The sequence below is a fragment of the Ensifer sp. LC11 genome, assembly GCF_001695835.1.
In the GTDB taxonomy this organism is placed as follows: domain Bacteria; phylum Pseudomonadota; class Alphaproteobacteria; order Rhizobiales; family Rhizobiaceae; genus Ensifer.
Genome location: NZ_MBSO01000023.1, coordinates 345,194 through 401,595, shown reverse-complemented (window position 1 = coordinate 401,595; position 56,402 = coordinate 345,194). Strand labels below are relative to the sequence as shown.

General features: G+C 62.9%; 55 protein-coding genes (2 of these 55 running past the window's edge). 42 read left to right on the top strand and 13 right to left on the bottom strand.

Annotated features, from left to right (window positions below; translation table 11 throughout):
• From BBX50_RS18085 to BBX50_RS18075, 3 genes are all read right to left on the bottom strand, one after another.
• A protein-coding gene (locus BBX50_RS18085; protein ID WP_083213728.1) for a sugar ABC transporter ATP-binding protein crosses the window boundary here: on the bottom strand, window positions 1–1,232 show its 5' portion. 313 nt of this gene lie to the left of the window's left edge; the window shows 1,232 of its 1,545 coding nt (coding positions 1–1,232); its start codon is at window positions 1,230–1,232; the stop codon falls past the left edge of the window.
• Between the two features lie 177 nt (window positions 1,233–1,409).
• Window positions 1,410–2,375, bottom strand: coding sequence for a substrate-binding domain-containing protein (locus BBX50_RS18080; protein ID WP_065776698.1), 966 nt, complete (start codon window positions 2,373–2,375; stop codon window positions 1,410–1,412).
• Window positions 2,376–2,493: 118 nt separating this feature from the next.
• On the bottom strand, window positions 2,494–3,237 hold the full coding sequence (locus BBX50_RS18075; protein ID WP_083213727.1) for a FadR/GntR family transcriptional regulator: 744 nt from the start codon (window positions 3,235–3,237) through the stop codon (window positions 2,494–2,496).
• A gap of 203 nt (window positions 3,238–3,440) precedes the next feature.
• Here BBX50_RS18075 and uxuA point away from each other — a divergent pair, with 203 nt between their 5' ends.
• Window positions 3,441–4,631, top strand: coding sequence for a mannonate dehydratase (gene uxuA, locus BBX50_RS18070; protein ID WP_065776735.1), 1,191 nt, complete (start codon window positions 3,441–3,443; stop codon window positions 4,629–4,631).
• Between the two features lie 10 nt (window positions 4,632–4,641).
• Window positions 4,642–5,334 (top strand): RraA family protein, encoded by a 693-nt coding sequence (locus BBX50_RS18065; RefSeq protein WP_065776696.1) that lies wholly within the window; start codon window positions 4,642–4,644, stop codon window positions 5,332–5,334.
• Window positions 5,335–5,364: 30 nt separating this feature from the next.
• On the opposite strand, the gene BBX50_RS18060 is transcribed toward BBX50_RS18065, so the two are convergent.
• Window positions 5,365–5,847, bottom strand: coding sequence for an Lrp/AsnC family transcriptional regulator (locus tag BBX50_RS18060; RefSeq protein ID WP_065776695.1), 483 nt, complete (start codon window positions 5,845–5,847; stop codon window positions 5,365–5,367).
• Window positions 5,848–5,947: 100 nt separating this feature from the next.
• On the opposite strand from BBX50_RS18060, the gene BBX50_RS18055 reads away from it, so the two are divergent.
• From BBX50_RS18055 to BBX50_RS18040, 4 genes are all read left to right on the top strand, one after another.
• A complete protein-coding gene (locus BBX50_RS18055) occupies window positions 5,948–7,444 on the top strand; it encodes an aminotransferase class V-fold PLP-dependent enzyme (protein ID WP_083213726.1) in 1,497 nt (498 codons plus the stop codon).
• Complete coding sequence (locus tag BBX50_RS18050; protein ID WP_065776694.1) at window positions 7,437–8,312, top strand: MBL fold metallo-hydrolase; 876 nt, start codon at window positions 7,437–7,439, stop codon at window positions 8,310–8,312. Before BBX50_RS18055 ends, BBX50_RS18050 begins: the two co-directional genes overlap by 8 nt.
• Window positions 8,313–8,319: 7 nt before the next feature.
• Window positions 8,320–9,102, top strand: a complete 783-nt coding sequence (locus BBX50_RS18045; RefSeq protein WP_065776693.1) for a sulfite exporter TauE/SafE family protein — start codon at window positions 8,320–8,322, stop codon at window positions 9,100–9,102.
• A gap of 134 nt (window positions 9,103–9,236) precedes the next feature.
• Window positions 9,237–10,535 (top strand): amidohydrolase family protein, encoded by a 1,299-nt coding sequence (locus tag BBX50_RS18040; protein ID WP_065776692.1) that lies wholly within the window; start codon window positions 9,237–9,239, stop codon window positions 10,533–10,535.
• 17 nt (window positions 10,536–10,552) lie between these two features.
• Here BBX50_RS18040 and BBX50_RS18035 read toward each other — a convergent pair whose 3' ends face one another.
• Both BBX50_RS18035 and BBX50_RS18030 read right to left on the bottom strand, forming a co-directional pair.
• Complete coding sequence (locus BBX50_RS18035; RefSeq protein ID WP_065776691.1) at window positions 10,553–11,410, bottom strand: MurR/RpiR family transcriptional regulator; 858 nt, start codon at window positions 11,408–11,410, stop codon at window positions 10,553–10,555.
• Between the two features lie 177 nt (window positions 11,411–11,587).
• Complete coding sequence (locus BBX50_RS18030) at window positions 11,588–12,661, bottom strand: spermidine/putrescine ABC transporter substrate-binding protein (protein WP_201723496.1); 1,074 nt, start codon at window positions 12,659–12,661, stop codon at window positions 11,588–11,590.
• A gap of 168 nt (window positions 12,662–12,829) precedes the next feature.
• Between BBX50_RS18030 and BBX50_RS18025 the strand changes: the two genes are divergently transcribed.
• The 4 genes from BBX50_RS18025 to BBX50_RS18010 are packed head-to-tail and all read left to right on the top strand — an operon-like array spanning window position 12,830 to window position 16,794.
• A complete protein-coding gene (locus BBX50_RS18025; RefSeq protein WP_065776689.1) occupies window positions 12,830–13,924 on the top strand; it encodes an ABC transporter ATP-binding protein in 1,095 nt (364 codons plus the stop codon).
• A 1-nt stretch (window position 13,925) separates the two neighbouring features.
• The gene (locus tag BBX50_RS18020) at window positions 13,926–14,828 is read left to right on the top strand and encodes an ABC transporter permease (protein WP_065776688.1); all 903 of its coding nucleotides are present in this window, start codon (window positions 13,926–13,928) and stop codon (window positions 14,826–14,828) included.
• An 8-nt stretch (window positions 14,829–14,836) separates the two neighbouring features.
• Entirely contained in the window at window positions 14,837–15,667 is an 831-nt protein-coding gene (locus BBX50_RS18015; protein WP_065776687.1) for an ABC transporter permease, read from the top strand.
• A gap of 2 nt (window positions 15,668–15,669) precedes the next feature.
• A complete protein-coding gene (locus BBX50_RS18010; protein ID WP_065776686.1) occupies window positions 15,670–16,794 on the top strand; it encodes a P1 family peptidase in 1,125 nt (374 codons plus the stop codon).
• Window positions 16,795–16,838: 44 nt separating this feature from the next.
• On the opposite strand, the gene BBX50_RS18005 is transcribed toward BBX50_RS18010, so the two are convergent.
• Window positions 16,839–17,717: a helix-turn-helix domain-containing protein gene (locus BBX50_RS18005; RefSeq protein ID WP_065776685.1), complete on the bottom strand. Its 879-nt coding sequence runs from the start codon at window positions 17,715–17,717 to the stop codon at window positions 16,839–16,841.
• A 94-nt stretch (window positions 17,718–17,811) separates the two neighbouring features.
• On the opposite strand from BBX50_RS18005, the gene BBX50_RS18000 reads away from it, so the two are divergent.
• The 3 genes from BBX50_RS18000 (at window position 17,812) to BBX50_RS17990 (ending at window position 21,309) form a co-directional block, all read left to right on the top strand.
• Complete coding sequence (locus BBX50_RS18000; protein ID WP_065776684.1) at window positions 17,812–19,374, top strand: 4-hydroxyphenylacetate 3-hydroxylase N-terminal domain-containing protein; 1,563 nt, start codon at window positions 17,812–17,814, stop codon at window positions 19,372–19,374.
• An 8-nt stretch (window positions 19,375–19,382) separates the two neighbouring features.
• The gene (locus tag BBX50_RS17995) at window positions 19,383–19,895 is read left to right on the top strand and encodes a flavin reductase (protein WP_065776683.1); all 513 of its coding nucleotides are present in this window, start codon (window positions 19,383–19,385) and stop codon (window positions 19,893–19,895) included.
• Between the two features lie 157 nt (window positions 19,896–20,052).
• Window positions 20,053–21,309, top strand: coding sequence for a sensor domain-containing diguanylate cyclase (locus BBX50_RS17990; RefSeq protein WP_065776682.1), 1,257 nt, complete (start codon window positions 20,053–20,055; stop codon window positions 21,307–21,309).
• 169 nt (window positions 21,310–21,478) lie between these two features.
• Here BBX50_RS17990 and BBX50_RS17985 read toward each other — a convergent pair whose 3' ends face one another.
• Both BBX50_RS17985 and BBX50_RS17980 read right to left on the bottom strand, forming a co-directional pair.
• Window positions 21,479–22,957, bottom strand: coding sequence for an aldehyde dehydrogenase (locus BBX50_RS17985; protein ID WP_065776681.1), 1,479 nt, complete (start codon window positions 22,955–22,957; stop codon window positions 21,479–21,481).
• Window positions 22,958–23,079: 122 nt separating this feature from the next.
• The gene (locus tag BBX50_RS17980) at window positions 23,080–24,531 is read right to left on the bottom strand and encodes an APC family permease (RefSeq protein ID WP_065776680.1); all 1,452 of its coding nucleotides are present in this window, start codon (window positions 24,529–24,531) and stop codon (window positions 23,080–23,082) included.
• Window positions 24,532–24,832: 301 nt separating this feature from the next.
• On the opposite strand from BBX50_RS17980, the gene BBX50_RS17975 reads away from it, so the two are divergent.
• Genes BBX50_RS17975 through BBX50_RS17950 form a run of 6 tightly spaced genes read left to right on the top strand, consistent with a single transcriptional unit; the run spans window position 24,833 to window position 31,191 of the window.
• Window positions 24,833–25,615: an IclR family transcriptional regulator gene (locus tag BBX50_RS17975; RefSeq protein ID WP_065776679.1), complete on the top strand. Its 783-nt coding sequence runs from the start codon at window positions 24,833–24,835 to the stop codon at window positions 25,613–25,615.
• The gene (locus BBX50_RS17970; RefSeq protein ID WP_065776678.1) at window positions 25,615–26,868 is read left to right on the top strand and encodes a Tm-1-like ATP-binding domain-containing protein; all 1,254 of its coding nucleotides are present in this window, start codon (window positions 25,615–25,617) and stop codon (window positions 26,866–26,868) included. Before BBX50_RS17975 ends, BBX50_RS17970 begins: the two co-directional genes overlap by 1 nt.
• Window positions 26,865–27,527 (top strand): HAD-IA family hydrolase, encoded by a 663-nt coding sequence (locus BBX50_RS17965; protein WP_065776677.1) that lies wholly within the window; start codon window positions 26,865–26,867, stop codon window positions 27,525–27,527. Before BBX50_RS17970 ends, BBX50_RS17965 begins: the two co-directional genes overlap by 4 nt.
• A 2-nt stretch (window positions 27,528–27,529) precedes the next feature.
• The gene (locus BBX50_RS17960) at window positions 27,530–28,885 is read left to right on the top strand and encodes an aspartate aminotransferase family protein (protein WP_065776676.1); all 1,356 of its coding nucleotides are present in this window, start codon (window positions 27,530–27,532) and stop codon (window positions 28,883–28,885) included.
• A 4-nt stretch (window positions 28,886–28,889) separates the two neighbouring features.
• On the top strand, window positions 28,890–30,173 hold the full coding sequence (locus BBX50_RS17955) for an aspartate aminotransferase family protein (protein ID WP_065776675.1): 1,284 nt from the start codon (window positions 28,890–28,892) through the stop codon (window positions 30,171–30,173).
• 7 nt (window positions 30,174–30,180) lie between these two features.
• Window positions 30,181–31,191, top strand: a complete 1,011-nt coding sequence (locus BBX50_RS17950; protein WP_065776674.1) for a homoserine kinase — start codon at window positions 30,181–30,183, stop codon at window positions 31,189–31,191.
• 20 nt (window positions 31,192–31,211) lie between these two features.
• Here the strand turns inward: BBX50_RS17950 and hpaR are convergent, their stop codons facing one another.
• On the bottom strand, window positions 31,212–31,700 hold the full coding sequence (gene hpaR, locus BBX50_RS17945; RefSeq protein ID WP_065776673.1) for a homoprotocatechuate degradation operon regulator HpaR: 489 nt from the start codon (window positions 31,698–31,700) through the stop codon (window positions 31,212–31,214).
• Window positions 31,701–31,808: 108 nt separating this feature from the next.
• On the opposite strand from hpaR, the gene BBX50_RS17940 reads away from it, so the two are divergent.
• The 16 genes from BBX50_RS17940 to ugpC all read left to right on the top strand — a co-directional run bounded on the left by BBX50_RS17940 (window position 31,809) and on the right by ugpC (window position 47,230).
• Window positions 31,809–32,201, top strand: a complete 393-nt coding sequence (locus tag BBX50_RS17940) for a 5-carboxymethyl-2-hydroxymuconate Delta-isomerase (RefSeq protein ID WP_065776672.1) — start codon at window positions 31,809–31,811, stop codon at window positions 32,199–32,201.
• Window positions 32,202–32,264: 63 nt separating this feature from the next.
• Window positions 32,265–33,782 (top strand): 5-carboxymethyl-2-hydroxymuconate semialdehyde dehydrogenase, encoded by a 1,518-nt coding sequence (gene hpaE / locus BBX50_RS17935; RefSeq protein WP_065776671.1) that lies wholly within the window; start codon window positions 32,265–32,267, stop codon window positions 33,780–33,782.
• A 31-nt stretch (window positions 33,783–33,813) separates the two neighbouring features.
• Window positions 33,814–34,794 (top strand): 3,4-dihydroxyphenylacetate 2,3-dioxygenase, encoded by a 981-nt coding sequence (gene hpaD / locus BBX50_RS17930; RefSeq protein WP_065776670.1) that lies wholly within the window; start codon window positions 33,814–33,816, stop codon window positions 34,792–34,794.
• 52 nt (window positions 34,795–34,846) lie between these two features.
• Window positions 34,847–36,283, top strand: coding sequence for a pyridoxal-dependent decarboxylase (locus BBX50_RS17925; protein WP_065776669.1), 1,437 nt, complete (start codon window positions 34,847–34,849; stop codon window positions 36,281–36,283).
• On the top strand, window positions 36,280–37,149 hold the full coding sequence (locus BBX50_RS17920; RefSeq protein WP_065776668.1) for a fumarylacetoacetate hydrolase family protein: 870 nt from the start codon (window positions 36,280–36,282) through the stop codon (window positions 37,147–37,149). Before BBX50_RS17925 ends, BBX50_RS17920 begins: the two co-directional genes overlap by 4 nt.
• Window positions 37,150–37,152: 3 nt before the next feature.
• A complete protein-coding gene (gene hpaH, locus BBX50_RS17915; protein WP_065776667.1) occupies window positions 37,153–37,956 on the top strand; it encodes a 2-oxo-hept-4-ene-1,7-dioate hydratase in 804 nt (267 codons plus the stop codon).
• Window positions 37,957–37,964: 8 nt separating this feature from the next.
• A complete protein-coding gene (hpaI, locus tag BBX50_RS17910) occupies window positions 37,965–38,765 on the top strand; it encodes a 4-hydroxy-2-oxoheptanedioate aldolase (protein WP_065776666.1) in 801 nt (266 codons plus the stop codon).
• A gap of 101 nt (window positions 38,766–38,866) precedes the next feature.
• Window positions 38,867–39,127 carry a ribbon-helix-helix domain-containing protein gene (locus BBX50_RS17905; RefSeq protein WP_065776665.1) on the top strand — a complete coding sequence of 87 codons (261 nt, stop codon included), beginning with the start codon at window positions 38,867–38,869 and terminating at the stop codon, window positions 39,125–39,127.
• Entirely contained in the window at window positions 39,127–39,402 is a 276-nt protein-coding gene (locus BBX50_RS17900) for a type II toxin-antitoxin system RelE/ParE family toxin (protein WP_065776664.1), read from the top strand. Before BBX50_RS17905 ends, BBX50_RS17900 begins: the two co-directional genes overlap by 1 nt.
• A 120-nt stretch (window positions 39,403–39,522) precedes the next feature.
• A complete protein-coding gene (pepT, locus tag BBX50_RS17895; protein ID WP_065776663.1) occupies window positions 39,523–40,755 on the top strand; it encodes a peptidase T in 1,233 nt (410 codons plus the stop codon).
• Between the two features lie 39 nt (window positions 40,756–40,794).
• Entirely contained in the window at window positions 40,795–41,727 is a 933-nt protein-coding gene (locus tag BBX50_RS17890; RefSeq protein WP_065776662.1) for an AraC family transcriptional regulator, read from the top strand.
• Window positions 41,728–42,012: 285 nt separating this feature from the next.
• Window positions 42,013–43,290: a sugar ABC transporter substrate-binding protein gene (locus BBX50_RS17885; protein ID WP_065776661.1), complete on the top strand. Its 1,278-nt coding sequence runs from the start codon at window positions 42,013–42,015 to the stop codon at window positions 43,288–43,290.
• Between the two features lie 93 nt (window positions 43,291–43,383).
• Window positions 43,384–44,244, top strand: coding sequence for a sugar ABC transporter permease (locus tag BBX50_RS17880; RefSeq protein WP_065776733.1), 861 nt, complete (start codon window positions 43,384–43,386; stop codon window positions 44,242–44,244).
• On the top strand, window positions 44,244–45,065 hold the full coding sequence (locus tag BBX50_RS17875) for a carbohydrate ABC transporter permease (protein ID WP_065776660.1): 822 nt from the start codon (window positions 44,244–44,246) through the stop codon (window positions 45,063–45,065). Before BBX50_RS17880 ends, BBX50_RS17875 begins: the two co-directional genes overlap by 1 nt.
• Before the next feature lie 32 nt (window positions 45,066–45,097).
• Window positions 45,098–46,144 carry an NAD(P)-dependent alcohol dehydrogenase gene (locus BBX50_RS17870; RefSeq protein WP_065776659.1) on the top strand — a complete coding sequence of 349 codons (1,047 nt, stop codon included), beginning with the start codon at window positions 45,098–45,100 and terminating at the stop codon, window positions 46,142–46,144.
• 3 nt (window positions 46,145–46,147) lie between these two features.
• Window positions 46,148–47,230, top strand: coding sequence for a sn-glycerol-3-phosphate ABC transporter ATP-binding protein UgpC (ugpC, locus tag BBX50_RS17865; protein ID WP_065776658.1), 1,083 nt, complete (start codon window positions 46,148–46,150; stop codon window positions 47,228–47,230).
• A gap of 84 nt (window positions 47,231–47,314) precedes the next feature.
• Here the strand turns inward: ugpC and BBX50_RS17860 are convergent, their stop codons facing one another.
• Complete coding sequence (locus BBX50_RS17860; RefSeq protein WP_244513175.1) at window positions 47,315–48,703, bottom strand: hypothetical protein; 1,389 nt, start codon at window positions 48,701–48,703, stop codon at window positions 47,315–47,317.
• 186 nt (window positions 48,704–48,889) lie between these two features.
• Between BBX50_RS17860 and BBX50_RS30290 the strand changes: the two genes are divergently transcribed.
• Complete coding sequence (locus tag BBX50_RS30290) at window positions 48,890–49,363, top strand: hypothetical protein (RefSeq protein ID WP_161490881.1); 474 nt, start codon at window positions 48,890–48,892, stop codon at window positions 49,361–49,363.
• Between the two features lie 144 nt (window positions 49,364–49,507).
• Here BBX50_RS30290 and BBX50_RS17850 read toward each other — a convergent pair whose 3' ends face one another.
• A complete protein-coding gene (locus tag BBX50_RS17850) occupies window positions 49,508–50,152 on the bottom strand; it encodes a response regulator transcription factor (RefSeq protein ID WP_065776731.1) in 645 nt (214 codons plus the stop codon).
• A 5-nt stretch (window positions 50,153–50,157) separates the two neighbouring features.
• Window positions 50,158–51,540: a sensor histidine kinase gene (locus BBX50_RS17845; RefSeq protein ID WP_244513176.1), complete on the bottom strand. Its 1,383-nt coding sequence runs from the start codon at window positions 51,538–51,540 to the stop codon at window positions 50,158–50,160.
• Between the two features lie 277 nt (window positions 51,541–51,817).
• Between BBX50_RS17845 and BBX50_RS30515 the strand changes: the two genes are divergently transcribed.
• The 6 genes from BBX50_RS30515 to BBX50_RS17815 all read left to right on the top strand — a co-directional run.
• On the top strand, window positions 51,818–52,567 hold the full coding sequence (locus tag BBX50_RS30515) for a hypothetical protein (RefSeq protein WP_065776655.1): 750 nt from the start codon (window positions 51,818–51,820) through the stop codon (window positions 52,565–52,567).
• 74 nt (window positions 52,568–52,641) lie between these two features.
• Window positions 52,642–53,409 (top strand): EAL domain-containing protein, encoded by a 768-nt coding sequence (locus tag BBX50_RS17835; protein ID WP_065776654.1) that lies wholly within the window; start codon window positions 52,642–52,644, stop codon window positions 53,407–53,409.
• Window positions 53,410–53,783: 374 nt separating this feature from the next.
• Window positions 53,784–54,095, top strand: coding sequence for a hypothetical protein (locus BBX50_RS17830; RefSeq protein WP_065776653.1), 312 nt, complete (start codon window positions 53,784–53,786; stop codon window positions 54,093–54,095).
• Window positions 54,096–54,319: 224 nt separating this feature from the next.
• Window positions 54,320–54,700 (top strand): hypothetical protein, encoded by a 381-nt coding sequence (locus BBX50_RS17825; RefSeq protein WP_065776652.1) that lies wholly within the window; start codon window positions 54,320–54,322, stop codon window positions 54,698–54,700.
• Window positions 54,701–54,772: 72 nt separating this feature from the next.
• On the top strand, window positions 54,773–55,447 hold the full coding sequence (locus BBX50_RS17820) for a response regulator transcription factor (RefSeq protein ID WP_065776651.1): 675 nt from the start codon (window positions 54,773–54,775) through the stop codon (window positions 55,445–55,447).
• Window positions 55,444–56,402 carry the 5' portion of a HAMP domain-containing sensor histidine kinase gene (locus BBX50_RS17815; protein WP_065792085.1) on the top strand. Its footprint extends 511 nt past the window's final position, so the window shows 959 of its 1,470 coding nt (coding positions 1–959); it begins with the start codon at window positions 55,444–55,446; its stop codon lies off the right edge, out of view. Before BBX50_RS17820 ends, BBX50_RS17815 begins: the two co-directional genes overlap by 4 nt.

Genomic DNA, 56,402 nt, shown 5'->3' with positions numbered 1-56,402 from the left:
GAGACCGGCAATTCCGGATCGCCACACTTGATGTGCAGATCGGCAATCTGGCGGCGCACATGCGGCTGCTCGCGCCGGCGCGAGATGAAGCCCTTGCGGGAGATCGGACCGAGGTTCGCCATGCAGAGATTGTCCGCGGTCGAGAGCGACTGCACGAGGCCGACCTCCTTGCGGTTTTCCGGCGTGTAGCCGAGGCCCGCCTTGCGCATGTCGCGCGGGCTGGCACCGGTCATGATGCGGCCGTCGAGGGTGACGGAACCGCCATCGATCCGGTCGGCGCCGAAGACCGCGCGCATCAGTTCGGTACGGCCGGCACCGAGCAGGCCGGCGATGCCGAGGATTTCGCCGGGATAGAGATCGAAGGAGACCCCGTGGAAATGCCCTGATCGACTGAGATCGCGCACTTCGAGCACCGGCTTGGTGCGGTCGAGCGTGCGGCGCGGCGGGCGGGTCGCGCGGGCGGCATCGCCGAACATCATGCCGACGATCGCCGACGGCGTCGTCTCTTTCATCGCGACCGAACCGATATAGTGGCCGTCGCGGATCACCGTGCAGGTATCAGCGATCTCAAAGAGCTCGCTCATGCGGTGGGTGATGTAGATCATGGTGACGCCGCGGGCGCGTAAGCGTTCGATCAGCGCGAAGAGCTGCTTGACCTCACGCGAAGCGAGCGCCGAGGTCGGCTCGTCCAGAAGCAGGATCGACGGATTGAAGGACATCGCCTTGACGATCTCGACCACCTGCTGCTGGCCGACGCTGAGAGCGGAGACTGGCTGGCGGGAATCGATTGCAAGCCCCATATCGGCGAGCAATTCGCCGGCGCGCCGGTGCAGGCCCGCCCAGTCGACGACGCTGAAGCCGGCGCGGCGACGGTGCGGCAACCGGCCGAGAAAGATGTTCTCGCCAACCGAAAGTTCGGGCACCAGCGAGAGCTCCTGGTGCACGGTGACGATGCCGGCCTCGAAGGCATCGTGCGGCGAGGTGAAATGGCGGTCCTCGCCATTGACGCTGATCGTGCCGGATGTCGGCTCGGTGACGCCGGCGAGCAGCTTGACGAGCGTCGACTTGCCGGAGCCGTTCTTGCCCATCAGGGCATGCACCTGGCCGGGCGCGAAGCTGTGGGTGAATTCGGAAAGGGCGACAGTCGGGCCGTAACGCTTGGTCACGGCCCGAAAGTCCAGCCGTCCCTGCACCCCTTGCAACGCGGCTGACCTCTGTTGCGGATAGGTCATGCGGATTTCCTGCTGTGCGTGGCGAAGGAGCGGCGGGACATCCTCCCGCCGCTCGGCTCACTGCTACAGCGCCGCGCGTCTTATCAGACGCGCAAAGGTCGCTGTAGGGCTTTGAATTGCTGCATGTTTTTGTCCTTTAATCGGCTAAGATTAAAGGAAACATGCAGTAGGGCCCAATCACTTCAGGGCCTTGAGACCTTCCTTGTAGGCTGCGACGCCTTCAGCATTAGCGCGGGTCAGCGGCAGCACAGGCACGTTCACCTTGGTCTCGATCTTCTTGCCGTCGAGCAGGTTCTGCGCCGCCTCGATTGCCTGCTTCCCGACCTCCAGCGGCTGCTGGGCCGTCGTTGCCTGCAGCACGTTGTCGGAGTTCAAGAGCATGTTGGCGAGCTGCTCGGAACCGTCGGTGCCGAAGACGAAGACCTTGCCCTCAAGGCCGGCCTTCTTCACCGCCTGTACCGCGCCGATCGTGCCGCCTTCGTTGGCGGCATAGATGACGCGGATATCGGGATTGGCCGTCAGCATGTCGCTTGCGACGGCGAGCGCCTTTTCAGCAAGCCAGGCGTCCTGCTGGGCGACGATGTCCACCTGGTCCTTGACGACGCTCAGAAACCCGTCGACGCGGGCATTCGACTGTTCCGGAAGCAGCGCCTTGAAGGCGAGCGTACCGATCTTGACCTTCCCGCCGTTGTCGAGCGTCTTTAGGAAATCGGTCGCAGCCTTCCCGGTGCCGATGCCGATATCGCGGTCCGAACTCGTCACTGTCGCCTGGGCGACGTCGCCATTGGCCGACGTGCCGTAGGTGACGACCGTGATGCCAGCGTCACGCGCCTTCTTCAGCGCCGGTACCGAGGCGTCGGCCGAAAGCGGCGCCACGACGATCGAGTTCACGCCGCGGGCGATATAGGTATCGATCAGCTGCGCCTCTTTTTCGAGCTTGCTGTCGCTGTTGCCGGCCAGAAGCTCGTCGCCGGCGGCTTCCGCCGCCTTCTCCATGCCGATCTGGATGCCGCGGAAATACTGGTCCTGCTGAAAGACGATGCCGGCGATGGCCTTGCCGCCGGCAAAGGCTGCGCCCGGCGCAAAGCTGACGGTGGCAAGCAGCGCTGCCAGCGCCAGGATATGGCGTTTCGAATTGTTCATGCTGGTTCTCCTCCCAAGTGCCCTGTTCGTGCCGCCGGACCAACGGGCGAGTGGATCCGGCAAACGGATGCCGTCACCGCTCACGTCGTCAGCGGCTCAGGCGAAATCGTCTATGTGTTCATCGCAACGGCTGACCGCCGGGCGCGGCGTCGACGAAGCGGATGCCGAACTCCAGGTGGCGGCTCATCAGGTAGACGTAGGCGATGCGGTCACGGGCCCTGAGCGCCCGGATGATTTCCGCATGCGCCTCGTAGGTTGCCGCATGCACGGGACGCTCCGCCTTGCCGAGCCGCATGACCTCCTCGATCACCGAGCGCAACATGTGATAGGCGGCAAGCGTCGTGCGGTTGCCTGCGAGTTCGACGATCGCCGAATGAAATTGGTAGTCGCACTGCGCCGCTTCCTCGACGCTTTCGGCCTCGAGGATGCGCGCGTTGATCGCGTCCAGACGGTCGAAATCTGCATCGGTGGCCGTCAGGATGATGTGCTCGCCGACACCGGTCTCGATAATGCGCCGAAAGCCCTGCAGGTCGCGGAAGGAGTCCGGCGAAATACCGTTGTGGAAGGCGAAAAGCCGTCGGATCGCCTCGCCATGGCCGCCACTGATGACGGCACCAACCTTCGGCCGCGTCTCGACCATGCCATAGGCGCGCAGCACCTGCAGGGCCTCGCGCACGGTATTGCGGCCGGCCTGGAACTGCTCGCCGAGATCACGTTCGGTTGGCAACGCATCGCCGATGCCGAGACCGCGCTCGGAAATCATGTCGCGGATCTGCTCGACCAATCGATCGACTGCCGAGGTCTTGCCCGGCTCGACAGGCTCTACACCCGACAAAGCGTCTTCCCGTACAGAACTGCTCACCGCTCATCCTCCCTGCGATGATCTATTTGCTGGTCCAGATTTCATTCTCAGTCAAGCGTAAACTCTCAACTTTCACATAAATCTGCCGTTCTTCGCCCAAAATCGCGCTCTGCAGGCTTGAATTGTTGGACCAATCGGACATTATTGACGGACGTGGTCCAACAATAGCCACCCAAAGTGGGCAGGAGTTCTGCATGAAACTGATGGAAGAGTGCTTTCGCTGGTATGGGCCTGACGATCCGGTGCCGCTCGGCCACATCCGGCAAGCGGGTGCGACGGGGATCGTCTCGGCGCTGCATCACATCTATGACGGCTCACCCTGGCCGGATGAGGCCATTCTTGCGCAAAAGGCGCTGATCGAAGCGGCCGGCATGCGCTGGAGCGTCGTCGAGAGCATTCCAGTTCACAATTCGATCAAGCTCGCGACCACCGATAGCGGCCGCTACATCGGCTGGTACAAGGACACGCTCCGTGCTTTGGCACGAGCGGGCATAACCACCGTCTGCTACAATTTCATGCCTGTGGTCGACTGGACGCGGACCGAACTGATGCAGCCCTTGCCGAGCGGTGGCTACGCGCTGCGCTTCGACGCCATCGACTTTGCCGCTTACGACCTCTTCGTGCTGAGGCGACCGCATGTCGAGGAAAGCTACTCCGAACGGCAGATCTTCGTTGCACGCCAACGCCTGGCGGAGATGGAGCAGACCAAGATCGACAGGATCGAGCGCAATCTCATTGCCGGCCTACCGGCAACGGAGCGCCAGTTCAACCGGACGAGCTTTCTAGCAGCACTTGCCGAATATGACGGCGTGACGGCGGACCATCTGCATGCCAACCTGGCGCGCTTCCTCAGGGAGATCGTGCCGGTCGCAGAAGAGGTCGGTATCCGGCTCTGCATCCATCCCGATGACCCGGCGTTTTCGCTCTATGGCCTGCCGCGCATCGTTTCCACCGCGGCCGATGTCAGACGTATTCTCGCCGCTGTCGACAGCCCGGCCAACGGCATCACCTTCTGCACCGGGTCCTACGGCACGCGCGCCGACAACGACCTGCCGGCCATGGTTCGTGAATTCGGCCCGCGCATCCACTTTGCCCACCTGCGCAACGTCCAGCGGGAGGAGGACGGCTCCTTCTACGAGGCGGACCATCTCGGCGGATCGAGTGACATGCCGGCGGTAATCTTCGCGCTGATGCAGGAGCAGGAGCGCCGCGTTCGGGAAGGTCGCGCCGACTGGCAGATTCCGCTTCGGCCCGACCACGGCCACCTACTCGCCGACGATATCGGCAAGGACCGGATCAATCCCGGCTACTCGCTGATTGGCCGGCTGAAGGGTCTCGCGGAAATCAGAGGCGTCATGCAGGGCATCGTCACCGCCATGGCGCAAAAGGCTTGAGGGGAAAGAAATGACAGGTTTTAAAGACGACACCGAACTGTTTGCCGCCATGCGCAGCCGGTTGTTCACGGCCGTGGTCGGCGATATTCTCGATACGATGGGCCTGCAGCACCAGTTTCTGCCGCCAAGTATCCGGGCCCTGCGCGACGACATGGTTGCTATCGGGCGGGCAATGCCGGTGCTGGAAGCGGATTTCTTCGCCACCACCGAGACGAACGGTCATTCGGAATTCAGCACAAAACCCTTCGGCCTGATGTTTCACGCGCTCGACAGCCTGAAACCAAACGAGATCTATGTCTGCTCCGGCTCTTCGCCGCGCTACGCGGTCTGGGGCGAGCTGATGTCGACACGCGCCATGAAGCTCAAGGCAGCCGGCGCGATCTGCGACGGCTATTGCCGCGACAGCGCCGGCATTCTTGCTCTCGATTTCCCGACCTTCTGTTACGGCTCCTACGCGCAGGACCAGGGACCGCGCGGGAAGGTCGTCGACTACGGCATCCCGATCGAGATCGGCGGCATCCGCATCCGGCCCGGCGACATTCTCTTCGGCGACCGCGACGGCGTGCTCATCATCCCGCGCGAGGCGGAAGTGGAAGCGATCGCGCTTGCTTTCGAAAAGGCCGAAACCGAAAATAAGGTGCGCCTCGCGATCGAGGCCGGCATGAGCACCGTCGAGGCTTTCGAGCGCTTCGGCGTCATGTGATGCGTGTAAGGCGCCGGGAGAACCGGCGCCCTACTTCAGCCGGCTCAAATCCACGGGGCGATTGTTGATGATCGCCTCCATCGAGAAGAAGCCGGTGACGGTCGCCAGATCGAAGTTGGTGATGAGTTTCTGATAGAAGGCGTCGTAGCCGCGCATGCCCCGGGTCACCACCTTGATCAGGTAGTCCCAATCCCCCCCGATGCGATAGAAGTCGATCACCTCCGGCAATCGCTCGACATGCTGCCGGAAGCCGTCGCTCCATTCCTTGGAATGATGGCGGGTGCGGATCATCACGAACACGGTCAGATCCAGCCCGAGCGCGCTGAGATCGATGTCCGCATGCGAGCCCCGGATCAGGCCGAGCGCCTGCAGGCGCTGCAGGCGTCGCCAGCAGGCGTTTTGCGACAGACCGACCTTCTCGGCCAGATCCCGTTGCGACAGCGACGAATCTTTTTGCAATGCGGCAAGAATGTTCAGATCGAAAGCATCGATTTTGAACGAAGATTCGATCATATGACACAATCCATTGGCAAAACTGCAGAAAAGAGGTGAACTTTTCGACCCTGGACCGGATTACAATTGCTGTCAATGTCCGCTCCGAGGAGTCAGCGAGATGATCGTGCCTGCCGTCCACCAGCCCTGCGAGGCTTTTTCCCCGCTCGCCCGGTTCCGTCAGGCCCTGAACCGACCGGGCCTCGTCGCCGACCTGCGCGACGATCTCGTTGGTGCAAAGGCGCAGATCGCCGGTCCCTACGGCATGAAGGCACTGGTCTATGCCGACTATGTTGCCTCCGGCCGCGCGCTGCGCATCATCGAAAATTTCGTGCTCGACGAAGTCCTGCCCTATTACGCCAACAGCCACACCGAAGCCTCCTATTGCGGGGGCTTCATGACCCGGATGCGCCGGGAAGCCCGCGCGCTGATCGGCGAATTCTGCGGCGCGACTGCCGACCATGCCGTGATCTTCACCGGTTCCGGCGCGACCTCAGGCATCAACCGGCTGGTCGCGCTTTTCGGCGTCACCGAGGCCGTCGCTGCCGGCAAAAACGTCCGCGTCGTCATCGGCCCCTACGAGCATCACTCCAACATTCTGCCCTGGCGCGAGAGCGGCGCGCAGATCGTCGAGATCGCCGAATGCCCGGCGGGCGGTCCGGACCTTGTCCAACTTGCCGCAGCGCTCGGCGCCGGGTCGCCAGATCTGACGGTCTGCGCCCTCTCTGCCGGTTCGAACATCACCGGCATCACCAGCGACGTCGCGGCCATCACCCGTATGGTCAAGGCCGCCGGCGCAAAGATGATCTGGGACTATGCCGGTGCCGGCCCCTATGTTCCGATTGCGATGTCGCCGGAGGCCGGCGCCGACATCGATGCCATCGTCGTCTCGCCACACAAGTTCATCGGCGGCCCGGGGGCCTCCGGCATCCTGATCGTCCGTCGCGGCAGCGTCATGACCGACAAGCCGACCTGGCCAGGCGGCGGCACGGTCAAGTTCGTCTCGCCGGACACCCACGACTACAGCGGCAATCTCGAAGCCCGCGAAGAGGCGGGAACGCCGAACGTCGTCGGTGACATCCGCGCGGCCCTTGCCTTCATCGTCAAGCATGCGATCGGCCTTGAAGAGATGACAAAGCGTAACCGGGCGCTGACAGAGCGGGCGTTTGCCGCGTGGAAGGCGATACCGCAACTGGAGCTGCTCGGCCTTCAGGAGCCGGACCGCCTGCCGATCTTTTCGTTCCGCATCAGCAACGGCAAGGGTGGCTATGTCCACCAGCAGCTGGTCACCCGCATGCTCAGCGACCGCTTCGGCATCCAGGCGCGCGGCGGCTGCGCCTGCGCCGGGCCTTACGTTCATCGCCTGCTGTCGATCGACACGGAGCACTCCGAACAGATCCGCCAGGCTATCCTCGCCGGCGAGGAAATCGAGAAGCCGGGCTTCACGCGCCTGAATTTCAGCGTCCTTCTCTCCGACGAGAAAGTGACGTTCATCCTCGATTGCGTCGCGCAACTGGCGGCGGACGCGCCGGTTTATGAAGCCGACTACGATTTCGACTCGACCCGCGCGATCTTCTTTCCGTGCACGACGGCTGACGAGGCCCGCGCCTATGCATAAGCCCGATGTGACCGGCTTTTACGATGCCCGCACCGGCAGCATCCAGTATGTCGTCGCCGACCCGGCGACGGGCAAATGCGCGATCATCGACCCAGTGCTGGATTTCGACGAGAAATCGGGCTCGACCGCCACGAAAAACGCCGACGCGATCCTCGCGCATATTGCCGCCAAGGGGCTGACGGTTGAGTGGATCCTCGACACCCATCCCCATGCCGATCATTTCTCAGCAGCGCGTTATCTCAAGGAAAAGACCGGTGCGCCGACTGGTATCGGCGAGCATGTGAAGGGCGTGCAGCGGATCTGGAAGGCGATCTACAACTGGCCGGATTTTGCCTGCGACGGCTCGCAGTGGGACCGGCTGTTTGTCGATGGCGAGACCTTCCGGATCGGCGAACTCAAGGCTCGCGTCCTGCATTCACCTGGACATACGCTCGCCTCGATCAGCTATGTGATCGGTGACGCAGCCTTCATTCACGACACGCTGTTCATGCCCGACAGCGGCTCTGCCCGTGCCGATTTTCCGGGCGGCAGCGCTGCCGACCTTTGGCGCTCGATCCAGGCGATCCTGGCACTGCCCGACGACACACGCCTGTTCACCGGTCACGATTATTGCGCCGGCGGCCGCGAGGCGCGCTGGGAAAGCACGGTCGCGGAGCAGAGGGCCAAAAACCCGCATGTTTCCGGCAAGTCCGAGGCCGATTTCGTCAGCCTGCGCGAAGCCCGCGACCGGGCCCTGCCGATGCCGAAGCTCATTCTGCATGCGCTGCAGGTGAATGTTCGTGGCGGTGAGCTTCCTGCTGCCGAAGACAACGGTCGACGCTATCTGAAGATACCGCTCGACGCCCTTCCCGGTTCGGTCTGGGGATAGCGGCGCCATGGCGGATCCCTTCCAGCAGATGTTGCTCGCGATCGGCTCCGGATCACTGACCGGCTTCACGCTCGGGCTGATCGGCGGTGGCGGCTCGATTCTCGCGACGCCGCTGTTGATCTATGTCGTCGGTATCCGCGACGTGCATACGGCGCTCGGTACCGGTGCGCTTGCCGTTTCGGCCAATGCCTATATGAACCTGATCAGTCATGCGCTTCGCGGCCATCTCTGGTGGCGCTGCGCCCTGATCTTCACGGTCGCCGGTTCGCTTGGCGCCTATCTCGGCTCCAGCCTCGGCAAGCTGGTCGACGGACAGCGGCTGCTGTTCCTGTTCGGGCTCGTAATGATGTTCGTCAGCTTCGCCATGCGGAAGGTAAAATGCGATACGGCAGCTACGCCGCAGTCGCTCTCGATCCGGACACATGGCAAGACCGGATTGACGGCGCTTCTCACCGGCACCTGTTCCGGTTTCTTCGGCATTGGCGGCGGCTTCCTGATCGTTCCAGGGTTGCTGCTTGCGACCGGCATGCCGCTCATCAATGCGGTCGGCACATCGCTTCTGGCCGTTGGCACCTTCGGTCTGACGACGGCGATCAACTACGCATCGTCGGGATTGGTGGATTGGCAGATCGCTGGCTACTTCATCTTGGGCGGCATAGCCGGCGGGATCATCGGCACCATCGTCTCCACCCGGCTTTCGACCCAGCGCGATACCCTGACGCAGATTTTCCGTGGCATCATCTTTTCCGTCAGCCTCTATGTTCTCTGGCGCAGCTACGGAGCGCCGTGATCCGGCATGGCCTGTCCTTAGCCGGCGGCGCTTGACCGGAAACCACGCCCGGATGCTATTGCTGGCATGCTTGGGATTCTCTCGCCGCGATCAGCGGTGAGACCTTAATCGTCGCGACACCGGAGAAGCCATCTATGTTCGACCTGATCATACGCAGCGCCAACCTTCCGGACGGACGCCAGGGCGTCGACGTCGGCGTCAGGGGCGGAAAGATCTCCGCGATCGAAAAGACCCTTGCCGCAACATCAGGCGAAGAGATCGACGCCACCGGCCGGCTACTCAGTCCGCCCTTCTGCGACCCGCATTTCCACATGGATGCGACGCTCTCGCTCGGCCTGCCGCGGATGAACGTCTCGGGCACGCTGCTCGAAGGCATTGCGCTCTGGGGCGAGCTGCGCCCGTCCTTGACCAAGGAGGCGCTGATCGAGCGGGCGCTGCGCTATTGCGATCTCGCCGTCAGCCAGGGGCTTCTTGCCATCCGCAGCCATGTGGACACCTCCGATCCTCGGCTCGTTACCGCCGAGGCGCTGCTGGAGGTCAAGGAGAAGGTCGCGCCCTATATCGACCTGCAGCTCGTCGCCTTCCCGCAGGACGGCTATTTTCGCGCGCCTGATGGAGTGGCGTCACTGAACCGCGCCCTCGACATGGGCGTCGGTATCGTCGGCGGCATTCCCCACTTCGAGCGCACGATGGCGGACGGCACACGTTCGGTGGAAGCGCTCTGCCGGATCGCCGCCGAGCGCGGCCTGCCGGTCGACATGCATTGCGACGAGACCGACGATCCGCTGTCGCGCCACATCGAAACGCTGGCGGCCGAGACCGTGCGCTTCGGGCTTCAGGGACGCGTCGCCGGGTCGCACCTGACCTCGATGCACTCGATGGACAACTACTACGTTTCCAAGCTCATTCCGCTGATGGCGGAGGCCAGGATCAACGTGATCCCCAATCCGCTGATCAACATCATGCTGCAGGGGCGTCACGACACCTATCCGAAGCGGCGCGGCATGACGCGGGTCAAGGAATTGATGGCTGCAGGGCTCAACGTCTCCTTCGGGCACGACTGCGTCATGGATCCCTGGTACTCGATGGGATCGGGCGACATGCTGGAAGTCGCACACATGGCCGTGCATGTGACACAGATGGGCGGCATCGAGGACAAGAGGAAGATCTTCGACGCGATCACCGTGAACTCCGCCAAGACCATGGGGCTTGAAGGTTACGGGCTGGATATCGGCTGCAAGGCCGATCTTGTCCTCTTGCAGGCGGCCGACATCAACGAGGCCCTGCGGCTGAAGCCGAACCGGCTGTTCGTGATCAAGGCGGGCAAGATCATCGCCAGGACGGCACCGCGCATCGGCGAACTTTTTCTCGACGGCCGTCCGGCATCGATCGACATCGGGCTGGATTACATCCCGCAGACGGGGGGTAGTTGAGCCGAGAGGCCGCGACTTCAATCCTCGAAATCGCCAAAGACGTTCTGCAATCGGGTCAATTGGGCGACACGCTCGCCAACATCGTCCCCAAGCACGACGATGATGTTGCTCAGAAGCAGGTCCATGACAGCGACCGTCGTCGCCGCCCCATCCCAGAGCGGACCGTGCGAGCCGGGCACGACAAGGCAGATGTCGGAAACCTCGGGCGCCCAGGGGCAGAACTCGTCGGTGTAAAGGATCACCTTGACGCCGGCGCGGCGGGCTTCCTCGGCCAAGGGCCGCGCCTTGGCGGCGAAACGGCGGACATCGTGCAGGAACAGGACCCGGCCTTCGACCGAACCGTCGAGCAGCTCGGCATAGGTGCCGTTGAGGCCGTCGACGAACTGGACGCGGGGCCTAGTGTAGGACAGCTGGCTGGCGAAATATTGGGCGATGCCGCGAACGTTCTGATAGGCCGCGACGTAGACTTCGCTTGCAGAGATCAGCGCATCGATCGTCTGCTGCCATTCAGGCGCGGTCGTCAACTCGTAGATCATGCCGAGATTGTCGACCTGCTGCTGGATCAGGCCGGCGAGCAGCTTGCCTTCGCGGTTATCCTCCCGCAGCCGGCCGACCGACCCCTTGACCTGCCAGGCGGGATTGTTGGAGCCATCACGCCTGAGCTCATGCTTCAGCTGGTCGAGGCCATCGAAGCCTAAGCGTCGGAGATAGCGCCCGACGGTCATCGGCGAGACTTCGAGCCGAGTCGCGATCGAGCGCGCCGTCTCGAACGGGATTTCGGCGAGATTGCGCTCGATGTAGTTGGCGATGAGCTTGTCCGACTTCGAGCGTCTCATCTCGTCGCTGCGCAGCAGCTTCAGGATGCGCGGTGCCACGTCCCCTCCCATTCCACAGCGCCACCCGTCTTGTCAGACGGGCAAAGGTCGCCGGAGCACTTTGAATTGCTGCATGTTTATCCTCAGCCAGGGTTTAAGGAAACATGCTGTGCTCCTGAAGCGGATGCCGGGTAACGAACCGCCGCATCCGCTCCTGTCGTCCCGTCGCATCCGTGTTTATTGCGCCGTCTTCACCTTCGTCCACACCCGATCGAGCTGGCGCACGCCGGGGCCGAGGTCTTCGAAAATCTGCAGTTTCTGCATGGTTTCCGGCGGCGGGTTGATTTCCTTGCTATTCTTGATCTGCTCGGGGGTCAATTGCCGCGCTGGCACGTTGGCCGTGCCGTTCGTCTGCTGCTCGATGTTGAGCGCCGCCACTTCCGGGCGGGTATAGAACTGCAGGAACTTGATGGCGTTGTCCCTGTTTGGGGCCGACTTCAGCACGCAGATATCCTCCTGGTACATCGTCGCGCCTTCCTCGGGTATCACGTAGCCAAGATCCTTCGGATTGGCGAAGACATCGACCATCGAGCCGACGAAGAAGTGACCGGCCGCAACATCACCAGCAGCAACCATCGGGCGGGTGTCATAGGTAAAGGCGGCAACGTCGGGCTTCATCGCGATGATCGTGTCGGCCGCCTGCTGCAGTTCCGCCGGATCGGTCGAATTGACCTTGTGGCCATTGAGGATGAGGCCGACCGAGAGCACTTCACGCATGTCGTCGAGCAGCGTGAACTTCAGCCCTTTGGCCTTCACCGTTTCGATCAGGTCGCGCCAGCCGGTCACGTCCTTGCCGAGCAGCTTGCGGTTATAGAGGATGCCGACCGAGCCGAAGGCGTAGGGCAGGCAATATTCGCCCTTCGGGTCGCTCTTGGCCCGCAGGAAGGTCGGGTCGATGTTCTTGAAGCCCTCGTAGCTGCTGATATCGGTCTTCTCGAGCAGGTCGAGCTTGGCCATGATGTCCTGCATGTGCACCGACGGGAAGACGATATCATAGCCGGTGGCACCGCCCTGGATCTTCGCCAGCATCTCCTCGTTCGAGGAATAGGTCGAGAGATTGACCTTGATCTGGGTCTCTTCCTCGAACTTCTTCAGAACCGCCGGGTTGATGTATTCGCCCCAGTTGTAGATGTTGAGCTCGGCCGCCGAGGCCGTGCCGAAAAGAGCGATCAGCGTCGCCAAAGAGAGTGCCACGGTGCGCGCACGGGTCGCGAAAGCTCTCCTGCTTCGGCGCGTTACCCCGTTTGTCATTGTCATCGATATTCTCCTCTGATGGTCTGCGGCCGGATGGCCCTCAACGGCCTTGCCGGCCGCTTCCGGATCACGGCTTCTGGTGGCCGTTGACTCCGATAGGCAAATGGTATCCATATATCCAAAACGCACAAGCGTTATTTGCATAACATTTTGGGGAACAGAAGTATGCAGAATTCCATCGTCCGGCTGGTGGAGGCGAGCAAGGCCTTCACCACTCCGGAAGGCGGCATCGTGACCGCTCTCGACCGCATCGATCTTAACGTCCGCCGCAACGAATTCCTGACCTTGCTCGGGCCTTCCGGCTGCGGCAAGACCACGCTTCTTCAGGCGATCAGCGGTTTCGTCGAGCTCGACGGCGGCTCTATCCTGATCGACGGCGAGGACATGACCGACCGGCCGCCCTATCGCCGCCCTGTCAACACTGTCTTCCAGAACTACGCGCTGTTTCCGCATATGACGGTCGGCGAGAACGTCGCCTATTCGCTGGAGGTTGCGGGCGTCGCCAAGCCGGAGCGGCGTGAAAAGGTCGCCGCCGCCCTGAAGATGGTCGGGCTCGAGGGCATGGAAGCGCGCCGGCCGCGCCAGCTTTCGGGCGGCCAGCAACAGCGCGTGGCGCTGGCACGCGCCATCATCGCCCGGCCGAAGCTCTTGCTGCTCGACGAGCCGCTGTCGGCGCTCGACAAGAACCTGCGCCAGGCGATGCAGATCGAGCTGAAGACGCTGCAGAACGAGCTTGGCATCTCCTTCATCTTCGTCACCCACGACCAGCAGGAAGCGCTGACGATGTCGGATCGCGTCGCGGTTCTGTCCGGTGGACGCATCCAGCAGCTCGACACCCCGCGCGCCATCTACGACCATCCGGTCAACACCTTCGTCGCCACCTTCATCGGCGCCAGCAATCTCTTCGAGGGCAGGCTCGACGGCGACCGGCTGATGACGGCGGATGGCATGGCGATCCGCCACCAGCCTTGCGACAGGAGAATTTTGACACAGGCGACGGCGCTGATCCGGCCGGAACAGTTCTTTCTCGCCGAAGACAACGCTCCCTTCCCGACGATCGACATCGATCTCGACCAGATCGTCTTCGTCGGCTCCACCTTCGAACTGTTCGGCCGCACCGCCGAGGGCCGCAAGGTCGTGGCCGAGGTTCCGGCCAACCGCCGCAGCCTCATCGGCACGGTCGAACAGACCCGCAAGGCCCGGCTTGCCTATGATCCGGCCGCCGTACACCTGATCGGTACGACCACGGGAGCCGCGTAAGATGACCATCGCCAGTCGCCGCCGCTTCCAGCTCGCACTTCTGCTCGGGCCCGTCTCGGCCTTTCTCGCCGTCTTCTTCCTCGGTCCGCTCGCGATCATGGTCGTGACCAGCTTTCTCGCGCCTGGCCTTTATGGCGGCGTGGAGTGGACCTTCTACCCGCATAATTTCGGGCGCATCCTCGGTTTTGCCGATCCGATGTTCGAGGAGTACGACCCGATCTATATCGCGATCTTCCTGCGCTCGGTCGAGATCGCCGCCCTGACGGTGTTGGCGACCCTTCTCGTCTGCTATCCCGCCGCCTTCTGCATCGCCCGGCTTTCGGAGCGCTCTAAGAATTTCTGCCTGTTCCTGATCACGCTACCCTTCTTCACCAGCCTGATCGTCCGGCTCTTCGTCTGGGTGCTGATCCTGCGCCAGACCGGCCTCGTCAACGAGGTGCTCCTTTCGTCAGGACTGACCGAACGACCGCTCGACCTGATCTACACCAAGGGCGCAATCATCCTGGGCATGACCTATGTGTTCATTCCGTTCATGTTCATGCCCGTCTATGCCAGCGTCGAGAAACTCGACTGGACGCTGGTGCGCGCCTCGCTCGATCTCGGCGCCGGGCCAATACGCACCTTCTGGCGCATCATCCTGCCGCTCACGGCTCCCGGCATCGCCGGTGGTGCCGTCATCGTCTTCATCCCGGCGCTCGGCAATTTTGTCGTGCCGGCGGTCCTTGGCGGCGCCAAGGTGATGATGTTCGGCAACCTGATCGAGCAGCAGTTCCTCGCCGCCCGCAACTGGCCCTTCGGCGCAGCATTGGCGATGATGGTGATGAGCGTCATGCTGATCATGATGGTCGCCCATGTGGTTCTTTCCGGACGGCGCAGCGCTGCCGCCGCAGCGCTGGCACGGTGAGGTGACCCATGAAAATCGCTCGATCGCTCTTTACCGGCGGCTTGCTTGCCTACACCGGCCTGTTCTTCGCCTTCATCTACATCCCGCTCGCCGTCATCGCCGTCTATTCGTTCAACGCCAATCCGGTGAACATGATGACCTGGACCGGCTTCACCACCGAGTGGTACGCCCAGGTTCTCGGCTTCAAGACCAAGGTGTCCGAAAGCGCGCTCTACATCGAATCAACAGGACAGTTGTTGCAGGCGGTGTGGAACAGCCTCGTCATCGCCGCCTCGACGACGGCGATTGCGACCGTCTTCGGCACGGCGATCGCGATTGCCCTCTACCGTTTCGAGTTCGTCGGCCAGCGTTTCTACCGCGTGGTGATGTTCATGCCGATGTTGATGCCGGATATCGTACTCGGCATTGCGCTTCTGATCTTCTTCGTCAATTCCGGCATCAGGCTGGGGCTGACGACGATCATCATCGGCCAGTGCACCTTCCTGATCTCCTATGTCTTCATCGTCGTTTCGGCCCGCCTTGCCGGTATGGATAGGACGTTGGAACACGCGTCGGCCGATCTCGGCGCCAACGAATGGATGACCTTTCGCCGGGTGGTGCTGCCGCAGCTCTTTCCGGCGATCGTCGGCGGCGCGCTGCTCGCCTTCATCATCTCGATGGACGATCTCGTCATCACCTATTTCATCGCCGGCGTCGACGTCACCACGCTGCCGATGTTCATCTTCTCGATGCTTCGGCGCGGCATCAAACCGGAGATCAACGCGATTGCCGTGATGATGCTCTCCTTCTCCTTCGTCGTCGCCTCGCTCGGCCTCTATCTTCGCTCCCGGCAGAAATGATCATGAACGACAAAACCTCTATACCTTCCACCGCCCGCGCCCGCGATATCGGCCTGCCCTTTTCAGGTCGCACCGGCCGTTTCAACGCCATCACCGATGTCGAAGGCATCGCCGTCGGCTTCCGCACGATCGAGGAAGAGACCCCTCGCCCCGGCCGCAAACGCCTTGTCCGCACCGGCGTCACCGCCATATTGCCACACTCCGGTTCGGAAACGCCGGTCCCTGTCTATGCCGGCGTGCACCGCTTCAACGGCAATGGCGAGATGACCGGCACCCACTGGATCGAAGACGGCGGCTTCTTCCTCGGGCCCGTGATGATCACCAACACCCACGCCGTCGGCATGACGCATCATGCCACCATCCAATGGATGCTGGAGCGCTACCGGTCGACCTACGATACGGATGATTTCCTCTGGCTGATGCCGGTGGTCGCCGAGACCTATGACGGCGTGCTGAACGACATCAACGGCCAGCCGATCACCGAAACGGACGTGCGCGCGGCACTCGACAGTGCAACTTCAGGCCCGGTGCAGGAGGGCAACTGCGGCGGCGGCACCGGCATGATCGCCTATGGTTTCAAGGGTGGCACCGGCACGGCCTCGCGCGTCGTCGAGTTCGGCGGCCGCGACTATACGATCGGCGCGCTGGTGCAAGCCAATCACGGACAGCGCGACTGGCTGACGATCCGCGGGGTTCCGGTCGGCGAACACATGCGCGACAGCACGCCGCAAAGCCAGATGCAGGAGCGTGGCTCGATCATCGTCGTGATCGCCACCGACCTGCCGATGGCGCCGCATCAGCTGAAGCGACTGGCGCGGCGGGCGGCGATCGGCATCGGCCGCAACGGCACGCCCGGCGGCAACAATTCCGGCGATATCTTCCTTGCCTTCTCCACCGCCAACACCCAGCCGATGGCGCACAAGGCGCCACCACGTCTCTCGCTCGAAATCGTCAACGACGAACTGCTCGATCCGGTCTATCTCGCGACCGTCGACAGCGTCGAAGAGGCGGTGGTCAATGCGATGATCGCGGCCGAGGATTCCGGCGGCACGGTTCACGACCGCTTCAAGATCCAGGCGATCCGGCACGAGCCGCTGATGGAAGTGATGCGGGCTTACGGCCGGTAACCGTGCAGTCACGGCGACCAAACCAACCGCTCCTGGGGGGGCGGTTAGCCGGCTCCGGACGAGCCCACGCGCGCCCGGCGCCAGTCGCTTGGCGCCTCTCCGACACGCAGGCGGAAGAAACGCGAGAAATAGGCGGCGTCGGCAAAGCCGATCTCATAGGCAATGTCCTCGAGCGGCCGCACGGTGAAGAGCAGCAGGCGCTTGGCCTCCAGCAGGCGCCGCTCGTTGATCAGTTCCTTGACCGGCATGCCGAAGGCATCCTTGGCCGCCTTGACCAGCAGATGCGGCGTGGTCGCCAGTGCATCGGTATATTGACCGACGCTCCAGTTTTCGCGGAACCGCGCATCGATCAGCCGACGCAATTCCATCGCCAGTATCGTCTGCGACGGCTGGGCCGGTGACGGCACGGCGGACGCCAGGCGGGCGATCTGGGTAAGCACGGCGGCGACCAGCGAGGCGAGCATCTGTTGGATGCCGGCCGCACCGACCGCATATTCGTCGGCGACGATGTCGAGCAGTTCGGCAAGGCGACGCCAGTTCCGATCGTCGCCATCACCACGGATCATCGTCGGCCTATCGAGCGTCAGCGTCGTGTTCTCCCGGATCGAGAGCAGCGCACCATCGGCAACCGAGACGACGACCGCGTCGCTTATCTCCGGATCGACGGAAAATCCGTGCACGATGCCGCTCGGCACGAAGCTGACGGCCGGTGCGGAAAAGTCCAACGGCTTGTCATCGATAAAATAGGTGCCGCGACCGCTCAGCCAGTAGGTGATCTGCCCCATCTGGTCGTGTTTGTGCGCCTTCACCTGCCCTTGATGCAGATTTCGCCGCGCCATGACCGTCTCGACATGGAAGAAGCCCGGTTCGAGCTGCTGCTCCGGTTCACCGTAAACGAAGAAACTGGGAATGGCCTCGGTCATGCGCCACCGAAAAAAGTGCAAGTCATTTTGCCATTCTGTCCATGGCGGCGGACGATTTCAACGCCTAGCCTTGACGAAACTCAAGGAGGAGACAATGAGAGCAGAGGATTTCCGCGCCGACAGGACACGGCCCTTCACCGGAGCCGAGTATCTGGAAAGCCTGCGCGACGGCCGTGAGGTCTATATGAACGGCGAGCGGATCAAGGACGTGACCAGCCACCCGGCGATGCGCAACTCCGCCCGGTCGCTCGCCAGGCTCTATGACGCGCTGCACGACCCCAAGAAGAAGGACATTCTCACGTCGCCGACCGACACCGGCTCCGGCGGCTACACCCACAAGTATTTCCGCGTCGCCCGCTCCCCCGCCGATCTTGCAGCCCAGCAGGGCGCGATCGCCGAGTGGGCGCGCATGTCCTATGGCTGGATGGGCCGCACCGCCGACTACAAGGCGGCGCTGATGAACACGCTCGGCGCCAATGCCAACTGGTACGGCCCCTTCAAGGACAATGCGCTTGCCTGGCACAAAAGAGCCCAGGAAGCCGCCCTCTTCATGAACCATGCGATCGTCAACCCGCCGATCGACCGGCACAAGCCGGCGGATGCCGTCAAGGACGTCTTCGTTCACATCACCAAGGAAACGGATGCCGGCCTCTACGTGTCCGGCGCCAAGGTGGTTGCCACCTCCTCGGCACTGACGCACTATAATTTCCTGGCGCAGGGCTCGGCGACGGTGACGGAGGATCCCTCGCTGTCCGTCATGTTCATCGTTCCGATGAACGCGCCCGGCATCAAGATGTTCTGCCGGGTCTCCTACGAGCAGACCGCCAACACGGTCGGCCATCCCTTCGACTATCCGCTGTCGTCGCGCTTCGACGAGAACGACGCGATCCTGGTGCTCGACAATGTCTTCGTGCCCTGGGAAGACGTACTTGTCCTGCGCGATGCCGCCAAGATCCTCTCCTTCCACCCGGCCTCAGGCTTCATGCACGGCTATTGCTTCCAGGGCTGCACCCGTTTTGCGGTGAAGCTCGATTTCCTGGCGGGGCTGCTTGCCAAGGCGCTACGTGCCACCGGCGGCGACGCCTTCCGCGGCAATCAGGCAGCGCTCGGCGAGGTCATCGCCCTCCGCCACATGTTCTGGAGTTTTTCCAACGCCATGGCGCACAACCCCATTCCCTGGGCCGACGGCGCCGTGCTTCCCAATCTCGAAGCTGCCCTTTCTTACCGCACCTTCATGTCGGAGGCCTATCCGCGCGTCGTCGAGACGATCCGCAAGGTCGTCGCTTCCGGGTTGATCTATCTGCCCTCGTCGGCGCGCGACTTCGGCAATCCCGAGATCGATCGTTACCTGGCGCAATATGTGCGTGGCTCGAACGACATGGGCCACATCGAGCGCATCAAGATCATGAAGCTCCTTTGGGATGCGACCGGCACGGAGTTCGGCGGACGGCATGCGCTCTATGAGCTCAACTACGCCGGCGCGCCCGAAGAGGTGCGGCTGCAGGTGCTGAAAGGCGCCGAACGCGGCGGGCGTCTCAAGGAGATGGAAGCGCTCGTCGACCAGTGCATGGCCGACTACGACGAGAACGGCTGGACCGGCGACACGTGGCTACCGCCGCTCGACGACACGGCCGCCCTGCGCAACGCCGCCGAGTGAGGCCCGCTATGGAACCGCTCGTCTCAAAAACGGAGTTTCGCAACGCCATGGCGCGGGTCTGCGCGCCGGTCAACGTCATCACGACCAACGGACCCGCCGGGCGCGGCGGTTTCACCGCCACCGCCATGTGTTCCGTGACCGACGAGCCGCCGACCCTGCTCGTCTGCATGAACCGCAACTCCACCCAATGCGGCCTGTTCATCGAGAACCGACGCTTCTGCGTCAACGTGCTCAGCCACGACCACCGGGACCTCGCCGGCCATTTCGCCGGTGCCACCCAGGACATGGCGGCGCGTTACGCGGCCGCCGACTGGGTGGAGATGCAATCGGGCAGTTTCGCCGTCAAGGATGCGATCGTTTCGCTCGACTGCGAACTCGCCGAAGCGCGGCTTCTGGGAACGCACCATATCCTGATCGGCCGGGTCGTCGGCATCCGTTCGCGAAGCGACGGCAACGCTCTGCTCTACTTCGACCGCAACTATGTGCATGTGCCGACGCAGCTCGGAAGTTTCGGCGGCTAGATATAGGCGGGGTCTCGCCCGCCTATACGAACACGGCCCATTGACGAAGGTTTCGCCACAGAGCCGACGCAATCCACATCCACGTGCTGTCCAGTGCCTTTTGTTTTTTTCGTAAAGCGCTCTATTTGCTTGGCGCGCAATGAGAGAGGAAAACGGAATGGTGGTTGCTGAGCGGGGCGGGCGGCCGACGACGGCAGACATGCAAGGCAGGGAATTCGATCGCCTCCTGGCACTCGGACACCTCGACATTCTCGACACGCCAAGGGATGACGGCCTTGACCGCGTCGTGCGGCTGATACGGCAGGTCTTCGCCATCGACATCGGCATCGTCTCTTTGGTCGACGCGCACCGCCAATGGTACAAGGCCTGCTCCGGGCTCTCGTTCGAGGAGGTTCCTCGTGAGGACACGTTCTGCCGATATGTCATCACTTCCGAGGAACCCCTTATCGTCAACGATGCCACGAAAGACCCGCGATTTTCGCGGCACCCGGCCGTCACGGGCGCGGAACACATTCGGTTCTACGCTGGCGTTCCGCTTAAGACGAAGGATGGGCACACGGTCGGAACCGTGTGTGCGATTGATCGTGCGCCGAGACACTTTGCTGACACAGATCTCGCGATCCTGAGCGAATTGGCGGGCGTGGCGATGGACCGGATCGATCTGCTCCGCTCTGCCGCAACGGATGGGCTCACCGGTGCGCTAACGCGGCGTGCTTTCCGCGACGAGGCAGACAAGTTGATCTCGCTCGCCGTGCGGCACCAGCATGATCTCTCCTGCATCGTGCTCGACGTCGACCATTTCAAACGGGTCAACGACACGCACGGCCACGCGGCGGGAGACGAAGTCCTGAAGGCTGTAGCGACCATCTGCCAAGTCAACCTCCGGGCAAGTGACCTGTTCGGGCGGCTCGGCGGCGAAGAATTCGCGATCATGCTGCCGCATGTCGACGCGAAAGGCGCGCTGGCTGCGGCAGAAAAGCTGCGGGCAGCGATCGCCGCGCAAACAATCCATGGTGACTTCGGCCAACTCGCGGTGACTGCGAGCTTCGGCACCGCGGCGCTTTCACCCAAGAGCAGGGATATCGGCACTTTGCTCGCTCAGGCGGACGCGGCGATGTATCTCGCCAAGGCTGCCGGCAGAAACCGCTGCGTTGATTGGTGTAGCCTCGACGCCGGCTATCAGACGGGGCCTCGTGAGCGTGTCCTGAAGGCCGGCACCATTCTTTATGGCGACCGTCACTCAAGGATCGATTGCACGATCAGGTCCCTTGGGGCCGATGGTGCAGCGGTCACGGTTTCAAACTCGTCGGGTATTCCGCCGGAACTCGTGCTGATCGTTGCCGGCGACGGACTCGAAACCAAATGCCGCGTGGTGGCCCGGGACCGGCAAAACCTCGAACTCGCCTTCGGATAGAGAACAGGCTGCCCTCCTTGCGGCCACCGGCGACGGCGTCGCTTTCCCCAGCAGCCGCAATGGGCTTTGCGGGCAACGATGGACCACCCGGCCGGCGCCGAACCGGACGAGCTGTTCACCCGGCTCTGCAGCGACGCTGCTTTGCCTCCCTTGAGGTCAGACCTTGGGGTCAGAGCTGGATCCAGGCGGTCTTCAGGTCGGTATATTTGTCGAGCGCGTGCAGCGACTTGTCGTGGCCGTTGCCGGACTGCCTGACACCGCCAAGCGGCACCGTGTTGTCGGCGCCGCCATAGGTGTTGACGTGCACGACGCCGGCGCGAATGCCGCGCACCATCCGGTGCGCCCGTGACAGGTTCGCGGTCCAGACGGCCGACGCCAGTCCGTAGTCCGTTGCATTGGCGATCCGGAGAGCATCTGCCTCGTCGTCGAAGGGGATGACCGCCAGCACCGGTCCGAAGACCTCTTCCTTCGCCAGCTTCATATCCGGTTGAACATCGAAGACGGTCGGCTGCATGTAACAGCCGCCGGTTTCAGCAAGGATACGCTTGCCGCCCCAGCGCAGGCGCGCGCCTTCGCTCTCGGCGTCGCGAACGAAATCGAGGTTCTTTTGGAGCTGGGCCTCGCTCGAAATAGCGCCCGCCTCGGTCGCAAGCAGCAGCGGATCGCCGACCTTCATCGACGCCGCGATCGCCGCCACTTTCTCGGCAAAGGTCTCATGGATGGAGCGCTCGACCAGCAGCCTTGAACCGGCGACGCAGACCTGGCCGGAATTGCGGAAGATGCCGTAGGCGGAGATGCGCGCCGCCTGATCGAGATCCGGTGCATCGGCAAAGACGACGTTCGGCGACTTGCCGCCGAGTTCGAGATAGACGCGCTTCAGGTTCGAGCGCGCAGAGTACTCGAGCAGTCGGCGGCCGACGCCGCCCGAACCGGTGAAGGCAAGGACATCGATATCGCCATGCAGGCCGATCGCTTCTCCAGTCGTGACGCCTCGGCCGGTGACGACGTTCAAGACGCCCTCCGGCAGGCCGGCCTCGGCACAGATTTCGGCGAGCCGCAGCAGGCTGAGCGAGGCGCCTTCGGCAGGCTTGAGCACGACCGAGTTTCCAGCGGCGAGCGCCGGCGCGATCTTCCAGGCGCCGATCATCAGCGGGAAATTCCAGGGAACGATCGCCGCGACCACACCGATCGGCTCGCGGTGCACGAGGCCAAGGATGTTTTCGGCGGTCGGCGCGATCTCGCCATAAACCTTGTCGAGTGCCTCGGCATAGTAGCGGAAGGTGCCGGCCGCGCTGCCCGGCTCGGCCTTCAGCGCCATCGAAATTTCGGTGCCATTGTCGCGCACGCCCAGAACGGCCAGCTCCAACGCCTGCGCTTCGATGATTTCGGCAATGCGCGTCAGCACCTTCTTGCGGGCCGCCGGTGCGGCTTTCGACCAGCTTCCCTTTTCGAAGGCGGCGCGGGCGGCACGGACGGCCGCATCGACATCGCTGGCTACCGCGTCGGCAATCGTCGTCAGATGCTTCCCGTCGATCGGTGAGACGACAGCGAGGGATTGGCCGGACAGACTTTCCTGCCAGCGGCCGCCGATGAACAGCTTCTGCCCCGCGACGGGGAGGTTTCGCAATTGATCGATCTTGTCCTGCATGATGTCCGGTCCTGGTTGACTTATAGAGACGGCGGCGAGCCCGCCATCCCTGGCTTCTAGAAGATTATGCCGTTCCGGACGGAAATCCGTTTCGCGAATTCTCTGGAACGGCAAGCCTGCGATCAGATTTCCTGGCCGGCACCGAGGCGGGCGAACTCGATCGGATTGCCCGATTTCAACGACGCCGCCAATACGAGACCGATGAGGCCGAAAATCACGACCAGACCGGGCAGGATTACGGCGAGAATACCGGTGGCGCCGGCGAGATCGCCGAAATTGACCGCAATCGCGATGATGACGGCAACGAGGATCAGGCCGGTGACGACGGGAATGACCTTGGTCACCAGCGGGTTCCGTTCAAGCCCGGTATTGCGGTTGAAGAAGGCGACGATGGCAAAGGCGGTAAACGCCATCAGCGTCATGACCGCAAGCGTGCCGACATTGGTCAGCCACGAAAACAGCGCCAGCACCGGGTCCTGACCCGTTGCCGCAAACAGCGCCACGACGAGAACGGCAATGACCGTCTGGATCAGCGAGCCGACATGCGGGCTGTGGTAGAGCGGATGGGTGACGCCAATCGAGGCCGGCAGCAGCCGCTCGCGGCCAGCGACGTAGAGGTAACGGGCGACGCCGTTGTGGAACGCCAGTACGCCGGCAAACAGGCTGGTGACGAAGAGCACGTTCATCAGCGGCGGCAGCCAACCGCCGGCATAACGCTCGGCAAGGCCGAAGAGGAATGTGGTCGGATCGGCAAGGCCCTGCAGTTCCGGCACCAGCTTGTCGGCACCGGCGGCGTTCACCATCAGCCAGGAGGTGAACATGTAGAAGACGCCGATGATCAGCACGGAGATATAGGTTGCACGCGGCACCGTCCGTGCCGGATCGCGGGCCTCTTCGCTGTAGATCGTCGTCGCCTCGAAGCCGATGAAGGCGGCAAAGCAGAAGAGAATGCCGATCGACGGCGAGCCGGAAAGAACGGCCGAAGGCGTGAACGACGTCATCGTCAGCCCGCTGTCGCCGCCCTTGGCGAGGATTGCGACGTCGATGACGAGCACGACGAGATATTCGAGGATGACGAGAACGGTCAGCACCTTGGCCGAGAGGTCGACGCGGCGATAGCCGAGCACGCCGACGGCGGCAATGCCGATGAAGGTCCAGACCCACCAGGGCAGATCAATTCCTAAGCCGGCGAAAAGCCCGGCCGTCGCCGCACCGAACAGGCCGAAGACGCCGATCTGCATGGCGTTGTAGGCAAGGATCGCGATCATTGCGGCCGCACCGCCCATCAGTCCGCCGAGACCCTGGGCCGTATAGGCATAAAAGGCGCCGGCATTGCGGATGTGCCGCGCCATGGCGACGTAGCCGATGGAAAACAGCAGCAGGATCAATGTGACGAGCAGGAAGGTGCCGGGAATACCGGCGCCGTTGCCAAGCATCATCGACAGCGGAACGCCGCCGGCGACCGCCGTCAGCGGCGCGGCGGCGGAAACGACGAGAAAGGTGACTGCACCGACGCCAAGGGCGTTCTTGCGCAATTGGTTCGCCCCGGTCGCGGGCGAGGATGGATTGGTCATGGTCTTCTAGCTCCCCTTGCTGGCGCTAAGGCCTTTTCGCCTCCGGTCCTTCTCTCCGGCGGCAGCTCCCAGAAGCGGACTTGAGGCGCGGGGATTTGTTTTTGTCTTGGCCGCGCAAGTCTTTCGGTTCAATATATGAACCTTAGCTTCAAATATAGACTTGCAAAAAGCGTTCGGCCCTGTCAAGTTATTTCGCATGTTAAGTATCTCAACCAAAGACGACGACGAGGGCGGACGCACCGCCCCGTAAACGGGAACAGGCAGAGATGACTTGCAAGGGCGCTCAACGACGGAGGAATGGATGAGCACCATCGGTAAGGCCCTGACCTTGCTTGACGCGATCTCGCGCCTGGAAAAGGAAGCAGGCTTGAGCGACATTGCCAGGCATTGCGCGCTCGACAAGGCGACAGCCCGGCGTTTTCTCGTCGAACTGGAAAAGCACGGTTTCGTCGAGCAGGACGTGGAGACGCGGCGTTATCGCCTCGGTGGCGCGCCGGTGCGGCTTGCCCGCATTCGCGAGGCGCGTTTTCCCTATCTGAGCGTCGCGACGCCCTTCGCCAGGGAGCTTGCAAACCTGACCGGAGAAACCGTGCACCTCTCCGAGCACGCAGCCGGTCGCCTTTCGACTGTTCATGTGGAGGACTCGCAAAGGGCGCACCGGGTCATCGTCGATGTCGGCAGCATCCTGCCCTTCCACGCGACGGCATCCGGCCTCGCCTTTCTCGCCTTTAGCCAAGCAAGAGAGATCGACGAGGCCCTCTCGGCGCCGCTCAAGGCCTTCACCGACCAGACGTTGACCGACCCGGTGACGCTCCGCCAGACCCTCGGCGAGACGCTCCGGCGTGGCTACTCGATCTGTCATCACGGCCTCGAAACCGGCGTCGTCAGCGTTGCTGCGCCGATCCGCGCGCCAGGCAGCACCCCGGTCGGCGCGATCGCTGTCGCAGCCCCGGCGACGCGCGCGGAAAAAGAAACGGTGGATCAGATGGGCCGCGCCGCGATGGCAGCGGCGAGACGCATTTCCGAAAGACTCTTCGGGTTGGAGCAGGTTGCTGCCGATCCGCTGGCAAGGAGGGCCGGCTGATGAATGCAATGAACCGTCTCCCCAATATCCTCGTGGTGGGTACGGGAGATACCAAATGCGACGAACTCCAGTTCATGGCGTCCGTCATCCGCGAAGCCGGCGGCCTGCCTGTGATGATGGATGTCAGTATTCTCGGCGATCCGCCCTATGTGCCTGAATACTCCCGTCACGACATCGCCGAGGCCGCTGGCGTCAGCATCGCGGCAATCACTGCCAGCGGCGACGAACACAGCGCCATGGCGCTGATGGCAAGGGGTGCCGCCGCCCTCACCCGCTCCCTCTACGAAGCCGGCCAAGCCGATGGCGTCATCATTCTCGGCGGCTCCATGGGCACCGATCTTGCACTCGACGTCGCCGCCGCCCTGCCGCTCGGCGTGCCGAAATTCATCGTCTCGACCATCGCCTATTCGCACCTGCTGCCGCCGGAACGGATCGCGCCCGACCTGATGATGATCCTCTGGGCCGGCGGGCTCTACGGCCTCAACGGTATCTGCCGCTCGGTACTCTCCCAGGCCTGCGGCGCGGTCGTCGGTGCCGCCCGCTTCGGCACCAAGCCGGACGCCTCGCGGCCGCTGATCGGCATGACGTCACTCGGATCGAGCTGCCTCAAATACATGAAACACCTGAAGCCCGAACTCGAACGCCGCGGCTACGACGTCGCCGTCTTCCACGCGACCGGCATGGGCGGGCGCGCCTTCGAGGCGATCGCGGCTGAGAAGGGCTTCACCGCGGTCTTCGACTTCTGCATCCAGGAGGTCAGCAATCATCATCACGGCACCGTGGTCACCTCAGGCCCGGACCGGCTGGAGAATGCCGGACGATCCGGCATCCCGCAGATCGTCGCGCCCGGCGCCGTCGACATGGTCGACCTGCCGGCATGGCAACCAGTCCCAGAAGCCTTTGCCGGACGCCCCTATCATGCCCATAACCGGCTGCTCGGCTCGGTGACCACTTCTGCCGAAGGGCGGCGCGAGATCGCCCGCGTCATCGGCGACAAGCTTGCCGGCACCGGCACTGAGGTCGCCTTCATCCTGCCGCTTAGGGGTATCCAGGAGTGGGACCAGCCCGACGAGCCGCTCTACGAACCGGAAGCGCACGACGCCTTCATCGACGAGATGCGCCGGGCGATCCCCTCGGGCGTCGCCCTGCACGAAGTCGACAGCCACATCAACGCGCCGGAATTCTCGAAAACAGCGCTGGCGATCTTCGACGACTGGGTGGCGCGCGGCATCGTGGCCGAGGGCAGGCCATGAGCGAGAGAGCGCTGATCCTCGATTTCGGCGGCGTCGTCACCCGTACGCTGTTTGAAACCCACGACATCACCGAGCGGGCGCTCGGGCTTTCGCCCGGCACGCTCACCTGGCGCGGTCCCTTCGATCCCGCCACCGATCCGCTCTGGGCCGCCATGCAACGGCGCGAGATCACCGAGCGCGACTATTGGACGGAGCGCACGCGCGAGGTCGGACGGTTGCTTGGCGAAGACTGGACGGACATGAAGACCTTCGTGCAGCGGGCGCGCGGGGCAGAACCGGAACTCGTGCTCCGCCCCGAAGCACGCGAGGCGATCCTCACGGCCCACAAAGCCGGCATCCGGCTTGCGATCCTCTCCAACGAACTCGACCTCTTCTACGGCGTCGCATTTCGCGAGCGCTTCCCGCTGATCGAGCTCTTCGAGACGATCGTCGACGCCACCTACACCAACATCCTCAAGCCCGATCCGCGCGCCTACGAGCTGGTGCTTAGCCAGCTTTCCCTGCCGCGCGAAGCCTGCGTCTTCGTGGATGACCAATTGAAGAACATCGAGGGTGCGCGGGCGGTCGGTCTGCCTCACGTCCACTTCGACGTCACCCGCCCCACTGAGAGCTATGCCCGAGCGCTTCAGATGCTCGGCCTCGAACTGACAGGAGCATGACCATGCGCGAAACCAATTTCCTCATCGAGAACAATGCCCGCCATCTCTGGCATCCGATGGCGCACCCGGCCGAGATGCAGGCGACGCCGCCGCGCATCATCAATGCCGGCGAAGGCGTCGAGATCGTCGATATCCACGGCAAAAAGGTGCTCGATGCGGTCGGCGGCCTCTGGAACGTCAATCTCGGCTATTCCTGCGAACCGGTGAAGGAGGCGATCCGCCGCCAGCTCGACGAGCTGCCCTATTATTCGACCTTTCGCGGCACCACCAATTCGCCGCTGATCGAGCTTTCCTACGAGCTCGCCGAATGGTTCCGCGAGGATGGGCTCACCCGCTCGTTCTTCACTTCGGGTGGCTCGGATTCCGTCGAGACCTGCCTGCGGCTCGCCCGCCAGTACCACAAGCTCAACGGCCAGCCAGAGCGCACCAAGTTCGTCGCGCTGAAGAAGGGCTACCACGGCACCCATTTCGGCGGCGCCTCGGTCAATGGCAACGCCAATTTCCGGCGCAACTATGAGCCCTTGCTGCCCGGCGTCTTTCATCTGCCGGCGCCCTACACCTATCGCAACCCGTCCGACACGACCGATGGCGCGGTTGTCGCCAAGGCGATCGCCCGGCTCTTCGAAGACGAGATCGCTTTCCAGGGGGCCGACACGATCGCGGCGCTGATCATGGAGCCGGTGCTTGGCGCCGGCGGCGTCATCGTGCCGCACGAGACCTTCATGCCGCTGATGCGCGATATCTGCGACCGGCACGGCATTCTCCTGATCGCCGACGAGGTGATCACCGCCTTCGGCCGCACCGGCGCCTGGACCGGCTCGCGTCTCTTTGGCGTGAAGCCGGATTTCATGTCGACCGCCAAGGCGATCACCAACGGCTACTATCCCTTCGGCGCCGTGATGATCGCCGACAAGGTAGCGGAAGTGTTCGAGAGCAACCGCACCGCGGCTGGATCGATCGGCCATGGCTACACTTACTCCGGCCACCCGGTCGGCGCGGCGGCAGCGCTCGCGACATTGAAGGAAACCCGCAAGCAGAACGTGGCGGCCAATGCCGGCGCGCGCGGCAAGGAACTGATCGCCGGTCTCGAAGCGCTTAAGGACCGGCACGAATTGATCGGCGACGTGCGCGGCAAGGGGCTGATGTGCGCGATCGAGCTCGTCTCCAATCGGGAGAAGAAGACGGGTGCCGCGAAGGATGTTGTGCAGAAAATCCAGGACGCGACCTATGACGCCGGCGTCATGGTCAGGACCTCAGGTGCCAACGTCATCCTGTCGCCGCCACTGGTCATCACCGCCAGCGACGTCACCCGCATTCTGACGGCCCTCGACGCCGGCCTCACTGCGGCGCGGGGATGATAGCATGGCCGACAACGCGGATCTGATAGCGCGCCGCGAGCGGCTGCTCGGGCGCAACATGTCGCTCTTCTACGAGGAACCGGTGCATCTCGTGCGCGGTGAAGGCATCTGGCTCTTCGACGCCGACGGCCGCCGCTATCTCGACTGCTACAACAATGTGCCGCATGTCGGCCATTGCCATCCGCGGGTGACCGAGGCGATCGCCCGGCAGGCATCGATGCTCAACACCCACACGCGCTATCTGCACGAAGGCATTCTCGACTATGTCGAGCGGCTGACGGCGACCTTCGACGAAAGCCTCGACACCGCGATCCTGACCTGCACGGGAAGCGAGGCCAATGACGTGGCGCTGCGCATGGCCCAGGCCGTGACCGGCAGGACCGGGGTGATCGCCACCGATCACACCTATCACGGCAACACCGCGGCCGTATCGCAGCTTTCGACCCGCATGCCGCCGGTCGGCGGCTTCGGCGGCCATGTCCGCCACGTGCCGGCGCCCGACAGCTACCGGCCGCTCGGCGGCGAGCCAGGTGATACCTTTGCCGCCGCCTTCACCGCCAAGGTGGAAGAAGCGATCGCCTCCCTGCAGCAAAGCCCCCACGGTTTCTCGGCGCTGATCATCGACCCGTTCTTCGCCAACGAAGGATTTCCGGAGCTGCCCTCCGGCTTTCTCGCCGGCGCCGTCGCCGCGGTCAGAAGAGCGGGCGGCCTCGTCATCGCCGACGAAGTCCAGCCGGGTTTCGGCCGGACGGGCGGGCATATGTGGGGACATCAGAAAGCGGGCATCGTTCCCGATATCGTCACGCTTGGAAAGCCGATGGGCAACGGCCACCCGATCGGCGGCGTGGTGGCGGGTGCTGACACGCTGAACGCCTTCCGCAAGGCGTTCCGTTACTTCAACACCTTCGGCGGCAATCCGGTCTCCTGCGCCGCAGCGATGGCGGTGCTCGACGTGATCGAAGACGAAAAGCTGATCGAGAACGCCGCCAATGTCGGCGCCTATGCCAAGGCCGGTCTCGCTCGGCTCGCGGAGAAACACGGGGTAATCGGCGACATCAGGGGCAGCGGTCTGTTCTTCGGCGCGGAACTCGTCACTGACCGCCACGAGAAGACGCCGGCGAGCGCGCTCGCGACCAAGGTGATCAACGACATGCGCGACCGCGGCGTGCTGATGGGTAAGCTCGGTATCCACCAGTGCACCACGAAGATCCGCCCGCCGATGCCGTTTACCCGCGACAATGCCGATTTCATGCTGTCGACGCTCGACGACGTGCTTGCGGGTCTGTGAGCGGTCGATGTCGGCGAACCTGCCAAAACCCTTTCGTGACGCGCTTGACGAACGCGCACGACAAGCGCTCGCCTGTTGGGGCGTCACCGACCAAAAGCCGGAACTGCTGAAGTACCGCGAGAACGCGGTGTTTCGCGTCCACCTGGCGGATGGTCGCCCGGCGGCGCTGCGACTTCACCGCGCGGGCTACCACAGCGCCGAAGCACTGCATTCGGAACTGCTGTGGATGGCGGCGCTCAACAATGGCGGTCTTGCAGTGCCGCAGCCGATCTCCACCGAGGACGGACGGCTGCTTGTCGCCCTGCCGGCGGAAGGAGAATTTGGCACGCAGCACGCCGATGTCATCAACTGGATGGATGGAGAACCGCTCGGCGAAAGCGGCAAACCGCTGTCCCTCGCGCCTCAAAGACTCGTCAGGATATTTTCGGAGCTCGGCGCATCCATGGCCGAGATGCACAATCTTGCCGATCGCTGGACGCCGCCCGACGGCTTCTGGCGCGCCGCCTGGGACGGGGAAGGCCTCCTCGGGTCTCGGCCATTGTGGGGGCGCTTCTGGGATTGCGCGGTTTTGCCGCCTGCGCAAGCAACAGCGCTTTCGGCACTGCGTCATGATCTCAGGCAGCACCTGGCGACGCTGCCGACTCCGGCTAAGGATTTCGGGCTTATCCATGCGGACCTCGTTCGCGAGAATGTGCTCGTCGACGAGCGGGGCGTCACTTTTATCGATTTCGACGACGCGGGCCACGGTTTTCGCCTCTTCGACATCGCCACCGCCCTTTTGAAGAACCGGCGCGAACCGGCCTATGAAACCATCGCGGCCGCCCTGATTGCCGGCTATCGCAGCCGGCGCGCCCTTACCGATGCAGCACTCTCCAGCCTGCCGCTGTTTCTCGTGCTTCGCAGCCTCACTTACATCGGCTGGTTCGCCGCTCGGCCGGAACTGCCGGGGTCCGGCGAGCGCGTCCTGCGCTACGCCGACGAGACGCTGGCGCTTGCCAACGAGCTGGGCTTCACATGATGACCGGGAGCCAGAAACGCTCAGTCGTTGAGGCCCGCGAGTTCGTCCAGCATGTCGAGCAGGACCTCGACCCGCTCGCGGCCGTAACGGGTCTCGAGTTCCTCGTAGATCGCCCGGCTTTCCGGGCTGACATCTGCGATCACCCGCATGCCCTCGGGCGCAATTTCCAAGAGCACACGCCGGCCGTCGTCGGCGTCCTTGTGCTTGGTGATCAGGCCGCGCTCTTCGAGCGAACGGATGATGCGCGTCAGGCTCGGCGCCAGGATGAACGCCTTGTCGGCCATCTCGGACGCATCGACCCGACCTGCCTCTGCAAGGATACGGATCACCCGCCATTGCTGCTCGGTGATGTCATGGCGCGCCAACATCGGGCGGAAATGGGCCATGACCGCTTCGCGTGCCCGCAACAGGGCAATCGGCAGCGATCGGCGCGTATTGTGCGGCAACAGGGCGTCGTGGCCAAGGTCAGCAGGGGTTTTCTCGCGGCTCATGGGCGTTCTATCGGACATTTTTTATCGTTCTGCAATTGGCAGGCTCAAGTGCTGAAAGCGAGTTGCTTGACACCGCCGACAATTTTGTTAACGTGTTAAATATATGAGAGCGCATCGGGAGGAAAGATGCCGCATCTGACAATCGAATATTCTGGCAATCTCGACGACCGCGTCGACTTTGCAAAGCTGTGCCGCACGATGCACGAGACCATCCTCGGCACCGGCCTCTTCGAACTCGGCGCCGTCAGGGTGCGCACGATCCGTTGCAGCAACTATGCGATCGCGGACCTTTTGCCGGAGAACGGCTTCATCGACATGTCCTTCCGCATTGGCCGCGGCCGCACCGAGGCTGAGAAGAAGGCGACCGGAGACGCGATCTTCAAAGCCGCAAGCGATGAGCTTTCGCAGCTTTTCGTCACACCGCATTTCGCCCTCAGTCTGGAGATCCGCGAGATCGATCCGGAGCTGAGCTGGAAGAAAAACGCCATTCACCCCCGGCTGCGCGCCAACAAAGGCTGAGCGCGGCCCCTCCCCAAAGACAGCAGCGCGCGACGCAAGTCTGTGCCAGCATCGGAGAACACCATGTCCAAGCTCGATGAAAACCTCGCCAAGGCGGAACGCTATCTCGCTCGCTTCCGCAGCGAAGGCGTGCTCAACCATATCAACGGCGAAGCCGTTCCCGCGCTTGACGGCGAAACCTTCGAGACGATCTCGCCTGTCGACCTGAAGCCGCTTGCCAAGATTGCGCGCGGCAAGGCTGCGGACATCGACCGCGCGGCCAAGGCGGCAAAGGCTGCCTTCGCCGAATGGGGCGCGATGCCCGGCGAGACGCGCAAGAAGCTGCTGCACAGAATCGCCGACGCGATCGTCGCACGCGCCGAGGAGATCGCCTTCGTCGAGTGCATGGACACCGGACAGTCGTTGAAGTTCATGGCCAAGGCGGCGCTGCGCGGTGCTGAAAACTTCCGTTTCTTCGCCGACCGGGCGCCAGAAGCGCGCGACGGCAAGGTGCTGCGCGGCGGCAACCAGATCAACATGACCACGCGCGTACCGATCGGCCCGGTCGGCATCATCACTCCCTGGAACACGCCGTTCATGCTGTCGACCTGGAAGATTGCGCCAGCGCTTGCGGCCGGCTGCACCGTCGTCCACAAGCCCGCCGAATTTTCGCCGCTGACGGCGCGACTGCTGGTGGAGATCGCCGAGGAAGCGGGGCTGCCGAAAGGTGTCTGGAACCTCGTCAACGGCTTCGGCGAGGATGCCGGCCGGGCGCTGACGGAACACCCCGATATCAAGGCGATCGGCTTCGTCGGCGAAAGCCGCACGGGCTCGATGATCATGAGGCAGGGTGCCGAAACGCTGAAGCGTGTGCATTTCGAACTCGGCGGCAAGAACCCGGTCATCGTCTTTGCCGATGCCGATCTCGAGCGCGCCGCCGATGCGGCGGTCTTCATGATCTATTCGCTGAACGGCGAGCGCTGTACCTCGTCCTCGCGGCTGCTGGTCGAGGAGAGCATCTATGATCGCTTCACCGCGCTCGTTGCCGAAAAGGCGAAGCGCATCAAGGTCGGCCACCCGCTCGACCCGGAAACCGTTGTCGGTCCGCTGATCCATCCGGTGCACGAGAAGAAGGTGCTCGACTATATCCGCATCGGCCGCGAGGAAGGTGCTACCGTTGCTGCCGGCGGCGAGAAGTTCGCTGGTCCTGGTGGTGGCTGCTACGTCACCCCGACGCTGTTCACGGGTGCCAACAATGGCATGCGCATCGCTCAGGAGGAAATCTTCGGGCCGGTGCTGACCGCCATTCCGTTCAAGGACGAGGCGGATGCCTTGGCGCTTGCCAACGACGTACAATATGGCCTGACCGGCTATCTCTGGACCTCTGACGTCACCCGCGCCTTCCGCTTTACCGATCATCTCGAAGCCGGGATGATCTGGGTGAATTCGGAGAACGTGCGCCACCTGCCGACACCTTTTGGCGGCGTCAAAAGCTCGGGTATCGGCCGCGACGGTGGCGACTGGTCGTTCGATTTTTACATGGAAACCAAGAACATCGCCTTTGCCAGCTCGGCGCATGCGATCGCCAAGCTCGGCGGCTGAGCGCGCTGGCAGAACATCTGGAGGAGACTCAATGCCCTTGCCGAAACCGAACCTCTACCCGCCCTTCAACATCGTGCGGCTGAGCCATGTGGAGCTCGCGGTCACCGATCTCGCCAAATCGCGCGCCTTCTATGTGGATGTGCTCGGCCTGCAGGTCACCGACGAGACGACGGATACGATCTATCTCAGGGCCATGGAGGAACGCGGTCACCACTGCATCATTCTGAAGAAGGCGGCGACTGCCGAGGCTCGTGACCTGGGCTTCAAGGTCTATGGCGACGAAGATCTCGAAAAGGCGGCGCATTTCTTCAAGGGAAAGGATCTGCCGGTCGAGTGGATCGAGCGCCCCTACCAGGCGAGGACTTTCCGCACGCGCGACCCGCAGGGCATTCCGCTCGAGTTCTATTCGAAGATGGACCGCCTGCCGCCGATCCATCAGCAGTATGCCCTCTATCGCGGCGTGAAGCCGCTGCGCATCGACCACTTCAACTGCTTCTCGCCCAATGTCGACGAGGCGGTCGCCTTCTACAACGAGATCGGTTTCCGGGTAACGGAGTACACCGCCGATGAGGAGACCGGGCGCCTCTGGGCTGCCTGGACCCACCGCAAGGGTGGCGTGCACGACATCGCCTTTACCAATGGTCGCGGGCCGCGCCTGCATCACACCGCCTTCTGGGTGCCGACGCCACTCAACATCATCGACCTCTTGGACCTGATGTCGACCTCCGGGTGGCTCGCCAATATCGAGCGCGGCCCCGGCCGCCACGGCATCTCCAACGCCTTCTTCCTCTACGTCCGCGATCCGGACGGCCACCGCATCGAGATCTACTGCTCGGACTATCAGACGGTCGACCCGGATCTCGAACCGATCAAATGGGACCTGAAGGATCCGCAGCGCCAGACGCTCTGGGGCGCACCGGCGCCAAAATCCTGGTTCGAGGAAGGCAGCACTTTTGCCGGAGCCGAGATCCGTAACTCGATCCTGAAGGCCCAACCGATCGTCGCGCCTTGATGGTTTGGCGACAAGGATCAGGTAGAGCCAGAGAGCAGGCGGGAGGACGCAGATGGATCAGAAAAGTTTCGGCGAATGGTCGCTGAAGGCGGCGCAATGGGGTGCGGACTATCGCGCGTCGCTGCGCGACCGGCCAGTGCGGGCACAGACGGCACCGGGCGCGATTGCCGCCCAGATACCGTCGCGGCCGCCGCAGACGGGCGAGGACATGCAGGCGATCTTCGAGGACTTCGAGACGATCATCCTGCCGGGCATGACCCATTGGCAGCATCCGCGCTTCTTCGCCTATTTCCCGGCGAATGCGGCACCAGTCTCCGTCGTCGCCGAATATCTCGTCACCGCCATGGCGGCGCAATGCATGCTCTGGCAGACCTCACCGGCTGCAACCGAGCTTGAGACAAAGGTGATCGACTGGCTGCGCCAGGCGATCGGCCTGCCCGACGGCTTCTCCGGCGTGATCCAGGATTCGGCCTCTTCAGCGACGCTGTCTGCCGTGCTGGTCATGCGCGAAAAGGCGCTTGGTTGGCAGGGCAACAAAAAAGGGCTCGCCAGCCAGCCGCAGTTGCGCATCTACTCTTCCGATCAAGTTCATACCTCGATCGACCGGGCAATCTGGGTGTCCGGCATCGGCGATGAAAACCTCGTGCGCATCCCGGCGCAAGGGCCGCGCCGAGCGATGGACGCAAGCGCGCTCGAAGCGGCCATTATCAGAGACAAGGCGGCAGGCCTGCTGCCCGCGGGCGTGATCGCCTGTACCGGCGGCACCAGCACCGGCGCCTGCGACGACATCGCCGAGGTGGTGCGGGTCGCGCATGCGCACGGCCTCTACGTCCATGTCGACGCCGCCTGGGCCGGTGCCGCAATGATCTGCGAAGAGTTCCGCGAACTCTGGGCCGGGGTCGAGAAGGCGGACTCCGTCGTCTTCAATCCGCACAAATGGCTGGGCGCGCAATTCGACTGCTCGGCGCATTTCATCCGTAGCCCGGATGATCTCGTCAAAACGCTGGCGATCCAACCAGAATATCTGAAGACCCACGGCCGCGACGGCATCATCAATTATTCCGAATGGACGATCCCACTCGGACGGCGCTTCCGGGCGCTGAAACTCTGGTTCCTGTTGCGCTTCCATGGGCTCTCCGGTCTGCAGACAATGATCCGCAACCATGTCCGCTGGTCGGAGCAACTGGCGGAACGGCTGGCCGGGCACAAGGATTTCGAGATCGTCACTAAGCCGATGTTGTCGCTGTTTTCGTTTCGCCATCGCACATCAGGAGATGCAGACGCCCACAATATCGCGCTGGTCAATGCGATCAACGATGACGGCCGCATTTACCTGACGCAGACCCGTGTCGATGGCCGCGTCGCGATCCGCTTCCAGGCCGGCCAGTTCGACATGACGGAGGAGGATGCGGAAACCGCCTTCGACGTCATCACCGAAGTCGCTGCCGCGCTGAACACACACCGGAATGGAACGGAAACCGCCAAATGAGCCATCCCCGATTTGTTAGCTTTTCGTCCGATGGCAGACACGGCTACGGTCTTGTCGCCGGTAACGGCCTGGTGGATCTTTCAACTCGACATGGAACAGCCTTTCCGACGTTGCGTGAAGTGATCGAAGCCGGCGCCCTTGCCCGGCTTGCCGATGAAGCAGCCGGAATGGCGGCCGACATCTCGCTCGACGACATCCGCTACGAAATTCCGGTGCCGGCACCGGAGAAGATCATCTGCGTCGGCGTCAACTTTCCCGACCGCAACGAAGAGTACAAGGACGGCCAGGCGGCACCCGCGAATCCGTCGCTGTTCATCCGCTTCCCGCGCTCCTTTACCGGGCATGGGCAACCGCTGATCCGCCCACCGGAAAGCCCGCAGCTCGACTATGAAGGCGAGATCGTCATCGTTATCGGCAAGGGCGGCCGCCGCATTCCCGAGGCGTCAGCACTCGATCACATCGCCGCGCTGTCGCTCTCAAACGAAGGCACAATCCGCGACTGGGTGCGCCACGCCAAGTTCAACGTCACCCAGGGCAAGAACTTCGATCGCACCGGCTCGATCGGCCCCTGGCTGGTCCCCTTCACCGATGAGGGCCAGCTTGCCGACATCGGGCTCGAAACGCGGGTGAACGGTGAGGTGCGCCAGCAGGACCGCACCAGCCGGATGATCTTTTCCTTCCGCAAGATCATCAACTACGTCTCGACCTTTACGACGCTGGTTCCCGGCGACGTCATCGTCACCGGCACGCCGACCGGCGCCGGCGCCCGTTTCAATCCGCCAATCTGGCTGAAGCCCGGCGATATCGTCGAGGTCGAGGCCGAAGGCATCGGCACCCTCATCAACCCTGTCGCCGACGAGGCTTGAACCATGCTCGACAAGACCCAGATCGAGGCGGCGGCAGCAGCACTCGACGCCGCCGAACGCGAACGCGTCCAGACCGGACTGCTGTCGCTCAAGCACCCCGACATGACCATGGACGACGCCTATGCGGTGCAGGCCGCCTGGGTGAAGCAGAAGATCGCCAGGGGGCGCCGGGTGATCGGGTGGAAGATCGGCCTCACCTCCAAGGCGATGCAATATGCGCTGAACATCGACATCCCCGATTCCGGCGTGCTGTTCGACGACATGCTGTTCGAGGACGGCGCACGCATTCCGGGCGACCGCTTCATTCAGCCGCGCATCGAGGCCGAGATCGCCTTCGTGATGAAGGCATCGCTTGCCGGTCCAAACGTCACCGTCTTCGACGTGCTCAACGCCACGGACTATGTGACGCCGGCGCTCGAAATCCTCGACACCCGCATTCTCCGCATCGACCCGGAAACCAGGGAGGCGCGCACCATCGTCGACACCATCTCCGACAATGCCGCCAATGCCGGCATCGTGCTTGGCGGCCGGCAGATGCGGCCCGACGCGATCGACATGCGCTGGATGGGCGCGATCGTCTCGCGCAATGCCGAGGTGGAAGAGACCGGGCTTGGCGCCGGTGTGCTCAACCATCCGGCCCGCGGCATCGCCTGGCTCGCCAATCGTCTGTCACTCTACGGAGACCGCATCCAGGCCGGGCAGATCGTGCTTGCCGGCTCCTTCATCCGCCCGGTCGAGGCGCGCCATGGCGATACCATCGTTGCCGATTTCGGACCCTCCGGCACCGTCAGCTGCTTCTTCGAATAGGACCGCTCATGCCCGCTCCGCGCAATCCGTTCAAACAAGCTCTCTCCGAGAAACGTCCGCAGATCGGGCTCTGGCTTGCGCTTGCCAATCCCTATACGGCCGAGGTCTGCGGCGGCGCCGGTTTCGACTGGCTGCTGCTCGATGCCGAACATGCGCCAAACGATGTGCCGCTGCTGGCAGCCCAGCTTCAGGCGCTCGCAGGCTCGCCGAGCCATGCCATCGTCCGCCCGCCTGCCGGTGAGACCTGGATGATCAAGCAGATCCTCGACATCGGCGCACAGACGCTGCTGGTGCCGATGGTCGAAAGTGCCGAGCAGGCCCGCGCGCTGGTGCGGGCCGTGCGCTACCCGCCCCACGGTGTGCGCGGTGTCGGTGCCGCGCTTGCCCGGGCATCGGCCTTCAACCGCATTCCGGACTACCTGCAGACGGCCAATGACGAGATCTGCCTGCTCCTGCAGATCGAAAGCCGCACCGGCCTCGGCGCTCTCGACGAGATCGCCGCGACAGACGGCGTCGACGGCGTCTTCATCGGCCCGGCGGACCTTGCCGCCGACATGGGATTTCTCGGCAAACCGGGCGCGCCGGAGGTGCAGGCGGCGGTCGAGACGGCGCTTAAGCGCATCCAGTCGCACGGAAAGGCGGCCGGAATACTCACCTCCGACCAAGCGTTGGCGCGACGCTATCTCGAGCTCGGCGCCACCTTCGTCGCCGTCGGCAACGATGTGGGGCTTTTGGTTGGCGCAACCTCGCGCCTGGCTGCGGAGTTCACAAATACCAAGGCAGAGACCGGCGCTTCAGGACCCTACTGAGCGGTGGCGCGACCCGGCATCGTTTATTGTGCTCGATCGGAACCGGCATCGACTTAATCAGAATTAATCGGTATGATTAATTCTGATTACAGGAGACGCATATGGAAACGAAAGTGCTGACCGCACATGTCCCGTTACCGCTTGCGGAGAAGGTCGACCAGCTCGCCGCCCGTCTGGAGAGACCGCGCGGCTGGATCATCAAGCAGGCACTTGCAGCCTGGGTTGACCAGGAGGAAGAGCGGCGCCGGTTAACGCTCGAAGCGCTGGCTGACGTCGATGCCGGAAGTGTCATCGATCATCAGGCCGTACAGGCCTGGGCAGACAGCCTCGATGGCGACACGCCGCTTTCCGTTCCGCAATGATGGAGCTGAAATGGACGAAAAAGGCGCTGTCCGATCTGTCGCGCCTTTTCGAGTTTCTCTCCCCGGTGAACAGAAAGGCGGCCGCCCGAACGGTCCAATCGCTCGTTGCCGCCCCTACCCGACTGATCGAGCAGCCCCGTCTCGGCGAACGGCTGGATGAATTTGCGCCCCGCGAAGTTCGCCGACTGCTCGTTGGGCACTACGAGATGCGCTATGAGATCCAACAGACGGCGATCCATATACTGCGCATCTGGCACACACGCGAAGACCGCTGAAGCATCCGCCAAACAGGCCAGCGACGTGCTTCGACACGACATTGCGATCGAAATCCGATTTTGAGAAATCATGCCGCGGGAGTATAGCGATTCCACGCCCACCAGCATTGGATCCCGCTCATGACCGATACCGTTCTCGACCGCTTCCTTCGTTATGTCGTCATCGACACCCAATCCGACGCCAAGTCGAAGACACAGCCTTCCACGGAGAAGCAGAAGAACCTCGGGCGCGTGCTCGTCGAGGAACTGCTGGCGATCGGCCTTTCTGACGCGCATCTCGACGAAAACGGCTATGTCTACGCCACCATCCCTTCGAATGTGGACAAGCCGGTGCCGGTCATCTGCTGGTGCTCGCATATGGACACGGCACCCGATTTCACCGGCACCAACGTCAGGCCGCAGATCGTCAGCAACTATCAGGGCGGCGATATCCAGCTTAAGGGCGATCCCCAGCAGGTCATCCGCGTCAGCGACCACCCGGTCCTGAACGACCAGATCGGCAATGACATCATCACGACCGACGGCACGACGCTGCTCGGCGCCGACGACAAGGCCGGCCTTGCCGAAATCGTCACCGCTGCGCAGGTGCTTATCGACAATCCGGATATCAAGCACGGCACGATCAAGCTGCTGTTCACCACCGACGAGGAAATTGGCCGCGGCGTCGACAAGGTCGACCTGAAGAAGCTTGGTGCCGAGTTCTGCTATACGGTCGACGGCGAAACGGCCGGCCATATCGAGGACGAGACGTTTTCCGCCGACGGTGTCGAGATCATCATTCATGGCGTCGCCATCCATCCCGGCTTCGCCAAGGACAAGATGGAGAACGCCATCAAGATCGCCGGCACGATCATTAGCCGGCTACCTCGCGAGGTATCGCCTGAAGGTACCGAGGGCCGCGACGGCTTCGTGCATCCAACGGGCGTGACCGGCGCCATGGATAGGGCCCAGCTCGGCTTCATCGTGCGCGATTTCGACGAGGCTGGGCTGGCCAAGAAGGAGGCCATGCTCGAAGCGATCGTCAAGGACGTCATGACGTCCTACTCCGGTTCGACCTACAGCTTCGAGGTCAAGGAGCAGTATCGCAACATGAAGGTCGTGCTCGACCGCCATCCCGAGATCGTCGAGAATGCCATCGAGGCGATCCAGCGCGCCGGCATGCAGCCGGTGCGCGGCAGCATCCGGGGTGGCACCGATGGTTCGCGGCTCTCCTTCATGGGCCTGCCCTCGGCCAATCTCTTTGCGGGCGGTCATGCCTTCCACTCGCCACTCGAATGGGTCAGCCGCCAGGATATGGAGCGGAGCGTGAAGACGCTCGTCGAACTGGCGAAGATCTGGGCGGAGCGCGCCTAGGGAGGCGACGATCGGCATTTCGCGAAAAGAGACCAGGCAATGAGCACGGCGCGAAGCTCGAGGCGCGCGCCGGCCAAACCCGCTTCGCTCGCGACCAACCCGCCGACCTTCGAGCACATCGTGACCGGCGTCAACGAGACGTTTCTCTGGCGCCTCGACAACTACCCTTGGGAGCGGAATGTCTGGAACTTCCATCCGGAGATCGAGATCCATCTCATCCGCAACGCCTCGGGCCTTGCCTTCGTCGGCGATCATATCGGCCAGTTCGGTCCAGGCTACCTTACGGTCATCGGCAGCAACCTGCCGCATGACTGGGTGACGGTCACCGAACCCGACGAAATCATCGAAGGGCGCGATATCGTCATCCAGTTCCACCCGGACCGGATGCGCGAGATCACCGACGCCTTGCCGGAATTCGCCGAACTCGAAACCTTTTTCGCCCGTGCCGAACGCGGCCTCGTGTTTCATGGAGAAGCGCGCACCAGGGGCGCCGAGCTGATCGAGCGCATGGGAGACTTGAAAGGTCTCTCGCGCTTCTCGCTCTTCATCCAGCTTCTGGACCTTCTCATGAACACCGAGGAGTACGAGCTGCTCTCCTCGCCTGAATTCGCGCCGGAACTCGACCAGCAATCGCTCGACGTGCTGCGCGGCGCGCTTGCCTACATCTACGAAAACATCGCCACCGACATCCATCTTGCTGATCTCGCCAGGCGCGCCGGCATGAGCGAAACGGCGTTTTCCCGCTTCTTCAAGAAGAACACCGGCAACACCTTCACCGACCACGTCAACAAGCTGAGGATCTGGCAGGCCTGCAAGCTGCTGGCAGAGACCGACATGCCGGTCACCGACATCTGCTTCGAAGTCGGCTACCTCAACATCTCCAATTTCAACCGCACCTTCCTGCGCCAGCACAAGATGACGCCATCGGCCTATCGGCGGCTGACCAGCCAACGACGAACGTCCCGTTCCTGAGGCGCATCGAATCGCGTTAACGGAAACCCGCTGCCCGCTTTTGCGCGACATGCTGCAAGCGCGCTTTTCAGACAGCAACAATGAATCCTTGCATTTGCTGCGCTGCAAATAGTTCGATGTGGGTAGAATGTTGCATGAAAGTATAGAATCACCGCATCACGCACGCTAGTTCCGCGAGCCACAAGGCCTATCATCAACCCCAGCGAAACGGTTCGCTATCGGGAAAACGCACTGGGTCTGAGGAGTATCCGGCGCGCATCGCAGACCTGGGGAGGTCTTTTCACAATGACAAAAGCCAAGACGCTCGTTTCGAGCATTGCCTTCGCATGCCTTTTTTCCACCGGCCTGACGACGCTGGCGGTCGCGGCCGAATGCTCCGGCACGATCAAGGTGCTGGCCCAGCCGCGCGACGGCCTGACGCTGCTTGAAGACTACAAGTCCGAATTCGAGACGCTTTCCGGCGGCGCATCCTTCGAGATCGACTATCTCAACGAAAACGACCGGCGCGCCAAGACCAAGGCCGACGCCTCGACCATCGGCAAGTACAACGTCTATTACATCGACGAGGCCAATGTGGCGCTCTTTGCGTCCGCCGGCTGGGTCGCGCCGCTGATGGACTATTATCCCGCAGACTACGACTATGCCGACTTCGATCCCGGCCGGCAGAAGGTCGCCACCTATGACGGCAAGGTCTGGTTCGCGCCGATCACCGGCGGCGGCGACCTGATGGTCTACCGCAAGGACCTGCTCGAGGCGGCCGGCATCGCGCCGCCGAAGACGCTCGACGAATACGTCGCCGCGGTGAAGAAGCTCAACCAGCCCGACCAGGGCATTTACGGCACGGCGCTGCGCGGTCAGCGCGGCTCGGGCGCCAATGTCTGGCGCTGGATGCCCTTCTTCAAAGGGTTCGGTGGCAACTGGTTCGACGGCAAGACGCCCGTCTTCGACGGCGAGCAGGCGGTCAAGGCGACCGAGACCTATCTCGAACTGTTCAAATATTCGGCACCGGGCAGCCAGACCGGCGGCTGGGACGAGGCGGTCGGCGCCTTCACATCCGGTCAGGTGGCAATGCTGATCGAGTCCACGCCGCTCGTCGGCATGGCGATCGATCCGAAGTCCTCGAAGGTTGCCGGCAAGGTCGGCTACCTGCCACCGCCGGCACCGCTGACGGGCGGTGGCTACGGCCATGGTCTGGCGATCGGCGCCAAGGCCAACAGGGATGAGGCTTCCAGGGCCTGCGCCGGTCTCTTCATCGCCTGGGCGACCTCGAAGGAAAACGAGGCGCGGCGGCTTGAAGCCAACCAGTTCAGCGAACTCAACCGCACCAGCATCATGACCAGCCCGAAATTCGCCGAGCTCTATGGTCCCGATCTCGGTCAGGCGCTTGCAGACACCGGTAAGGTCACCGCCGTCAATTTCTGGCAGAGCCCGCAATGGCCTGATCTTGGCGATCGCTGGGGCATCATCCTCGAAGAACTGATCACCGGGACGCGCAGCGACATCAAGGAAGGCCTCGACGAGCTCGACGGTTTTGCCAAGGACCTGGTTGCCCGCAGCCAGTAAGCCGCTTCCTCCCAAGGGGCCATCGGTCGGCGTCTGCCGCCGGTGGCCCGCACCATCGGGAGCGCATCGCCTCAGCCGTAGGACGTCATGACCATGAAGCAGAAAAACAGCCTGCCGGCGGTATTCCTCACCCCGGCGATGGGGATCCTTGCCGTTCTCGCCCTCGTGCCGACGGCCTACGCGATCTACATCTCCTTCCAAAACCGGGAGCTCAGCCGTCCCGACGGCAGCCTGATCGGTTTCGCCAACTATATCGACCTGTTCTCGGACCGGCGTTTCGTCAATGCCATCGGCGTCTCTCTGACCTGGGAAGCGGTGACGGTCGGCATGACGCTTCTGATCGCCATCGGCTTGGGCATCCTGCTGTTCGAATGCGTGTCGCCGCGCGCGCGCAATCTGCTGGCGCTGCTGTTCCTGGTGCCGGTGATCCTGCCGCGCGTTTCGGCCGCCTTCGTCTGGAAGTTCGCCTTTCATCCGCTCTATGGCATCGCGACCTACCCTTACAAGGCGATCACCGGTGAGCCGCTCGACCTGCTCTCCAATCCGGCAACGGCGCTCGCGACCGTTGCGCTGGTGGACGTCTGGCAATGGGGGCTGTTCTTCGCCGTCATCGTGCTGAAACTCCTGGAGACACTTCCGCCGCAACCGTTCGAGGCGGCACGGCTCGACCATGCCCGCACCTGGGAGATCTATGCGTTCATCGCGCTACCGATGCTGAAGGCGCCGCTGATCTCGCTCGCTTTCGTCAAGATGATCGAGTCGCTGCGCGCCTTTGACCTGATCTACGTCATGACCCGCGGCGGCCCCGGCATCGCGACCGAAACGCTCGACATGTACGCCTTTTCGCAAGGCTTCATCGAGTCCGGCCGCATCTCCTACGCCTCCAGCATGGCCGTTCTGATGATGATCGCCACCTCGATCGCCTTTACCTTCATCTGGAAGAGGGTTCAGTGATGGCCACCCACACCCTTGGCCGCCTCATTGGCCGGCTGATCCTTGGCCTCGCTGCCTTCTCCGCCGTCTTTCCGATGTTCTGGACGGCGCTCAACGCCTTCAAGAACCGCGTCGACATCGTCACGCCGACACCGCTCTTCATCTTCGAGCCGACGCTCGACAACTTCGCCTATGTGCTCGGCCGTGAAAGCGTCTTTGCCGGTCTCGTCAATTCGCTGCTGATCTCGGGTGCTGCGGTGCTGATCGGTGCGGCTCTCGGCCTGCCCGCGGCCTATGCGATCGCGCGTTATCCCAACCGCTGGTCGCGCGATATTCAGTTCTTCGTTCTGTCGCTGCGCTTCCTGCCGCCGGTGGCGATCGCCATCCCTCTGATGGTGATCTGGCTCGATTTCGGTCTCTACGACACCCGCCTGTCGATGATCGTCACCTATTCGCTGCTGACGCTCGCGACCATCATCTGGCTCAGCGTTCCCGCCTTTGCCCGCGTGCCGAAGGAAGTCGAAGAGGCTGCCCGCGTCGATGGCTATGGCCCCTATGCAATCTTCTTCCTCATCGCGCTGCCGATTGCGCTGCGCTCGCTGATCGGTGCCGTCGCCTTTGCCTTCGTGCTCGTCTGGAACGAGTTCCTGATCGCGCTGATGCTGACGACGTCGGATGCCAAGACGCTGCCAATCGTCGCCTCGGAACTGACCCAGCTCGGCCGCGACGTGCCCTGGGGCATTCTCAACGCCTCCGTCGTGCTTCTCTCCATCCCGCCGCTCCTCTTTATCGGGGTCCTAAGCGGCATGCTCAACAGCGCCTTCAAGCGCAAGACCCAATGAAACCAAAACACTGAAGACAAGGAAAATCCTTCATGCAAGCGTTGGTCCTCGAGCAAAAAGGCAAGCTCGCGCTCAGGGAAATCGATCTCCCTCTCGAACTCGGCCCGGATGACGTCAAGATCGCCATCCACACGGTCGGCGTCTGCGGCAGTGATGTGCACTATTACACCCACGGCGCCATTGGCCCCTATGTGGTGCGCGAGCCGATGGTGCTGGGACACGAGGCGGCCGGCACCGTCGTCGCGGTCGGCAGCAAAGTCGAAACCCTTGCAGTCGGTGACCGCGTCTGCATGGAGCCGGGTGTTCCCGATCTTACTTCCCGCGCCTCCAAGCTCGGCATCTACAATGTCGATCCCAAGGTGCGTTTCTGGGCGACGCCCCCGGTGCACGGTGTGCTTGCCCCCTTCGTCATTCATCCCGCTGCCTTCACCTACAAGCTTGCCGACAACGTCTCCTTTGCCGAAGGCGCGATGGTCGAGCCCTTCGCCATCGGCATGCAGGCGGCCGCCCGCGCACGGATCGCGCCCGGCGACGTCGCCGCCGTCATCGGCTGCGGCCCGATTGGCATCATGGTGGCGCTGGCCGCCCTTGCCGGCGGCTGCAGCCGTGTGTTCATCTCCGACTTCAGCGCCGAGAAGCTGGCGATCGCAGCACAGTATCCGGGCATCACCCCGGTCAATATCGCCGAGCGCCCCTTTGCCGATGTCATAGGCACGGAGACCGATGGCTGGGGCGCCGATGTGGTCTTCGAGGCGAGCGGCAGCGCCAAGGCCTTCTCCGGCATCTTCGATCTCACTCGCCCGGGCGGTGCCGTGGTGCTGGTCGGGCTGCCGGTCGAAACCGTCCAGTTCGATGTGCCCGCAGCGATCTCGAAGGAGGTCCGCATCGAGACGGTGTTCCGCTACGCCAACATCTTCGACCGCGCCCTGCAACTGATTGCGTCCGGCAAGGTCGACCTGAAGCCGCTGATCACCGAGACCTTTCGGTTTTCGGAGAGCATCAAGGCGTTTGAGCGCGCGGCCTCGGCGCGGCCGACGGACATCAAGCTGCAGATCCTCATGGACAGTGGGAAGGATTGAGCCATGGCGAACATCGTCTGCTCCAATGTCGACAAGCAATACGGCGCCGTTGACGTCATCAAGGGTTTCAACCTCGATGTCGACGATCATGAATTCATCGTGTTTCTCGGACCTTCCGGCTGCGGCAAGTCCACCCTGCTGCGCATGATCGCCGGTCTTGAAGACATTTCCGGCGGCAGCGTCTCGATCGGCGGGCGGACGGTCAACGACCTGCCGCCGCGCGACCGCGGCGTCGCCATGGTCTTCCAGAACTATGCGCTCTACCCGCACATGACGATCTACGACAACATCGCCTTCGGGCTGAAGCGCATGAAGGTGCCGAAGGCGGAGATCGACACCCGCATTCGTGCTGTCGCAGCAACGCTCGGGCTCGACCCCTATCTCACCCGCAAGCCGACCGAGCTGTCGGGCGGGCAACAGCAGCGCGTCGCCATCGCCCGCGCCATGATCAAGACGCCGCGCGTCTTCCTCTTCGACGAGCCGCTTTCCAATCTCGATGCGAAACTCCGAAACCACATGCGTGTCGAGATCGCGCGCCTGCACCAGAAGCTGAAGACCACGACGATCTATGTGACGCATGACCAGCTGGAGGCGATGACGCTTGCCGACCGGATCGTCCTGATGAAGGGCGGCGCGATCGAGCAGGTCGGCACGCCCGCCGAGATCTACGAGCGCCCGCGCACCCTTTTCGTCGCCGGTTTCATCGGCACGCCCAACATGAACTTCATCGACGTCACCGCCGAGAAAACCGAAGGTGGTTGGCTGTTGCGCACTGCCGGCGGCAATTTCTCGATCCCGGAAGGAAAGTTCGCCCTGCACCATCTGCAGAAACTGGTGCTTGGCATTCGCCCCGCCGACCTGCAGCCTGCGGCAACGGGGACAAACCGACTCTCTGGCACCGCGGATCTCGTCGAATTTCACGGCAATGACGCGCTGGTGACGTTCCTTTTCGCCGACAAGGAGATCGGTGCCCTGGTCAAGGCCAGCGCCTGCCCGAAGCCCGGCGACGCGGTCTCCTTCACGTTCGGGCCGGAAAGCCTGCACCTGTTCGATCGGGAAAGCGGACTGTCCCTGCGAAAGCCATGAGACGCCCGCGCACGCGAGTCACGATATCAGCCCGGCCTTGGCCGGGCTGTCTCCGCTCCGGCACCGATGACGAATTGGGCAACCTCACGAAGGGCTGGCAAAGGATGCCGCCGGCAGCGGCCCGGCAGTCATCATCGTGAAATCGAAACTCGCGGGAACATCGGCATCAAGCACATACTGGCGATGCACCCGAAGGAAGTCGCGCCTTATCCGGCGATAGCGCTCCGGGGAAAGCAGGTGCTTGACCCGGATGAAAACGATCGGCGGCTGCGGTGCATCGTGATGTCCCGTCAGCGCGACGACCTGGCATCGATAGAAATTGATCGCGTCTGTCAGGCATTGCACGTCGAACCAGAAGATGTCCCTGACGCGGGCAATGGCACCGACACGGGCCCGCAGGACGTCGGCGCAACGCAGCAGCGCACATTGCAGGATCGCTCCGCCGAGCGTGACGAAAACGACGCGCTTGCCCTCGAACAGGCCAGGCTCCCTCTCGACCAACGCGCCGATCACCTGTGCGGCGATACTGGATCCCATGCTGTGGGAGCTGATCACATATTCGTCGGCGGGCTCTTCAAGGGCAATTCGAACCGATGCTGCGCAATCCTCAGCCCATTGCTTGAAATAGGGTTTTTCCAGGCTTGCCACGGCAACGGCCAGTTCCCAATCGGCAAAGAGATGCAAGGTATGCCACCGTTCCGACCAAGGAAGAAAGAGCTTGAAGAACACCAGGTAGGCGACAATCGCGCTCAGGACCAGCAACGATGGCTCGAGCGCCAGCCAATAGGGCGCCGTGCCGATCAGCACACTCAGGGCCAGCCCGATGATCACCAGCAAAAACGGAAAGACGAAGAACAGACCGAAGCGCCACGCATGGCGAAAGTAGGCCAGCGCGCCACCTTCCCATACGACCCGAGCCGCGCTCAGGAAACCGGTGGCCATTCTCGTTAGCGTCGGTCGGTCGTTCAGATTTCTCACAAGGTCGTCGTGGTCGAACATGTAGACCCGGCTCGCCGTCTGCCAGTCGGGACCTTCGCTCTCGACGTCGAAATAGCGGTTGCGCCCATCGGCATGCACGGTCCCTACCTGGACGGCGAAGTCCTGCAGCTTGGCGGTCTTCAGCGCTGATCGCTGGTAACGCGCCTGATGCTTGGCGGCATCCAGCGGTTCGAAGCCAGGGAAATGCAGCACAATTCGTTTCTTGACATGCCCGGGCGGATTGTCGTGTGACAAGTGAATGAACTTTCGATAGGCGCAAAACGCCCGCCCCCGCATCCCGAACAAGACGCAAGGGCGGGCGCTCGATGAGCGCCGGGTGTTTCCCAGCTTACCGGGAGACGTCACCGATCTCGGTGTCGAGAATATGGCCAAATGAAACGATATAATCAGCATACCGTAAATTCGCGGCCCTGGCGGATTGCTCCGCTCCTCGTACAACGAAGCGGCGGACACCAGCCGGACCCGGATCTGCAACCACGGACCTTGGTCCTATGAAGCTCCGACGAATGTCTGGCCGCACTCGGGGAAAGGTCCGGTCCCGGCCGATCGCGTCAGACACACGTTGACTGCTCATGCCGGCCGTGGGCAAAGTCGAGCTTTCCTGTCGCCAAACCGGCGACGGGCCGCGTCTGCCGGGCGCGCAAATGGGATCCCAGAGGTTTGAGCATCGCCATGCCCCGAACGTTTTTTACCGCACTCTTCTGGGCGGCGGTTTTTCTATTGGCGACCAGCTTGCCTTACCGGCTCACCGTAACCGCCGACGGGATCGCAGTCACCGAGACCGTTGCCCTTGCCAAGAACGAAGGCGGAGGGAGTAATGGTGGAGGCGGCGGAAACGGCGGTGGCGGTAGCAGTGGCGGAGGCGGCAACGGCGGTGGCAACAGCGGTGGTGGCAACAGTGGAGGGAAGGGAAACAGCAGCTCAAGCGGCAATCGTTCCGGCGGCAACTCGAAAGCGTCGCGCGCTTCAATCGGCCTGGACGATGACGGTGACGTGGGCGTTCGCCACAAGGGCGGCATCAGTGAAGTGATCAGAAAGGGGCGCTACATCATGAAGGATGCACGCGGGCGCACCATCATTGATCGCCGCGCGACATCAGCCGACATTCAACGCCTGCAGTCGCTCGCGCCCTAGCGCCAGGCGTTCAGTCGAACACTTCCACCCAGAGCATCAAATGTTGGCTCCGTCGCTTTCGCAGCAGTCAGTGCAGCGAAAGCGACCCGGCCGACCGTAAACGCCAAAGGTCAGAGCGCGTTGCGGATTCTCCGCGAAATTGCGTTATGCCTCGCGTGAATCGCGCAGCACCATGGCCGCCTCGGTGCGGTTGGCGACGCCCAGTTTTGTCATGATCTGCGTCATGTGGTGCTTTACCGTCTTTTCCTGCAGATCCAGTTCGATTGCGACATGCTTGTTGCTCATACCCGCCGCCACCAAGTGCAGAACCTCTTTTTCCCGAGGGGTGAGACTGGCAACGAGGCCGGATTTGCCGGATGCGGCCGGGCCGTTTCGGCTGGAAAGAAGCTTGGCGGACAGAGTAGGCGCCACGTAGCGTTCGCCGGCAGCGACCGTGCGGATCACGTCGGCGAGCGCTGTCGCGCCGACCCCTTTGAGCACATAGCCGGTGGCGCCGCGGTCGAGCGCCACCGTTACGTCGTCGCCGTCTTCAGAAACGGTGAGCATGATGATCTTCTGTGACGGAGCAATGTCGAGAATTGCCGGTATCGCCTCAAGCCCGCCACCGGGCATCGATATGTCCATCAGCATCACGTCCGGCCCGAGCGAGCCGGCAATCCTGACCGCATCATCCTTCGAACTGCCCTCCGCGACGATCTCGAACCCGTCGATTTCCGACAGGCTCCGGGTGACCCCCTCGCGAAACAAGGGATGATCATCAACGACGGCAACGCGTATTCCTGTCACCATGATCGTCAAATCTCCTTGATGCTGGTGGTCATGCGAACGGTCGTCCCGCTGGCATCGACAATAAGTTCGAATGTTCCGCCAAGACTTTCGATCCGTTCCCTCAGGCCCGCAAGACCGAGACTGGCCGGTTGAACCTTGTCCGGATCGAAACCGGGACCGGCATCGGCGACCTCGATCGTGACGCGATCGCCATCCACCCACTGCGCGACCCGTTGGCCGACGCCGTCGGCATGGCGAAACCCATTGTTGAGCGTCTCCTGCACGAAACGGTATATGCAGATCTTCGCGGCCTGTGACAGGCGGTCGGGAGGATTGGTCAAGGAAAGTTCGACGGCCGAGCCCGTGCGCTGTTGATGGGCCTTGACGCTGCGCTGCAGAATTTCGGAAAGCCCGGCCGCTTCGATCTGCGGCAGGACCAGGCCTCCGCAGATCGTCCTGATTTCCTGCATTGCCTCGTCGAGGCGCGCCCTGATCGCGTCAACCTCGCGCTGGCGGACGGCAGCCGGAGTTCGGTTGTTCCTCAGGGCCTCGCTGTCCAGCCGCAGAGACGCATAGGCTACGAGTTGTGCGGGACCGTCGTGCAGATCGGCGCCGATCCGCCTCAGATAACTCTCGTTCAGCGCCGTCGTGCGCTGGGACGCCCGTTGGAGGCGGCCGCGCAAGGTCTCGTTCTGCGCAAGCAATGCCGAAAGCTCGTCGACGCGCTGCTTGAGAGCATGGCGCTGGCTCTCGATCGTCTTGCTTCCGCGCAGGACGATGGCCGACAGGATGACGAAGAAGGCAAGCGTGAAGGCGGCAACCGCCAGCCAGGTATGAAGACGAGCCCGGTTGAGGCTCTGCTGAAAATCGTTGGCGACTTCATGAAACTCCGAGACGGCGACCACCTGCCCGGACCAGGGCTGCAGCACCGGATTGTAGATTGCGAGCGCCGGCGTACCGGCCCGCCCTTCCCCGACATCTCCCGCCTGGTCGAAACGCGCGACCATCTTGCCGGAGAACGCCATATGCAACTCATCCCCAAGCTCGGCCTTCTTGCCGATTGTCGCCTGATCGTTTGAGTAAAGCACGGTGCCATCAGCCCGCCAGAGCCGGAACGTCAGCAACCGATCGCCGAGCGCGCCCTGGCCGAGCGTCTCGTCGAGCGCGCGCGCAACGGTCTCGTCGAGCACCTCGTTCTTCTGCATGTCAGGCAATAGCGGCGCGATCACGCTGTCGACATAGAGTGCCGTCGTTGCGGCAGAGTTTTGCGTCACCGCATCCTCGATGCGGTTGGAAACGAAGGCGCCGACCAAAAGCATGGCGCCAGCAGCGACCACGCCCCCGATGAGCAGGAACTGCGTGGCGAGAGATTGAGAATTCCAGCGGGTGATGAGTTTGTTGACGTGCACCAGGTCTCTCGGATCGGGCCGCCGGCTCGCGTGCGGCGCGACGATTGTAGCAAGGCCGCGCCACCCTAACCACTCCCAAAGGACGGTCAATCGCATCGCCCCGGTTGCCCTCCCGGTCGGACCTTTGAGGCCCTTTGCTCAGACCTAAGTCCTAGGCAGGGCAGCAATGGTCGGGGGCCGATGGCACCGGTTTCCGCCCAACGATATCCTCGCCAAATCAAAACCGGCTCCCTCGGTCCGCGAAGGGAAGCAAGACGTTGAATACATGGAGATCCCTATGGCTATCAAAAAAATCGTCGCCCGGAGCATGATGGCTCTGACGCTGGCGGTCGCGCCCTTGGCGGGCGGTACCCTTTGGCCGATTGACGCCGCTTACGCCAAGGACGGTAACGGCGGTGGCGGCGGCGGCGGAGGAGGCGGCAATGGCGGTGGCAACGGCGGCGGTCACGGCAGCAACCGTGACGGTGGTTCCGCCCACGGAAAATCCGACAATACGCGCGCAAGCAAGGGAACGAAAAGCGACAAGTCCGGTGGAAAATCGCTCCACCGGTCGCAGAAATCCAGCAGCAAGGCAAAGACCTCCAAGCCGGCCAAGACCGAAAAGGTCGCCAAATCGGCTCCTGTGGTCTCGGACCCGCTGCTTGATCCGGTCGTCACGCCTGGGCCCACTCCAGGCTTCCGCTCGCTCAACCGTAATTATCATGCCTACCTCAACTCGAATGACCCAAAGATGGCTGCGGTTTCGGCCTATGCGATCGCCTATGCGGAATTCGAGGCCGAGAATGGCGTCGACGCAATCCCCACGGATCCGGCGCTGAGTGACGAAGCTCTGCGCGAGGCGCTTGCCAGCTTCACCAAGGATGGTGTGGTCACCGACGACATGGTCGATGAAGCCAAGGGCATTCTCGGCGTCGGGCCGGCAATCGGCAAGATCGATGATATCCGCAACACGCTTCCGCCACCGGCTTTGGACGTCGACGTCGACGACCCTGAAGCCGTCGACCCCGAAGCCGAGCCGGCACAATAAAGAACGAACGACCGGCGGCCGGGTGCGGCCGCCGGCCGCACAACCGGCTTCGGGCCAATCTCTTGGATCTCCAGATGTACGATCGCGTTCTTGACGTTTTCGACCATGCGGCAAAGCACGGCCGGGTCGGCTTTTCGCTCCAACACGTCAATTGCGTCACCGATGTCGGCCAGGTCCTTTACTCGGAATGTCTGGGGCGGCTCGTCAAACCGGATGGCGAGATCATGACGGCCAGCGAGTTCATCGGCTATCTGGAGGCGACCGGCCGCGTCGCGGCACTTGACCGGCATATGCTCGCCCTCGCCTTTGATTGGCTGGCGTGCCACCCATCCGGTGATCTCGGCTGCAACATTTCCGCCGCGAACATTTCCGACGAGCGCAACAGGGCGCTTCTCTTCGATCTTTTGTTTGCAAATGCATGGCTTGCCCCTCGCCTCGTGCTCGAGCTGACGGAAAGTCTGCCGATTTCCGCCCACCCGGCCGCAGGCAAATTTCTTCAAGCTCTGCGCGATCTCGGCTACCGGGTTGCCGTCGACGACTTTGGAACCGGGTTCTCCACCCCGGAGGCGCTTTTGTCCCTACCCGTCGACATCGTGAAGATCGACGGCTTCTTTCTGAGGCTCGGCCGCAGCGAGGCAAAGCGCTTCCTCTTGCACATGGTTGGTCTCGCAACTTGCGTCGCCCCGGTCGTGGTTGTCGAAGGCGTTGAAACTTATGAACAATTCGAAACCGCGCGGGCAGCCGGCGCAAGCCACGTTCAAGGGTTTCTGCTGTCCGAACCGACGCTGACCCCGCTGTTTGGAGGCGCACCCCACGCCGCCCGAAATGTGATGCTGTGCTGACGACGCACGAAGCTTCCTGCGCGACCTGACGTTTTCCTTATGCCGCCGCGCTACTTTCCCAAGCGATTTCAGACATCGATCCGTGGCTCCATCTGAGAATGGAAGGCAGTGTCGCCGCCGATGAAGACAGAGCCGGGTGCGCCATTCCGGTGCCTGCCTTCATGACGCCGCTTTTCGATGGCTTGAGACGCGCCGCGTCGTCCGGAACGCAACCGGGCACGCGGCACGGTTCACCGTTGCAGTCATTGGCCTGACCTCCGCCAGCGGGATATCAGCCGCGCGGCCCCAGGACCGTTAGAATTCAAAAGAGTACAGGCGTTGATCGGCACCGGCCCTGTCCGGCTCCATAGAAGCGGCCCACAACGAGCAAGACAATGAAATTCAAGAACGGGTTCAAACTCACCGCCAAGGCGAGCCGCCGCTTGCCGACCGAGTATTTTGTGCTGGCGGATATCCAACAGGAAGGCGCCGTGATCGGCTTCCTCGCCGGCCAGCCAATTCGCGAGATGGTGATCGACCACGATGGTTTGCGCTACCGCTTCGTCGGCGTTGCGCCACGGCTGCCAAGTGGCGGTTTCGACGTATTGGCGCTGCGGCCCGGCGAATGGATCGTACAGCCGGGCCTGATATACGCAGCGGATCCCAAGGCACCGGCGTCCGGGAGACCTGCAGACCGCGCTGCCTGACGAGCCCTGATTGCTTTCCCGCCCGGGTTCTTACCAAAGAACGGTCGCCGCAGACCACGCCGGGCTTCCGCGCAATGTTCCTGTAATCTTGACGCTTTAGCTGCCGGTCTATCGCTTGATCGCCTTGGATTCGCAGTGGATCCGCGATGCAGGCAATCAACACCACGACGGCCTGCGCGCGTTCATGGGTATGCGCGACGCCGTGGAAGAGACCGAGAGCCCTCATGTTCTTCAGCAAAGGCCGTCGCGCCCTTACTTGCCTTGCCGCCGCCACCATTTTCCTTGCCAGTTGCGCATCCGATACGATGAAAAACTACATCGGGCAGCCGGTCGAATCCGTCATCATCGACTACGGCCCGCCCACCAACGTCCTTGATCTTGGCTGGAACGAGAGGGCCTATCAATGGCGCAAGATCTCGACGAATGTGGTGTCCGGCACGTCCAGTGGCGAAATCAGAGACACCCGGCGCGGAATGCGCTACGAGGAATACTCGACACCGGGCTACGTCGAAGAGCAGGAATGTTTCTACACCTTCTACGCGCGCATGCAGCACGGCCGCTGGTACATCACCAACTTCCGTCAGCCGAAACTGGAATGCGAATGACGCCTCGGACCGGGCGGGCGCAATGACGGACCGGCGGCCCATGTCGATGCCGGTCGAAGAGGGAGCACTTGCATGCGCATCCTGCTGCTGGAAGACGAACCGGAGATGGTCTCGGCACTGAAGGCCGCTTTGGCGCGGCGCCAGGTGATCGTCGACCACGTTGCAACGCTCGCCGACGCCGAGGCCGTCGCCGAACTCTGGCCCTATGACGTCGTGGTGCTCGATCGCCGGCTGCCCGATGGGGAGGGTCTGGACCTCATTCCGAAACTGCGGGCCCTCGGCGTGGAGGCACCGATCCTGATGCTGACGGCGTTGGGGTCGATCAACGACCGGGTTACCGGCCTTGATGCCGGTGCCGACGACTATCTCGCCAAGCCCTTTGCCGTCGAGGAACTGATGGCCCGATTGCGGGCGCTTGCCCGGCGACCGGTTTCGCTGAAATCGGAGCAGATCCGGGTCGGGCGTCTCACCTATGATTTTCGCCATCGCGAGGCAGCCGTGGACGACAAGCCGCTCGATCTCTTGCGGCGGGAGCGCCTCGCGCTCGAGGCTCTGATGCGGCGCCCCGGCCGGACCGTTCTGCGCACGACGCTGGAGGAATCGGTCTACGCCATGGAAGACGAAATCGAGTCCAATGCACTCGACTCCCACCTTTCACGCCTGCGCCGCAAGCTCGACGACGTGAGCGCCGGGGTCGAGATCAGGGCCATCCGCAACCTCGGCTATCTCCTGCGCGCGACGGCATGACCCGGACCCGGCCTCGCTCCCTGCAATGGATACTGGTGCGGCGGCTGATCCTGCTTCAGGTCGCAACGCTCTTCGTGTTCGTCGGCCTGCTACTGGGGACACTTTTCATCATTCAGCCGCGCCTCGTCGTCGAAAACGAGGCCGCGCTGGACGCCCTGGAACAGGCGCTCGGGCGCGATGCGAACGGCGCCTTGACGGTGCGGCAGACCGAAGAGCTCGTCGACCTTCGCCAGTCCTACCCCAATCTCTGGTTTGTCATCCGGGACGCCGCCGGTCAGCTGCTGCGACAGGGAGACGTTCCGTCGCCCTATGCCGAGAGCGGTGGAAACCTGCTTCAACGCGTGGACGGCGCGACATTGCTTTTTCCCGACGGCGGCACCCTGCCGGACGCTGTCTTACGGAATGTCGAAACGGATGCGGGCCGGGTCCAGATCATCACTTCGACCGTTTCATCTCGCCGCGACGGCGGCCCCTTGGACATGCAGATCCATATCAATATCGACGTGGCACGCGACATCGACGGCACGACGACCTGGACCGAGGTCGTGCCGTCGGTCGCGCTGCTTGTCCTTTGCTTCCTGCTGCCCATCGTTCTGGTAATGGGCGTGGCGACGCTGGTGACGACGCCCGCCGTCGTCCGCCGTTCGCTTGCCAGCCTCGTCTCGACCGCCGACCAGGCCGGGCGCATCGATATCGACAACCGGGCCGTCCAGCTTGAAACCGAAAAGGTGCCGGCGGAAGTCGCTCCATTGGTGCGCGCCTTCAACAGGGCGCTGGCGCGGCTTGGCGAAGGATACGACCAACGCAACCGCTTCCTGACCGACGCGGCCCATGAATTGCGCACGCCGATTGCCATCCTGCGAACCCGCGCCGAACTGTTGCAGGAAGATGCCGAAAGCACGCGCCTGAGGCTCGATATCGAGCGCCTGTCGCATCTCGCCCAGCAGTTGCTCGA

What these genes read in the sequence shown, in the direction of transcription:
- BBX50_RS18080 (WP_065776698.1), bottom strand. Translation starts at nt 2,375, where the DNA reads ATGAACAATTCGAAACGCCATATCCTGGCGCTGGCAGCGCTGCTTGCC.
- uxuA (WP_065776735.1), top strand. Translation starts at nt 3,441, where the DNA reads ATGGAAGAGTGCTTTCGCTGGTATGGGCCTGACGATCCGGTGCCGCTC.
- BBX50_RS18065 (WP_065776696.1), top strand. Translation starts at nt 4,642, where the DNA reads ATGACAGGTTTTAAAGACGACACCGAACTGTTTGCCGCCATGCGCAGC.
- BBX50_RS18060 (WP_065776695.1), bottom strand. Translation starts at nt 5,847, where the DNA reads ATGATCGAATCTTCGTTCAAAATCGATGCTTTCGATCTGAACATTCTT.
- BBX50_RS18055 (WP_083213726.1), top strand. Translation starts at nt 5,948, where the DNA reads ATGATCGTGCCTGCCGTCCACCAGCCCTGCGAGGCTTTTTCCCCGCTC.
- BBX50_RS18050 (WP_065776694.1), top strand. Translation starts at nt 7,437, where the DNA reads ATGCATAAGCCCGATGTGACCGGCTTTTACGATGCCCGCACCGGCAGC.
- BBX50_RS18045 (WP_065776693.1), top strand. Translation starts at nt 8,320, where the DNA reads ATGGCGGATCCCTTCCAGCAGATGTTGCTCGCGATCGGCTCCGGATCA.
- BBX50_RS18040 (WP_065776692.1), top strand. Translation starts at nt 9,237, where the DNA reads ATGTTCGACCTGATCATACGCAGCGCCAACCTTCCGGACGGACGCCAG.
- BBX50_RS18030 (WP_201723496.1), bottom strand. Translation starts at nt 12,661, where the DNA reads ATGACAAACGGGGTAACGCGCCGAAGCAGGAGAGCTTTCGCGACCCGT.
- BBX50_RS18025 (WP_065776689.1), top strand. Translation starts at nt 12,830, where the DNA reads ATGCAGAATTCCATCGTCCGGCTGGTGGAGGCGAGCAAGGCCTTCACC.
- BBX50_RS18020 (WP_065776688.1), top strand. Translation starts at nt 13,926, where the DNA reads ATGACCATCGCCAGTCGCCGCCGCTTCCAGCTCGCACTTCTGCTCGGG.
- BBX50_RS18015 (WP_065776687.1), top strand. Translation starts at nt 14,837, where the DNA reads ATGAAAATCGCTCGATCGCTCTTTACCGGCGGCTTGCTTGCCTACACC.
- BBX50_RS18010 (WP_065776686.1), top strand. Translation starts at nt 15,670, where the DNA reads ATGAACGACAAAACCTCTATACCTTCCACCGCCCGCGCCCGCGATATC.
- BBX50_RS18005 (WP_065776685.1), bottom strand. Translation starts at nt 17,717, where the DNA reads ATGACCGAGGCCATTCCCAGTTTCTTCGTTTACGGTGAACCGGAGCAG.
- BBX50_RS18000 (WP_065776684.1), top strand. Translation starts at nt 17,812, where the DNA reads ATGAGAGCAGAGGATTTCCGCGCCGACAGGACACGGCCCTTCACCGGA.
- BBX50_RS17995 (WP_065776683.1), top strand. Translation starts at nt 19,383, where the DNA reads ATGGAACCGCTCGTCTCAAAAACGGAGTTTCGCAACGCCATGGCGCGG.
- BBX50_RS17990 (WP_065776682.1), top strand. Translation starts at nt 20,053, where the DNA reads ATGGTGGTTGCTGAGCGGGGCGGGCGGCCGACGACGGCAGACATGCAA.
- BBX50_RS17985 (WP_065776681.1), bottom strand. Translation starts at nt 22,957, where the DNA reads ATGCAGGACAAGATCGATCAATTGCGAAACCTCCCCGTCGCGGGGCAG.
- BBX50_RS17980 (WP_065776680.1), bottom strand. Translation starts at nt 24,531, where the DNA reads ATGACCAATCCATCCTCGCCCGCGACCGGGGCGAACCAATTGCGCAAG.
- BBX50_RS17975 (WP_065776679.1), top strand. Translation starts at nt 24,833, where the DNA reads ATGAGCACCATCGGTAAGGCCCTGACCTTGCTTGACGCGATCTCGCGC.
- BBX50_RS17970 (WP_065776678.1), top strand. Translation starts at nt 25,615, where the DNA reads ATGAATGCAATGAACCGTCTCCCCAATATCCTCGTGGTGGGTACGGGA.
- BBX50_RS17965 (WP_065776677.1), top strand. Translation starts at nt 26,865, where the DNA reads ATGAGCGAGAGAGCGCTGATCCTCGATTTCGGCGGCGTCGTCACCCGT.
- BBX50_RS17960 (WP_065776676.1), top strand. Translation starts at nt 27,530, where the DNA reads ATGCGCGAAACCAATTTCCTCATCGAGAACAATGCCCGCCATCTCTGG.
- BBX50_RS17955 (WP_065776675.1), top strand. Translation starts at nt 28,890, where the DNA reads ATGGCCGACAACGCGGATCTGATAGCGCGCCGCGAGCGGCTGCTCGGG.
- BBX50_RS17950 (WP_065776674.1), top strand. Translation starts at nt 30,181, where the DNA reads ATGTCGGCGAACCTGCCAAAACCCTTTCGTGACGCGCTTGACGAACGC.
- hpaR (WP_065776673.1), bottom strand. Translation starts at nt 31,700, where the DNA reads ATGTCCGATAGAACGCCCATGAGCCGCGAGAAAACCCCTGCTGACCTT.
- BBX50_RS17940 (WP_065776672.1), top strand. Translation starts at nt 31,809, where the DNA reads ATGCCGCATCTGACAATCGAATATTCTGGCAATCTCGACGACCGCGTC.
- hpaE (WP_065776671.1), top strand. Translation starts at nt 32,265, where the DNA reads ATGTCCAAGCTCGATGAAAACCTCGCCAAGGCGGAACGCTATCTCGCT.
- hpaD (WP_065776670.1), top strand. Translation starts at nt 33,814, where the DNA reads ATGCCCTTGCCGAAACCGAACCTCTACCCGCCCTTCAACATCGTGCGG.
- BBX50_RS17925 (WP_065776669.1), top strand. Translation starts at nt 34,847, where the DNA reads ATGGATCAGAAAAGTTTCGGCGAATGGTCGCTGAAGGCGGCGCAATGG.
- BBX50_RS17920 (WP_065776668.1), top strand. Translation starts at nt 36,280, where the DNA reads ATGAGCCATCCCCGATTTGTTAGCTTTTCGTCCGATGGCAGACACGGC.
- hpaH (WP_065776667.1), top strand. Translation starts at nt 37,153, where the DNA reads ATGCTCGACAAGACCCAGATCGAGGCGGCGGCAGCAGCACTCGACGCC.
- hpaI (WP_065776666.1), top strand. Translation starts at nt 37,965, where the DNA reads ATGCCCGCTCCGCGCAATCCGTTCAAACAAGCTCTCTCCGAGAAACGT.
- BBX50_RS17905 (WP_065776665.1), top strand. Translation starts at nt 38,867, where the DNA reads ATGGAAACGAAAGTGCTGACCGCACATGTCCCGTTACCGCTTGCGGAG.
- BBX50_RS17900 (WP_065776664.1), top strand. Translation starts at nt 39,127, where the DNA reads ATGGAGCTGAAATGGACGAAAAAGGCGCTGTCCGATCTGTCGCGCCTT.
- pepT (WP_065776663.1), top strand. Translation starts at nt 39,523, where the DNA reads ATGACCGATACCGTTCTCGACCGCTTCCTTCGTTATGTCGTCATCGAC.
- BBX50_RS17890 (WP_065776662.1), top strand. Translation starts at nt 40,795, where the DNA reads ATGAGCACGGCGCGAAGCTCGAGGCGCGCGCCGGCCAAACCCGCTTCG.
- BBX50_RS17885 (WP_065776661.1), top strand. Translation starts at nt 42,013, where the DNA reads ATGACAAAAGCCAAGACGCTCGTTTCGAGCATTGCCTTCGCATGCCTT.
- BBX50_RS17880 (WP_065776733.1), top strand. Translation starts at nt 43,384, where the DNA reads ATGAAGCAGAAAAACAGCCTGCCGGCGGTATTCCTCACCCCGGCGATG.
- BBX50_RS17875 (WP_065776660.1), top strand. Translation starts at nt 44,244, where the DNA reads ATGGCCACCCACACCCTTGGCCGCCTCATTGGCCGGCTGATCCTTGGC.
- BBX50_RS17870 (WP_065776659.1), top strand. Translation starts at nt 45,098, where the DNA reads ATGCAAGCGTTGGTCCTCGAGCAAAAAGGCAAGCTCGCGCTCAGGGAA.
- ugpC (WP_065776658.1), top strand. Translation starts at nt 46,148, where the DNA reads ATGGCGAACATCGTCTGCTCCAATGTCGACAAGCAATACGGCGCCGTT.
- BBX50_RS17850 (WP_065776731.1), bottom strand. Translation starts at nt 50,152, where the DNA reads ATGGTGACAGGAATACGCGTTGCCGTCGTTGATGATCATCCCTTGTTT.
- BBX50_RS30515 (WP_065776655.1), top strand. Translation starts at nt 51,818, where the DNA reads ATGGCTATCAAAAAAATCGTCGCCCGGAGCATGATGGCTCTGACGCTG.
- BBX50_RS17835 (WP_065776654.1), top strand. Translation starts at nt 52,642, where the DNA reads ATGTACGATCGCGTTCTTGACGTTTTCGACCATGCGGCAAAGCACGGC.
- BBX50_RS17830 (WP_065776653.1), top strand. Translation starts at nt 53,784, where the DNA reads ATGAAATTCAAGAACGGGTTCAAACTCACCGCCAAGGCGAGCCGCCGC.
- BBX50_RS17825 (WP_065776652.1), top strand. Translation starts at nt 54,320, where the DNA reads ATGTTCTTCAGCAAAGGCCGTCGCGCCCTTACTTGCCTTGCCGCCGCC.
- BBX50_RS17820 (WP_065776651.1), top strand. Translation starts at nt 54,773, where the DNA reads ATGCGCATCCTGCTGCTGGAAGACGAACCGGAGATGGTCTCGGCACTG.